This is a genomic window from Amycolatopsis sp. (assembly GCF_025464955.1).
Classification (GTDB): Bacteria; Actinomycetota; Actinomycetes; order Mycobacteriales; family Pseudonocardiaceae; genus Amycolatopsis.
Map to the genome: position 1 here is coordinate 1 of NZ_JAODNM010000041.1, position 55661 is coordinate 55661.

General features: G+C 68.2%; 56 protein-coding genes and 1 pseudogene (1 of these 57 running past the window's edge). 21 read left to right on the forward strand and 36 right to left on the reverse strand.

Annotation, left to right across the window (positions count from 1 at the left end):
• Positions 1 to 599 precede the first annotated feature (599 nt).
• Positions 600 to 1475 (forward strand): NAD-dependent protein deacetylase, encoded by an 876-nt coding sequence (locus JWQ81_RS08975; RefSeq protein ID WP_297539516.1) that lies wholly within the window; start codon positions 600 to 602, stop codon positions 1473 to 1475.
• Here the strand turns inward: JWQ81_RS08975 and pip are convergent.
• On the reverse strand, positions 1472 to 2431 hold the full coding sequence (pip, locus tag JWQ81_RS08980; RefSeq protein ID WP_297539518.1) for a prolyl aminopeptidase: 960 nt from the start codon (positions 2429 to 2431) through the stop codon (positions 1472 to 1474). The two genes, JWQ81_RS08975 and pip, sit on opposite strands and share 4 nt — an antisense overlap.
• A 103-nt stretch (positions 2432 to 2534) precedes the next feature.
• Entirely contained in the window at positions 2535 to 3473 is a 939-nt protein-coding gene (locus JWQ81_RS08985; RefSeq protein ID WP_297539520.1) for an AraC family transcriptional regulator, read from the reverse strand.
• 112 nt (positions 3474 to 3585) lie between these two features.
• Here JWQ81_RS08985 and JWQ81_RS08990 point away from each other — a divergent pair, with 112 nt between their 5' ends.
• Positions 3586 to 4440, forward strand: a complete 855-nt coding sequence (locus JWQ81_RS08990; RefSeq protein WP_297539523.1) for an NmrA family NAD(P)-binding protein — start codon at positions 3586 to 3588, stop codon at positions 4438 to 4440.
• A 108-nt stretch (positions 4441 to 4548) separates the two neighbouring features.
• Here the strand turns inward: JWQ81_RS08990 and JWQ81_RS44840 are convergent, their stop codons facing one another.
• Together JWQ81_RS44840 and JWQ81_RS09000 are read right to left on the reverse strand one after the other, a co-directional pair.
• Entirely contained in the window at positions 4549 to 4992 is a 444-nt protein-coding gene (locus JWQ81_RS44840) for an NAD(P)H-binding protein (RefSeq protein WP_366942274.1), read from the reverse strand.
• Positions 4989 to 5861 carry an NAD(P)H-binding protein gene (locus tag JWQ81_RS09000; protein ID WP_297539527.1) on the reverse strand — a complete coding sequence of 291 codons (873 nt, stop codon included), beginning with the start codon at positions 5859 to 5861 and terminating at the stop codon, positions 4989 to 4991. Before JWQ81_RS09000 ends, JWQ81_RS44840 begins: the two co-directional genes overlap by 4 nt.
• Positions 5862 to 5942: 81 nt before the next feature.
• Between JWQ81_RS09000 and JWQ81_RS09005 the strand changes: the two genes are divergently transcribed.
• Complete coding sequence (locus JWQ81_RS09005; RefSeq protein WP_297539529.1) at positions 5943 to 6449, forward strand: MarR family transcriptional regulator; 507 nt, start codon at positions 5943 to 5945, stop codon at positions 6447 to 6449.
• Positions 6450 to 6617: 168 nt separating this feature from the next.
• Here JWQ81_RS09005 and JWQ81_RS09010 read toward each other — a convergent pair whose 3' ends face one another.
• Positions 6618 to 8249 (reverse strand): hypothetical protein, encoded by a 1632-nt coding sequence (locus JWQ81_RS09010; RefSeq protein WP_297539531.1) that lies wholly within the window; start codon positions 8247 to 8249, stop codon positions 6618 to 6620.
• 209 nt (positions 8250 to 8458) lie between these two features.
• On the opposite strand from JWQ81_RS09010, the gene JWQ81_RS09015 reads away from it, so the two are divergent.
• The 4 genes from JWQ81_RS09015 to JWQ81_RS09030 all read left to right on the forward strand — a co-directional run bounded on the left by JWQ81_RS09015 (position 8459) and on the right by JWQ81_RS09030 (position 12463).
• Positions 8459 to 10522, forward strand: coding sequence for a transglycosylase domain-containing protein (locus JWQ81_RS09015; RefSeq protein WP_297539653.1), 2064 nt, complete (start codon positions 8459 to 8461; stop codon positions 10520 to 10522).
• Positions 10523 to 10552: 30 nt separating this feature from the next.
• A complete protein-coding gene (locus JWQ81_RS09020; RefSeq protein WP_297539533.1) occupies positions 10553 to 11083 on the forward strand; it encodes a GNAT family N-acetyltransferase in 531 nt (176 codons plus the stop codon).
• A gap of 464 nt (positions 11084 to 11547) precedes the next feature.
• The gene (locus JWQ81_RS09025) at positions 11548 to 12156 is read left to right on the forward strand and encodes a hypothetical protein (protein ID WP_297539535.1); all 609 of its coding nucleotides are present in this window, start codon (positions 11548 to 11550) and stop codon (positions 12154 to 12156) included.
• Positions 12143 to 12463 (forward strand): transcriptional regulator, encoded by a 321-nt coding sequence (locus JWQ81_RS09030; protein WP_297539537.1) that lies wholly within the window; start codon positions 12143 to 12145, stop codon positions 12461 to 12463. The genes JWQ81_RS09025 and JWQ81_RS09030 overlap by 14 nt, the downstream gene beginning before the upstream one ends.
• A gap of 81 nt (positions 12464 to 12544) precedes the next feature.
• On the opposite strand, the gene JWQ81_RS09035 is transcribed toward JWQ81_RS09030, so the two are convergent.
• From JWQ81_RS09035 to JWQ81_RS09045, 3 genes are read right to left on the reverse strand one after another with little or no spacing between them, the layout of a single operon-like run.
• Positions 12545 to 13372 carry an FAD-dependent monooxygenase gene (locus JWQ81_RS09035; protein WP_297539539.1) on the reverse strand — a complete coding sequence of 276 codons (828 nt, stop codon included), beginning with the start codon at positions 13370 to 13372 and terminating at the stop codon, positions 12545 to 12547.
• Positions 13369 to 13563 carry a hypothetical protein gene (locus JWQ81_RS09040; RefSeq protein WP_297539541.1) on the reverse strand — a complete coding sequence of 65 codons (195 nt, stop codon included), beginning with the start codon at positions 13561 to 13563 and terminating at the stop codon, positions 13369 to 13371. Before JWQ81_RS09040 ends, JWQ81_RS09035 begins: the two co-directional genes overlap by 4 nt.
• A complete protein-coding gene (locus JWQ81_RS09045) occupies positions 13560 to 13730 on the reverse strand; it encodes an FAD-dependent monooxygenase (protein WP_297539543.1) in 171 nt (56 codons plus the stop codon). Before JWQ81_RS09045 ends, JWQ81_RS09040 begins: the two co-directional genes overlap by 4 nt.
• A 335-nt stretch (positions 13731 to 14065) precedes the next feature.
• On the opposite strand from JWQ81_RS09045, the gene JWQ81_RS09050 reads away from it, so the two are divergent.
• Positions 14066 to 14845, forward strand: coding sequence for an STAS domain-containing protein (locus JWQ81_RS09050; protein ID WP_297539545.1), 780 nt, complete (start codon positions 14066 to 14068; stop codon positions 14843 to 14845).
• 8 nt (positions 14846 to 14853) lie between these two features.
• Here the strand turns inward: JWQ81_RS09050 and JWQ81_RS09055 are convergent, their stop codons facing one another.
• The gene (locus tag JWQ81_RS09055; RefSeq protein WP_297539547.1) at positions 14854 to 15630 is read right to left on the reverse strand and encodes a metalloregulator ArsR/SmtB family transcription factor; all 777 of its coding nucleotides are present in this window, start codon (positions 15628 to 15630) and stop codon (positions 14854 to 14856) included.
• Positions 15631 to 15706: 76 nt separating this feature from the next.
• Between JWQ81_RS09055 and JWQ81_RS09060 the strand changes: the two genes are divergently transcribed.
• The 3 genes from JWQ81_RS09060 (at position 15707) to JWQ81_RS09070 (ending at position 20462) form a co-directional block, all read left to right on the forward strand.
• Positions 15707 to 16741, forward strand: a complete 1035-nt coding sequence (locus JWQ81_RS09060) for an aldo/keto reductase (protein WP_297539549.1) — start codon at positions 15707 to 15709, stop codon at positions 16739 to 16741.
• 291 nt (positions 16742 to 17032) lie between these two features.
• The gene (locus tag JWQ81_RS09065; protein ID WP_297539551.1) at positions 17033 to 18241 is read left to right on the forward strand and encodes a hypothetical protein; all 1209 of its coding nucleotides are present in this window, start codon (positions 17033 to 17035) and stop codon (positions 18239 to 18241) included.
• A gap of 139 nt (positions 18242 to 18380) precedes the next feature.
• Complete coding sequence (locus tag JWQ81_RS09070) at positions 18381 to 20462, forward strand: MFS transporter (protein WP_297539553.1); 2082 nt, start codon at positions 18381 to 18383, stop codon at positions 20460 to 20462.
• 57 nt (positions 20463 to 20519) lie between these two features.
• Here JWQ81_RS09070 and JWQ81_RS09075 read toward each other — a convergent pair whose 3' ends face one another.
• Positions 20520 to 21419, reverse strand: a complete 900-nt coding sequence (locus JWQ81_RS09075; RefSeq protein ID WP_297539555.1) for a hypothetical protein — start codon at positions 21417 to 21419, stop codon at positions 20520 to 20522.
• Between the two features lie 122 nt (positions 21420 to 21541).
• Here JWQ81_RS09075 and def point away from each other — a divergent pair.
• Positions 21542 to 22093, forward strand: a pseudogene (gene def / locus JWQ81_RS09080) (peptide deformylase); the annotation flags it as partial.
• 113 nt (positions 22094 to 22206) lie between these two features.
• On the opposite strand, the gene JWQ81_RS09085 reads toward def, so the two are convergent.
• Positions 22207 to 23574: an MFS transporter gene (locus tag JWQ81_RS09085; protein WP_297539557.1), complete on the reverse strand. Its 1368-nt coding sequence runs from the start codon at positions 23572 to 23574 to the stop codon at positions 22207 to 22209.
• Between the two features lie 38 nt (positions 23575 to 23612).
• Here JWQ81_RS09085 and JWQ81_RS09090 point away from each other — a divergent pair, with 38 nt between their 5' ends.
• Positions 23613 to 23969, forward strand: coding sequence for a MerR family transcriptional regulator (locus JWQ81_RS09090; protein WP_297539559.1), 357 nt, complete (start codon positions 23613 to 23615; stop codon positions 23967 to 23969).
• 2 nt (positions 23970 to 23971) lie between these two features.
• Here the strand turns inward: JWQ81_RS09090 and infA are convergent, their stop codons facing one another.
• Together infA and JWQ81_RS09100 are read right to left on the reverse strand one after the other, a co-directional pair.
• Positions 23972 to 24196 carry a translation initiation factor IF-1 gene (gene infA, locus JWQ81_RS09095; protein WP_297539655.1) on the reverse strand — a complete coding sequence of 75 codons (225 nt, stop codon included), beginning with the start codon at positions 24194 to 24196 and terminating at the stop codon, positions 23972 to 23974.
• Between the two features lie 47 nt (positions 24197 to 24243).
• Positions 24244 to 25044, reverse strand: coding sequence for a GNAT family N-acetyltransferase (locus JWQ81_RS09100; protein WP_297539561.1), 801 nt, complete (start codon positions 25042 to 25044; stop codon positions 24244 to 24246).
• A gap of 715 nt (positions 25045 to 25759) precedes the next feature.
• On the opposite strand from JWQ81_RS09100, the gene JWQ81_RS09105 reads away from it, so the two are divergent.
• A complete protein-coding gene (locus tag JWQ81_RS09105; protein ID WP_297539562.1) occupies positions 25760 to 25894 on the forward strand; it encodes a hypothetical protein in 135 nt (44 codons plus the stop codon).
• Between the two features lie 212 nt (positions 25895 to 26106).
• Here the strand turns inward: JWQ81_RS09105 and JWQ81_RS09110 are convergent, their stop codons facing one another.
• Positions 26107 to 28932, reverse strand: coding sequence for an AAA family ATPase (locus JWQ81_RS09110; protein WP_297539564.1), 2826 nt, complete (start codon positions 28930 to 28932; stop codon positions 26107 to 26109).
• A gap of 293 nt (positions 28933 to 29225) precedes the next feature.
• Positions 29226 to 30371: a citrate/2-methylcitrate synthase gene (locus JWQ81_RS09115; RefSeq protein ID WP_297539566.1), complete on the reverse strand. Its 1146-nt coding sequence runs from the start codon at positions 30369 to 30371 to the stop codon at positions 29226 to 29228.
• A gap of 91 nt (positions 30372 to 30462) precedes the next feature.
• Between JWQ81_RS09115 and JWQ81_RS09120 the strand changes: the two genes are divergently transcribed.
• Positions 30463 to 31653 (forward strand): citrate synthase, encoded by a 1191-nt coding sequence (locus JWQ81_RS09120; RefSeq protein WP_297539568.1) that lies wholly within the window; start codon positions 30463 to 30465, stop codon positions 31651 to 31653.
• Here JWQ81_RS09120 and JWQ81_RS09125 read toward each other — a convergent pair.
• A complete protein-coding gene (locus tag JWQ81_RS09125; protein ID WP_297539570.1) occupies positions 31640 to 31798 on the reverse strand; it encodes a hypothetical protein in 159 nt (52 codons plus the stop codon). The genes JWQ81_RS09120 and JWQ81_RS09125 overlap by 14 nt on opposite strands.
• Positions 31799 to 31824: 26 nt before the next feature.
• Positions 31825 to 32115 (reverse strand): DUF1905 domain-containing protein, encoded by a 291-nt coding sequence (locus JWQ81_RS09130; protein ID WP_297539572.1) that lies wholly within the window; start codon positions 32113 to 32115, stop codon positions 31825 to 31827.
• A gap of 212 nt (positions 32116 to 32327) precedes the next feature.
• On the opposite strand from JWQ81_RS09130, the gene JWQ81_RS09135 reads away from it, so the two are divergent.
• The gene (locus tag JWQ81_RS09135) at positions 32328 to 32699 is read left to right on the forward strand and encodes a YciI family protein (protein WP_297539573.1); all 372 of its coding nucleotides are present in this window, start codon (positions 32328 to 32330) and stop codon (positions 32697 to 32699) included.
• Positions 32700 to 32768: 69 nt separating this feature from the next.
• Here the strand turns inward: JWQ81_RS09135 and JWQ81_RS09140 are convergent, their stop codons facing one another.
• The 4 genes from JWQ81_RS09140 to JWQ81_RS09155 form a co-directional block, all read right to left on the reverse strand.
• The gene (locus tag JWQ81_RS09140) at positions 32769 to 33575 is read right to left on the reverse strand and encodes a GNAT family N-acetyltransferase (protein WP_297539575.1); all 807 of its coding nucleotides are present in this window, start codon (positions 33573 to 33575) and stop codon (positions 32769 to 32771) included.
• A 57-nt stretch (positions 33576 to 33632) separates the two neighbouring features.
• Positions 33633 to 36209 (reverse strand): tetratricopeptide repeat protein, encoded by a 2577-nt coding sequence (locus tag JWQ81_RS09145; RefSeq protein ID WP_297539577.1) that lies wholly within the window; start codon positions 36207 to 36209, stop codon positions 33633 to 33635.
• Between the two features lie 55 nt (positions 36210 to 36264).
• Positions 36265 to 36663 (reverse strand): EF-hand domain-containing protein, encoded by a 399-nt coding sequence (locus JWQ81_RS09150; RefSeq protein WP_297539580.1) that lies wholly within the window; start codon positions 36661 to 36663, stop codon positions 36265 to 36267.
• A 127-nt stretch (positions 36664 to 36790) separates the two neighbouring features.
• Entirely contained in the window at positions 36791 to 37114 is a 324-nt protein-coding gene (locus tag JWQ81_RS09155) for a putative quinol monooxygenase (RefSeq protein ID WP_297539582.1), read from the reverse strand.
• A gap of 157 nt (positions 37115 to 37271) precedes the next feature.
• Here JWQ81_RS09155 and JWQ81_RS09160 point away from each other — a divergent pair, with 157 nt between their 5' ends.
• The 3 genes from JWQ81_RS09160 to JWQ81_RS09170 are packed head-to-tail and all read left to right on the forward strand — an operon-like array spanning position 37272 to position 39359.
• Positions 37272 to 38021: a helical backbone metal receptor gene (locus JWQ81_RS09160; RefSeq protein ID WP_297539657.1), complete on the forward strand. Its 750-nt coding sequence runs from the start codon at positions 37272 to 37274 to the stop codon at positions 38019 to 38021.
• A 13-nt stretch (positions 38022 to 38034) separates the two neighbouring features.
• Positions 38035 to 38796, forward strand: a complete 762-nt coding sequence (cobF, locus tag JWQ81_RS09165; RefSeq protein ID WP_297539584.1) for a precorrin-6A synthase (deacetylating) — start codon at positions 38035 to 38037, stop codon at positions 38794 to 38796.
• A complete protein-coding gene (locus JWQ81_RS09170; protein ID WP_297539587.1) occupies positions 38793 to 39359 on the forward strand; it encodes a dihydrofolate reductase family protein in 567 nt (188 codons plus the stop codon). Before cobF ends, JWQ81_RS09170 begins: the two co-directional genes overlap by 4 nt.
• Here JWQ81_RS09170 and JWQ81_RS09175 read toward each other — a convergent pair.
• The 7 genes from JWQ81_RS09175 to pdxS all read right to left on the reverse strand — a co-directional run bounded on the left by JWQ81_RS09175 (position 39356) and on the right by pdxS (position 45627).
• A complete protein-coding gene (locus tag JWQ81_RS09175; RefSeq protein ID WP_297539589.1) occupies positions 39356 to 40612 on the reverse strand; it encodes a serine hydrolase in 1257 nt (418 codons plus the stop codon). The genes JWQ81_RS09170 and JWQ81_RS09175 overlap by 4 nt on opposite strands.
• Before the next feature lie 159 nt (positions 40613 to 40771).
• Positions 40772 to 41044 (reverse strand): DUF6295 family protein, encoded by a 273-nt coding sequence (locus JWQ81_RS09180; RefSeq protein WP_297539591.1) that lies wholly within the window; start codon positions 41042 to 41044, stop codon positions 40772 to 40774.
• A gap of 102 nt (positions 41045 to 41146) precedes the next feature.
• The gene (locus JWQ81_RS09185) at positions 41147 to 41890 is read right to left on the reverse strand and encodes a dienelactone hydrolase family protein (protein ID WP_297539593.1); all 744 of its coding nucleotides are present in this window, start codon (positions 41888 to 41890) and stop codon (positions 41147 to 41149) included.
• Positions 41887 to 43620, reverse strand: a complete 1734-nt coding sequence (locus tag JWQ81_RS09190; RefSeq protein WP_297539595.1) for an MFS transporter — start codon at positions 43618 to 43620, stop codon at positions 41887 to 41889. Before JWQ81_RS09190 ends, JWQ81_RS09185 begins: the two co-directional genes overlap by 4 nt.
• The gene (locus JWQ81_RS09195; RefSeq protein ID WP_297539597.1) at positions 43617 to 44030 is read right to left on the reverse strand and encodes a MarR family transcriptional regulator; all 414 of its coding nucleotides are present in this window, start codon (positions 44028 to 44030) and stop codon (positions 43617 to 43619) included. The genes JWQ81_RS09190 and JWQ81_RS09195 overlap by 4 nt, the downstream gene beginning before the upstream one ends.
• Before the next feature lie 61 nt (positions 44031 to 44091).
• The gene (locus JWQ81_RS44845; protein ID WP_366942275.1) at positions 44092 to 44403 is read right to left on the reverse strand and encodes an enoyl-CoA hydratase-related protein; all 312 of its coding nucleotides are present in this window, start codon (positions 44401 to 44403) and stop codon (positions 44092 to 44094) included.
• Positions 44404 to 44688: 285 nt separating this feature from the next.
• Entirely contained in the window at positions 44689 to 45627 is a 939-nt protein-coding gene (gene pdxS / locus JWQ81_RS09205; protein WP_297539601.1) for a pyridoxal 5'-phosphate synthase lyase subunit PdxS, read from the reverse strand.
• A gap of 219 nt (positions 45628 to 45846) precedes the next feature.
• Here pdxS and JWQ81_RS09210 point away from each other — a divergent pair, with 219 nt between their 5' ends.
• Positions 45847 to 47967 carry an elongation factor G-like protein EF-G2 gene (locus JWQ81_RS09210; protein ID WP_297539603.1) on the forward strand — a complete coding sequence of 707 codons (2121 nt, stop codon included), beginning with the start codon at positions 45847 to 45849 and terminating at the stop codon, positions 47965 to 47967.
• Positions 47968 to 48032: 65 nt separating this feature from the next.
• Here the strand turns inward: JWQ81_RS09210 and JWQ81_RS09215 are convergent, their stop codons facing one another.
• From JWQ81_RS09215 to JWQ81_RS09240, 6 genes are all read right to left on the reverse strand, one after another.
• Complete coding sequence (locus tag JWQ81_RS09215; RefSeq protein ID WP_297539605.1) at positions 48033 to 48557, reverse strand: XdhC family protein; 525 nt, start codon at positions 48555 to 48557, stop codon at positions 48033 to 48035.
• Between the two features lie 86 nt (positions 48558 to 48643).
• Positions 48644 to 49129 carry an NUDIX hydrolase gene (locus tag JWQ81_RS09220; RefSeq protein WP_297539607.1) on the reverse strand — a complete coding sequence of 162 codons (486 nt, stop codon included), beginning with the start codon at positions 49127 to 49129 and terminating at the stop codon, positions 48644 to 48646.
• Positions 49129 to 50277: a glycosyltransferase family 4 protein gene (locus JWQ81_RS09225; protein WP_297539609.1), complete on the reverse strand. Its 1149-nt coding sequence runs from the start codon at positions 50275 to 50277 to the stop codon at positions 49129 to 49131. The genes JWQ81_RS09220 and JWQ81_RS09225 overlap by 1 nt, the downstream gene beginning before the upstream one ends.
• Positions 50274 to 51197, reverse strand: coding sequence for a phosphatidylinositol mannoside acyltransferase (locus JWQ81_RS09230; protein WP_297539611.1), 924 nt, complete (start codon positions 51195 to 51197; stop codon positions 50274 to 50276). The genes JWQ81_RS09225 and JWQ81_RS09230 overlap by 4 nt, the downstream gene beginning before the upstream one ends.
• A complete protein-coding gene (gene pgsA, locus JWQ81_RS09235; protein ID WP_297539613.1) occupies positions 51194 to 51865 on the reverse strand; it encodes a phosphatidylinositol phosphate synthase in 672 nt (223 codons plus the stop codon). The genes JWQ81_RS09230 and pgsA overlap by 4 nt, the downstream gene beginning before the upstream one ends.
• A gap of 132 nt (positions 51866 to 51997) precedes the next feature.
• Positions 51998 to 52501, reverse strand: a complete 504-nt coding sequence (locus JWQ81_RS09240; RefSeq protein ID WP_297539615.1) for a MarR family transcriptional regulator — start codon at positions 52499 to 52501, stop codon at positions 51998 to 52000.
• 102 nt (positions 52502 to 52603) lie between these two features.
• Here JWQ81_RS09240 and JWQ81_RS09245 point away from each other — a divergent pair, with 102 nt between their 5' ends.
• Entirely contained in the window at positions 52604 to 53149 is a 546-nt protein-coding gene (locus JWQ81_RS09245) for a YceI family protein (RefSeq protein ID WP_297539617.1), read from the forward strand.
• 73 nt (positions 53150 to 53222) lie between these two features.
• Here JWQ81_RS09245 and JWQ81_RS09250 read toward each other — a convergent pair whose 3' ends face one another.
• Positions 53223 to 53780: an HIT domain-containing protein gene (locus JWQ81_RS09250; protein WP_297539619.1), complete on the reverse strand. Its 558-nt coding sequence runs from the start codon at positions 53778 to 53780 to the stop codon at positions 53223 to 53225.
• A protein-coding gene (thrS, locus tag JWQ81_RS09255; protein ID WP_297539621.1) for a threonine--tRNA ligase crosses the window boundary here: on the reverse strand, positions 53773 to 55661 show its 3' portion. The gene runs 157 nt beyond the window's last position; 1889 of the gene's 2046 nt are visible here — the last part of the coding sequence; the start codon falls outside the window, past its right edge; the stop codon is at positions 53773 to 53775. Before thrS ends, JWQ81_RS09250 begins: the two co-directional genes overlap by 8 nt.

The following is a 55661-nucleotide window of genomic DNA, read 5'->3' on the forward strand; positions in this document are numbered from 1 at the left end:
TACCCTTTCAGGTGATCCGCATTATCGCTGTACGTGATCACGGATTGGACGTGAAGGCCACCTTCACGGCGCATTACGTCCTGAAGGTGGCCTTCACGTCCAACTGCATATCGCGGGTGTCACTCACAGATGCACCAAGCCCGGGAGGCGGGTTGCTTAACGTGAGCGGCGAAATGCGAACGGCGTTATCGGTGCGTTCACTGCAAGGAAAGTCCCTTTCAGGCGCTCACGAAACGCAGCCACCAACGCAACGGAACGGGCCAAGATCCGCCGCGACGGAATCCCAGTCCGCCCCGATCCTTGCTGCAGTAGAGGGGACCTGACGACAGAACCGATCCAGCGTCGTCAGCCGGATGGGACCAGCCGTCCCTAAGGACAGCGAGACACAGAACCCGCCTACCTCCGCTACCCGCATCCCCGCTTCAGTAAACCGCCACCAACCCCTCTCCCCAGACCACCAACAGCTCTAAATTCCAGGCATTGGCGTTCAAACACACTGCGAGGGTCGCCATCAAGATGTGATGGGCCGCTAGATTTCTTATCACCGCTAGCCCTGGTCGAAGGGCTAGCGGACTCGCTGGTACACGTAAACTGTCCATGTGCGGACAAGACCGACGCTGACCTGGGCGTCCAGGGGTGAACCTTCGCCGCGGACGAGCAGTCTCGACGAGGTCGTCCGCGTCGTTGCCGGACGTCGTGTCGTGGTTCTCAGCGGAGCCGGGTTGTCGACCGAGTCAGGCATCCCCGACTACCGGGGTGAAGAAGGCAGCCTGCGCCGGCACACACCGATGACCTACGGCGAGTTCGTCGGCAGTGAGGCGGGGCGGCAGCGGTACTGGGCGCGCAGCCACCTCGGCTGGCGGACGATCGCCCGCGCGGCCCCCAACGCAGGCCATCTCGCGGTCGCCGCGTTGCGGTCACGAGGGTACCTCTCGGGCGTGATCACCCAGAACGTCGATGGGCTCCACCAGGCCACCGGCACGCCCGGAGTGGTGGACTTGCACGGCAGCCTCGACCGGGTCATCTGCCTGGACTGCCGCCGCACCAGCTCGCGGGAAGACCTCGACCGCCGGCTGCGCTCGGCGAACCCCGGCTTCGACGGCGCGGCGGGCCGGATCAACCCCGACGGGGACGTCGAGCTCGCCGATGAGGACGTCCGCGGGTTCCACCTGGTCGCCTGTGCCGAGTGCGAGTCCGGGGTGCTCAAACCGGACGTCGTGTTCTTCGGCGAGAACGTGCCGCGCGCCCGCGTCGACGAGTGCTACCGACTTGTCGACGAAGCCACCGCGCTGCTCGTCCTCGGCTCGTCGCTGACCGTCATGTCCGGGCTGCGGTTCGTCCGGCACGCCGCCAAGGCGGGTAAGCCGGTGCTCATCGTCAACCACGGAGAAACGCGCGGCGACAAGTACGCCGACGTCCGCGTCGACCTCCCGCTCGGCCAAGCGCTCACTGACCTCGTCGCACGCGTGCCCTAGCTACGCGCGAACGCATCGAGGGCCGCGAGCACGTGTTCGCGGTAGGAGGCAGTCGCCTGATGGCCGGAGTCGTCGAGCACGATCAGCCGCGCGTCAGGCCAGGCGCGAGCCAGGTCCCAAGCCGTGTCCAGCGGGCAACTCAAGTCCAGGCGCCCGTGGATCAGCACGCCGGGGATGCCCGCCAGCCGTCCGGCGTCACGGAGCAGAGCACCATCATCCAGCCAGGCGCCGTGTGCGGCGTAGTGCGCGCAGATGCGGACAAATGCCAGCAACGCCAACGGTGGCCGATCGCTGTAGGAGTTCGGCTTCCCGCCAGGCTCCAGCGCGACAAGCGCGTCCTCCCAGGCACACCAGGCAGTTGCCGCCCGAACCCGGACCTCGGGATCGGGGTCTTCCATCAGGCGCGCATACGCCGTGGGCATGTCACCGTCGCGGTCAGCCTCGGGAACGGCCGCCCGGAACTGCTCCCACTGCTTAGGAAAGAAGCGAGCCGCCCCGCCGTAGAGCCAGTCGATCTCGTGACGCCGTCCCGTGGTGACCGCGGAAATGACGATCTCCGACACCCGCTCCGGATGACGTTCGGCGTAGGCGAGCATCAGGGTGGACCCCCAGGATCCGCCGCGCAGCAACCAGCGCTCGATTCCCAGGTGCGCGCGCAGCCGTTCCATATCGGCCAGCAGGTGTTCGGTGGTGTTGAGCGACATGTCGGCGGCGGGGTCGCTCGCGTGCGGGGTACTGCGTCCGCAGCCGCGCTGGTCGAACAGCACGGCCCGGTAGCGCTCCGGGTCGAACGTCCGCCGCATCTTCTCCGTACAGCCCGTTCCCGGTCCGCCGTGGACGAAGAGCGCAGGCTTTCCCGCCGGGTTACCGCACGACTCCCAGTAGACGAGGTTCCCGTCACCACCGTCGAGCATCCCATGGTCGTAGGGTGCTATCGGCGGATACAACTCGGTCACGCGCCACTCCCTCGGTTGATCACCGGCAGGCACGCTAACACGCACCCGCACGATCCCCACGGTCGTTATTCGCGTTGTTCGCGCTGCCAGGAACCTAGTCTTGTCAGACGAAGTGGACGCCGTCGGCGGGTTCCGGAACCGACCGGTCGGCCTCCTGTTGCCGCCACGAGCCCGGCGGCTGGCCGTGATGGCGGCGAAAAGCCGTGGCGAAGGCGTACGGCGAGCCGTAGCCGGTGAGGTCGGCGATCTGCGCGAGGGTCGACGCGCCAGTCCGCAGGTGGTCCCTGGCGAGCGTCATGCGCCAGTCAGTCAGATACTGCATAGGTGCCTGGCCCAGCGACTGCTGGAAAGTACGGGCGAACGCCGCCCGCGACTGCCCGCTGACCGCGGCCAGTTCGGGCACCGTCCAGGCTCGGGCGGCGTCGGAATGGATGGCCTGCAATGCCGCGCTCAGCCGGGGATCGGTCGAGGCTCGGAACCAGCGAGGCGAAGTGGTGCTCTGCTGAAAACTCGTTCGCATCGCGAGCACCAGAAGGACGTCGAGCAGCCTGTCGAGCACGGTCTGCTGGCCGGGCGCGGACGCCGCCAGCTCGCGCGAAACCAGAGCGATGACGTCGTGCAACGGATCACCGACGGCTGCGTACAACGGAAGTATCGGGGGAAGCGCGTCGAGCAGACCTTGGCCGATGTCGCCGGAAAACCGGTACGCCCCGCACAGGAACACCGTCGCCCGCTGTTCGTCCGAACGCTCGTCGTGCGCGTGCTGGGCGCGGAACTCCTCGGGCTCCAGGCACGCGGCGCCGGGCTCGTAGGCGATGTGGTGATCGACGCCGCCACGGACTAGCGCCACGTCGCCGGGCGCCAGCTCGAGCGGCCAGTCCGGATCGTCGAGCCACAGCCAGGCCCGCCCCTCGACCACGGCATGCACCGCCAGCTGGATCGTCCCCGCGAGCCGCAGCCCCCACGGCGGCCGAGCCGACGTCCGGGCGAAGACGCCGCCGGAGGCACGTGCCCTCGTGAGGTGGTCTTGCAGGAGGTCCATCCGCCCAGTGTCCGGCGGACCAGTTCCATCGTCAAGGAGATGAGCGTTTCACACAAAGAAATCACGCGTTCTGCGCATTGAGTGACTCCCGATGGGCCACCATGCTTGAGCCATGACGCATTCACAGCAGACCACGCTCGTCCTCGGCGGGACCGGACGCACCGGCTCGCGAGTCGCGAAGAACCTCATCGGGCGCGGCCTGGGTGCCCGAACAGCGGCACGCGGCGGCGCCGACGTCCGCTTTGACTGGGACGACAAGAGCACCCACGGCCCCGCCCTGGCGGGTGTCGACAGCGTCTACCTCGTGACGCCGGTGATGAGGGTCGACTTCGCCGGCCAGGTCTCGGACTTCCTGGACCTCGCCGAGGAGGCCGGAGCACGGCACATCACCTACCTCAGCACCTACGGCATCGAACAGGCCCCAGCAGAGTTCGCGATCAGGGCGGTCGAACTCGACCTGCTGGGCCGGACCCGGCTCACCCACTCGATCCTGCGCCCGGGGTGGGTCATGCAGAACTTCAGCGACGATCACCTGCCGCTCGTCGACGGCTTGATCACGGTGCCGACCGGTGACGGCGCCGACGCGTTCGTCGACGCCGAGGATATCGCCGCCGTCGCCACCGAGACGTTGGCGAACCCCGAGGCTCACGCAGGCGCCCAGTACGCGCCGACCGGCCCCGAGGCGCTCACCGTCGCCGAGGTCGCCGCGATCATCGGTGACGTGATCGGCCGACCGGTCAAGCACAACGACATCGACCGCGAAGCCTGGATCTCGGGTGCGGTAGCCGCCGGTTTCGTACCCGCCCCGTACGGCGAAATACTCCGCTGGCTCACCGGAACCATCGCCTCGGGCAAGGGATCCCGGCCCACCGACGACGTCCGGAAAGTCACCGGAGTGCCGCCGACGAGCCTCGCCGATTTCGCCAAACGGAGCATACTGGCCTGGGCCGGTCAGGCGCCTCGCTGAACCCCTGAGGCGGTCTGGTTCGGCGGCACACACAAGCTCACCTACGGAACCTGTCTCGGCCGCAGACCGATCAGCTCAGTGGCTTCTTCCGCTTCCACGCCAAGATTTTCAGCCGGTTCTGTTTAGTGGCCACAGTGTCATGTCGGGCCGCTGCCTTACGCCTTTCGGCCACCTTCTCTTGCCGGTGAATTGCCGCGCCAATCGCGTCCAGTACAGCCTCGTTCTTGAGGTAGGTAAAATGGTCGCTGATGACCTGTTTGCCGTCTTCTTCTTTTCTACCACCGAGGGCGGACGCGGTCGGCACGACAAGGTCGTGCCGTACTCCGCGCTGTTCCGCGGCCCGAGCGCGGAAAGCACGGCGTCGGTGCCCACGAGCGCTGATTCGAGCACCGGCGGATCAGGCATGGAAAGGTCCGCGGTGACCGTGCGCACCCGCGCGGGCAAGCCAACGGGATGTCGGGCGATGGCCGTGACCTCGTGACCGGCCGTGACCGCTTGGTCGACGACGTGCCGCCCGGTGCGACCGGTCGCGGCAAACACCGCGAGTTTCACCCGGGGACCCTCGCACGCTGTTCGAAGGCTGCGGCGTGGTCATCGACCCACACGGCGAAGCTGCGAGCGGGACGACCGAGGATCTTCTCCACCTCGTGCGTCGGTGGGTGCTGCGGCTGGTCGAGGTGGGTCGCGTATCTGCGCATCAGCGCGGTGACGAACGGTTCGGGGATACCACGCGCGACCATGCCCTGCGTGGCTGCTTCGGGCCGAATCTCCTGATACCGCAACGATCGGCCGAGCACGTCGCCGATGACGGCGACCATCTCCGCGTGCGACAGCGACTGTGGCCCGGTGAGCACGACCCGACGGCCGAGGAGGTCTTCTTTGAGCAGCGCGTAGGCGGCGACTTCGACCAGGTCGCGCTCGTCGATCAGCGACTCTTCGAACGCCGGGTACACGAAGCGAACGACGTCGCCGGCGCGGATCTGTTCTCCCCATGCCGAAAGCGTGTTGCCGGCGAACGACGTGGGCCGCAAGCTCACCCACTCCAGCCCACTGGCGACAGCCGCGTCCTCGGCTTCGGCGTTCCGGTCTCCTCGAAAGCGAGACGGCTGGTCGGCGGGGTCGTCGTCGACGTTCGCCGCGGCCAGAGCGACGACCCGCCGCACGTCGTGCCGAGCCGCGAGGGCGACCAGCTCGTGCGCAGCGTCGCCGACCGCTCGCGGGTTGAGAAACAGCGCGGTGGCACCACGCAAGGCCGAAGCCATCGTTTCCGGCTCCGACGGCGTCCCCTCGACGACGTCGACCCCGGCCGGAAACTCCGCGGTCGGGGTGCGGGTCACCGCACGGACCGGGATGCCTTGCGCGGCCAGCAAGTCGACCAGTGGCCGCCCGACGACTCCCGTTGCTCCGGTGATCACGATCATGACATGCCCTTTCCTCGGCGCGGAAACCTCGGCCGGGCTAAGCTATTGCCTGTAGTTCGTATCATACGAGGAGCATATCATATGAGTTCCGTAGCACCTGGGGATTCCGCGGATGCCGAGGCTTCCCGGCGCCGTCGGCGATCCGCGATGGCGGTGAAGGCGTCGTTGCGCGAGTTGCGCAACCAGCTGTCGCTGCTCAACCACCAGGTGGGCGCACGGCTCGAACTCAAGGACGCCGACCTCGATTGCCTCGAGCTGATCACCACCGACGGCCCGCTCAGCCCGAGCGCCCTGGCACGCCGCGTCGGTCTGCACCCCGCCACCATGACCGGGATCCTCGACCGGCTCCAGCGCGGCGGCTGGGTGGTCCGCGAGCGCGATCCCGAAGCCGCCGACCGCCGCGCCGTCACCGTCCGGGCGGTCCGCGACCGCAACGCCGAGCTGTTCGGGCTCTACTCCGGGATGAACAACGCGATGGACGAAATCTGCGCCGGCTACAGCGACGACCAACTCGAACTGCTCGCCGACTTCCTGCGCCGCACCACCGCGGCCGGCCAGACCGCGACCGGCGAACTGGCCGGCGACTGAAGTGACTCGGGGGACGTTTCGTACAAATCATCTGTATCGGGGGACGTTAGTACACAGCAAAACCGGACGGGCCAGTCCCCACAGGCACGACAACCTCACCAGAGACCCCTCAGGGCCACCCCCGTGGCCTTGAACGCCAGAGGGGTGGCCCTGAGGGATCCGCCGCGACTACCGCGATGTGTGGAAGCTCCCGGTGACGGTGAGCAGCAAACTCGTCAGCGTGACCGTGTGACCTCCTCGCGGCAGCTGGCCTAGTGCGTAACCGACGGACCCCTGATCGTCTGCGGTGAGGGTCGCGACCTGGTGACCGTCGACCGCCAGCTGCACCGGGTGCGCCGGCAGGAAACCGCCGGCCGACACCTGGGAAGTACCGCCCGTGCTGGTTACCTGCACGCCGTGGCTCAGTTTCGCCAGCGCGGCCGAGGCCTGCCGCTGCATCGAGGTGAACGGGTTCTGCAACCGGCTCGCCAGGACGAGCGCGGGAACGAACTTGCTCGCATCGATCGTGCCCCAGCCGCTGGCGACGTCGAACCCCGTGGTGGCGGTGAAGCCCGGAACCGAGACGGTCCCGTTCGAGAAGGAGTTGTCGCCGGCGACGACGTCGGACACGCCGGCGCGCGCGCCGATCGGGCCCAGCACGCCGTAGAGCACCTTGTTGATCGCGCCGACACTGCCGTGGTTCAGCTGTGCCGCCAGCGCGAGCACGCCCGCGAACATCGGCGCCGATTCGGAAGTACCGTGCTGGGAGTCCAGCGTGATGTCAGGCACCGCGCGCATCCCGCTCTGCGTGATGGCACTCACACCGTCCTGATAGGACGGTCGCGAGTAGATGTCGGAGAAGCCCGCGCCTTCCGAGAACTTCCCGGAGTGCCAGATCGGGTCGGGGCCGAGCCGCTTGCCGGTGATGTCGAAGTTCGGCACCGTGCCACCCAGCGCGGTCACCCACGGCGAGTCGTCCCAGGCCGCCGTGGCCGGCGTCGTGGTGGTGTTCCCGCACTGCGAACTCGCTACGGCGAGGTTCTGCACCACTCCGCAGTCACCGGTCGAGACCAGCACCGGGATGCCCGCGGCGGCCGCGGCCAGCAGACCCGGGTCCTGGGCATGGATCTGCGCGTCGGGGTGGGTGTAGGTGCTTTCCCCGGTGCCATCACTGATCGAGATGGCGTCGGCGAGGTGCTGCTTCGAGATGTACTGGATGGCCTGCATCATTTCCGGCGGCGCGACCTGGCTCGCGGTGTCGTCGGTGATCTCGCTGTCGGCCGGGGTGGCCGAGATGACGATCTTCGCGTACGGCGCGATCAGATGCGCGGACAGCACGTCGAGCTCCAGCTCGCCGGCCCACGCGTCACACGAGCCGTAACTGCCGAGCGCGACCATGCCCGGCGGACACACCGCGGGCAGGTGGCCGCCGCCGGAGGGGTAGATGGTCTGGATGACCGGGTCGGGCAGGCCGTACCTCTGATCGAACTGCTTGACGACGTCGTTGATCTGCAGGTCGTCCCAGCCCTCGAGGACCGCTACGGTCGTTCCCGTCCCGTCGATGCCCTGTTTCCACAATGCACCAATATTGTAGTCGAAGATATCCTGCGGACCCGGTGTCGATTTCGCGAACTTTGCATAGTTCTGCGTCATATTGTCCAGAACAGCGGTCAAGGTCTTGAGGTGTTCCGGATTCACTCGCCGCGTCTGTGCGTTGTCCGGACCCGCCACGGCGGCCTGCGCCGTCCCGGTCACCAGCAACGGCGCCACCAGCACTCCCGCGACCAGCGGGAGAACCGCCTTCAGTCTTGCTCCAACCACTTGCCCACCTGACTTCTCGTTGTGTGGACGGTCCCCGAACCGGCTTTGCCGTCGGCACGCTACTAGCGAATCCGCCGCGAAATCAGCTACTTAAGTAGCCCGTTTTTCCGCACGCAACGCGATTCTTACCCGGGTGGATCTACGGTGGATTCGTGGCACGTCGGGCGAGAGTGTTTCCTTTTCTGGGTTTGTGCGTGGTGGGCGGGATTATGGCCGCCGGAACCGTCGCGCCGATCACCATCGGCGCGGGCGCGCTGACCAACCAGGTCAGCGATTCGGTCAGCGCCATCTCGACGGACCTGGCGACCGCGGATCCGCCGCTGGTGACCACCGTGACCGACCGCGACGGCGGGACCATCGCGACGCTCTACGACCAGTACCGGCTGCCCACGACAGCCTCTCAGATCGCGCCGGCGATGAAGGCCGCGATCGTGTCGGTCGAGGACCGCCGGTTCTACTCCGAAGGCGGGGTCGACGTCCAGGGCATGCTGCGAGCCGCGCTGAACGACACCGCCGGCGGGAGCCTGCAGGGCGCCTCGACGATCACCCAGCAGTACGTCAAGAACTACCTGATCAACGTCGTGGACCGGGGCAACAAGGCCGCACAGCTCGCCGACCAGGAAGACACGGTCGCCCGCAAGCTGCGGGAGGCGAAGATGGCCGTGCAGCTCGGGGAAACGACGTCCAAGGACGTCATCCTCGCCGACTACCTGAACGTCGTGGAGTTCAGCGGGACCGTCTACGGCATCGGCGCCGCCGCACAGGCCTATTTCGTGACGACCGCGGACAAACTGACCGTGCCGCAGGCCGCGTTGCTCGCCGGAATGGTCAACAACCCCAATACGTACAACCCGTACACCCATCCGGACAACGCGCTGCAACGGCGCAACCTCGTCATCGACGAAATGGTCTCGGGCGGCTCGCTGCCCGCCGCGGACGGCACTTCGGCGAAGGCGACGCCGCTCGGCGTGCGCGCCAACGGTCCTGTGACGCCGTCGGGAACCTGCATGGGCGCCGCGCCGGACGCGGGTTTCTTCTGCGCGTACGCGGAAAGCTATCTGGAACAGGCCGGTTTCACCGCCGACCAGCTGGCCACCGGCGGGTACGTCATCAAGACGACCATGGACCCGCATGTGAGCCAGGTGACCAAGGACGCCGTCGACGCGAACGTGCCGACCACGCAGGACGGCGTCGCCAACACCTTCTCGGTCGTGCAGCCGGGGCAGGACTCTCACCAGGTGCTGGCCATGGTGGCGAACCGCAACTACGGCAACGATCCGAGCCAGGGCCAGAGCTCGACCGACATCGTCGCCGACGCGAGCAACAAGTTCGGCGCCGGTTCATCGTTCAAGATCTTCACTTCGGCCGCCGCGATGGTGGCTGGAAAAGTCGGCCTCGACACTCCCCTGCCCAACCCGACCAGCAACTGCTTCACCCCGCCGAACGCGAACAGCTTCACCAGTTGTTACCCGGTGAGCAACGACGGCACCGCGTACCCGGACCCGATCTCGCTCGCCGACGGGCTGGCGACGTCGCCGAACGTCGCGTTCGTGGGGCTGGAGTCGCAGGTCGGCATGGCCGCGGTGCTGGACATGGCTCAGAAGCTCGGTTTGCGGAACACCCTGAACACCAACGACGCCGGGAACACCCCGATCACCGATCCGGCCAACCCGCTGTCGACGAACCCGCAATACAACCAGCCCCAGTCGAAGTACTTCCAGAACCTGTTGTCGTTCACCCTCGGCGACAGCCCGGTCAGCCCGCTGGAGATGTCCAACGTGTCGGCCACCCTGATGAGCGGCGGGGTCTGGTGCCCGCCCAACCCGATCCTGTCGGTGACCGACCGGAACGGCCAGCCGGTGCCGGTCGCCCAGCAGGCGTGCCAGAGCGTCCTGCCGACCGCGGTGGCGAACACCTTGATGTCCGGGCTGAGCCGGGACACCACGATCGGCACGTCGGCCGTCGCCGCCCGCGCGGCCGGCTGGACCAGGCCCGACATCGGCAAGACCGGGACCACGCAGAACAGCGAGTCGGTCGCGTTCGTCGGCGGGGTGAACAACTACGCGGTGTCGTCCATGGTCTTCGCCGACGGCCGGTACCCGCAGGAAATCTGCCCCGGCGACCCGGTGCACCTGGGCAACTGCGGCCACGGCGCGTTCGGTGGCACGGTTGCCGCGCCGCCGTACTTCAGTGCGATGAACCAGCTGCTGGCCGGCCGGCCGGACCAGCCGGTGCCTGGCCCCGATCCGGCTTACCTCAACGCGCGCCAGTAGCTGGGCGCCAGTAGCTGCGACAATGGCCGGATGATCGAACTGGCCACCGCGTTCACCGCCGAGCTGGACGCGGCAACCCGCTCGGCGGCCCGAACGCTGCTCTACGACGTCTTCGAAGACATGACCGAGCACGACTGGGACCACGCGCTCGGTGGCATGCACGTCGTGATGCGGGAGGACGGCGAACTGGTCGGCCACGCGTCGGTCGTCCAGCGGCAGCTGCTGCACGGCGGCCGGGCGTTGCGCACCGGCTATGTCGAGGCCGTCGCCGTACGGGCGGACCGACGCGGGCGCGGCCACGGTGACACGCTGATGGCGGAGGTCGAACGACTGATCCGCGGCGCATACGACCTCGGTGCCCTGGGCGCTTCCGACCTGGCCGCGACGTTCTACCCGAAACGCGGGTGGCTGCACTGGCAGGGGCCGACTTCGGCGCTGACCCCCGACGGCATCCAGCGAACCGAAGCCGAGGACGGCTCCGTCTTCGTCCTGCCCCTGTCGATCCCGCTGGACCTTTCGGGCGCCCTCATCTGCGACTGGCGCGCCGGCGACGTCTGGTAGCCACCCGCAAATGGGGCTGGCGGGGGCAGTGGGTGCTGCTGTGGCGTTGCGGCTCGTACGGGAGCGACTCGGGGGACGTTTCGTACAAATCATTTGTATCGGGGGACGTTTCGTACACAAGGGCGCCCGACCGGCCAACCCCAGCAGCCACACCGACACCACCAGCCTCACCAGCCCCACGGACGCGGGCCTCTGATCCAGTCCACATGCCCCGGCCGGCCCCAGTCTCTGCTGCCGTAGACGAGACCCCTCGCACGACGTCCCCGCCCCGCACTGTCATGCACCCGCGACACACAGCACTGACCCCACCTACAGACTCGTGAGCATTCCGGCACGCCCGGGTGCGGGTGTCCCGCAGGGCAGAGCAACCAGCCGGAACGCTCACGAGTCTGCGACGCAAACCAGTTTACAGACGAGCAGCTCTCGGCTAGGTTTGCATCACCAACTAGTTTGAGGGGGCCGAAATGGATCGGCGACAGCTGGAATCCGCGGGCACGAGCTACCCGTACACCCACATCCAGGGTCTCTACGGCATCCCGTTCAGCCTGGTCATGGCCCTGATCGGAGCAAGCAACCTGACGAACCCGCCATGGAGCCCCTGGGTGCTTGGCGGTGGGGTACTGCTCTGCCTGGCTTCGTTCGGCGCGGTCACCCTGTACTACCAGCGCAACTTCGGCCGGGTCATCCCGCTGCGGAGCAGGCAGCTCAGATGCCTCATCGCCGCGGTGACCGGGTTCGCGGTCTACGTCGCGTCGGACCAGCTGGCCCGGGGCGCCCTGGGGCATCCCCCGGAGCAGCCGGTCAGCATCACGATGGCCACCTGGGCGCTGGGCATGCTGGTCTTCTACGCCATCGGCACGGGACTGAGCGTCCACCGCATCGTCATCTGGGTGGCCGTAGTGGTCGCCGGCTGCCTCCCGATCTGGGGCCTGGACCAGAATCGGGACGCGATAGCCTACTTCCCGCTCGGCGCGGCGATCCTCGTGTCGGGCCTGTTCGACCACTACCTGCTGGTCCGCACCTTCCGGTCCTATCAGGACTTGAACCTCGAGGACACCAATGCCGGAGCATAACGGGGAACTGGCCCTCGACAAGCTCATCCACGAACCCGCCAGGCTCGCGATCATGACGGTGATGTCCTCGGTGCAGACGGCGGACTTCGTCTTCCTGCAGCGCACGACCGGGCTGACCAACGGCAACCTGTCCAGCCATCTCACGAAGCTCGAAGAAGCGGGGCTGGTGCGGATCGAGAAACGGTTCGTGCGCAAGAAACCGAACACCAACGTCGAACTGACACCCGTGGGCAAAGAGCGCATCGCACTGCACTGGGACCAGCTCGAACGACTGAAGAAGCTCTCGGAAACCCCTCCCGAGAACTGACGCTGTAAAGACTGATGCCGCACCGGAAGTGCGCCCGCCCGCGCGCAGTACGGGCACGAGCGAGCATGAAATGCACTCGCGCTATGACGCAGGTGGCCCGAACCAGGTCGTTAGTGCGGCGGGGAGCGCGGGGGCGGTTAGTTCTCCTGTCCAGGCGACGTGTCCGTCGGGGCGAATCAGGACGGCGGTGGGGGCCGTGACCTCACCGAGGACAGGAAGTTCCCCGACGTCGGCATATTTGGCGTTGATCAGCTGGATTCGATCCGCCCACGGAGTGACGTCGAAGGCGCTGGGGCCACCGAGGTTGAGCAGCACCGGCCGGGCATCGTGCAGCAGGGTGAACACTCGCACCTGGCCGTCTTCGGTGGCCAGGTCGAGATCGGGCACGCGGCGCCCGAGCAGCGGGTGGCCCTCACCGAGGTCGTAGTGAATGTCCAAACCGGACATCATCCCGGCGATCCGCTTACGCGGCTCCGCCACGCTCGGCAGCTCGGACATGGTGTCGCGCAAGGCCTCGACCCGGTCAGTGGTGGGGATGAGCGCGGTTTGCGCCATGGTGTTGCGCAGCACGCGCGCGGCGACCGGGTGCCGCTCGGCCTGATAGGTGTCCAGCAGGCTTTCCGGCGATGTTCCCTTGACGACCTGGGCCAGCTTCCACCCCAGGTTCACCGCATCCTGCACCCCGATCCCGAGGCCCTGTCCCCCGATCGGCGAATGGATGTGGGCCGAGTCCCCAGCCAGCAGCACTCGCCCCTCGCGATACGACGCCGCCTGCCGGGTCACGTCGGTAAACCTGGTGATCCAAGTGGGACTGTGCATCCCGTAATCCGTGCCGAAGACGGCGACGACCGCCTCGCTGACATCGTTCAGGGTGGGCTCACCGGTCTTTCCGAGTTGCTGTTCGCTCACCACGACCCGCACCGGCCCTCGACGTCGACGCCGGTGTCGTCCTGCGCGAACCCCGTCACCTCACGTCCGCGATAGCTCGGCACCCCCAGTTCGTCGACCCAGGCGGCCAGCGTTCGCTCGATGCGGTCCTGCCACAGCCCGAGCCCGTAGTTGTGCCGGGTGGGAAAGTCGCTGATGTCCAGCAGGATCATGGAGAACGACCCGACCTGGCCCACCGTCCCCTGAGCCAGGAACCGATCAGCTCGTAGTCGGCGCGCCGCTCGACGATGGCGACGTCGACGCCCGCCAACGCCAGCTCACCCGCCAACATCAGCCCGGTCGGACCGCCTCCGGTTATCACCACGGCATGTTCGGCCATGTGGTTTGGTCCCCCTTTGGTTGGTTCTGCCTTCGGACGACGATTCTGCGGCATAACGTGCCAGCAAAGGGGAATTTGACTACCCCGGTGGTCGGCTCCTTCCCTTTTCGACTGTCGCGATGCGACGGTCGACCTTGCTGGCAGCCACAAACCGCTCCATTCCAAGTCCGTCCACACGTGACGTCTTGTTTCCTGTTCTACCCGGTCGCCCGAAACACAAACCTCGCAGACGAAACCAGACCGATACGCAAAACTGTCGACGCCTTACCCGATCAGGTCTAGCCTGACTCGCCGGTCGGGTTATCGCCGAAGCGACCGGCAGGGGGCGGGAACCCATGAGCAGATTGAAGATCGACGTCAACGTCGACGTGGACGGCTGTGCCATCGTGCGGCCGTCGGGGCCGCTGAACGCGCTGACCTACGGCCGGTTGCGGGACACCCTGTTGAAATGCGCCGCGGAGGTCCCGGTCGCGGTCATTGTGGACCTGCGGTCGGTGAAGGCGTCCACGGTGTCCGCGCTGACGGTGTTTTCCGCAGTTTGGATGCGCACGGCGGACTGGCCCGGCGTGCCGATGCTGCTGTTCGGCGTCCCGGTCGACGGCGAGGTCCAGCTGACCGCCAGCCAGGTAGCGCGGTTCGTCCCGGTGTTCCCCCACCTCGACGCCGCCAAGGAGTCGTTGCACCGATCACCGGAACAGCGACCCGTCGAGCTCGGACTGCAACTGGCGACGGCGAGTACCGCCGCCGCCCGCCGCTACGTCATCGCCACCTGCGAAACCTGGCACCTCACCGCCGAAATCGCCGACGACGCGGCCACCATCGCCACCGAGTTCGTCGAAAACCCGCTGCTGTACGACACCGCGGAAGCGCTGGTCAGACTGAAACTCCGGGACGGAATGCTGACCATCGCGGTCTCCGACGTCGATCTCGCCACCGCCGTGCCGTCGGGCTCACCGACAGTGGACCTGCCCTCACCCGGCCTGCTGATGGCACCTCGCCTCGCCGTCGCCTGGGGCTGCACTCCGACGTCGAACGGCGGCAAGGTGATGTGGGCGGTCCTCCGCGTGGACACCACCAAGAACTCCTGCCGCACCAAGAAAAGACCGCCGGACTAGCAGCTCTGTTACATCTCCCAGGGTGCGGTCGAGAGGGTGCTCCCGGTTTCCAGCAGGGACTTGAGGTTCGACAGCACGGCGGCCCAGCCACCGGAGACAGCCTTGTGGTCGGCCGCGTTCGCCAGGTTCTCGTGGGTGACGGTCAACCGGACGACGTCGCCGTGCGGCTCGAGGTCGAACGTCACTTGGGACGGCTCTTCGACGCTGTCGGGGCCATTCCAGCTCGCCACCAGACGCTTCGGCGGAATGCTCTCGAGAACAGTGCCGACGACGTCGGCGGTCTTGGTGCCGTCGATGCGCTGGTGCTCCCACTTCGAGCCGACCTGCCAGTCCGAAACGTTGCGGTGCCCCCAGTACTGCGCCGTCAACTCGGCGTCGGTCAGCGCGTTCCAGACCTTTTCGGGCGTGCTCTCGATGTAGGTGACGTAGACGAAGGTCGGCTTGTCGGTCATGGCTTCCTCTGCTCGTTGTTTGATCGCGCTCAGCGCCCGCAGGCGCGGCCGCTCGAATTTGTCGATCCACCGTTCCTGGATTTCGTGCAGGGGAACGGGATTGAGGTAGTGGAGCTTTTCCCGCCCGCGCCGCACGGTGCTGACCAGGTTGGCGGCCTCCAGTACGGCCAGGTGCTGGGTCGCCGATTGCCGCGTCATCTCGACGCGCTCGCACAGCTCGCCCAACGTCTGCCCGTTGTCCTCGTGAAGCAGGTCCAGCAGGTACCGGCGGGTGTGGTCGGCCAGTGCCTTGAAGACCTGGTCCAGCGCGGACCGGTCGCTCTCTGATTGCACACACTAAGTTATGCAGTCAGATGGCTGCATGTCAAGTCGCAAGGTGCCCGAACACGCGCGCGGCTAGGCTTGGATCATGGAATACCGCAGCCTTGGACGCACTGGAATGCAGGTCAGTCCGCTCTGCCTGGGAGCGATGATGTTCGGTTCCTGGGGGGAACCCGACCACGAAGTTTCGATCGGGATCATCCACCACGCACTGGACGCGGGGATCAACTTCATCGACACCGCGGACGCCTACTCGGGCGGCGAATCGGAGACCATCGTCGGCAAGGCACTGGCCGGCGGGCGCCGCGAGGACATCATCCTTGCCACCAAGTTCCACTTCCCGATGGACGAGAACCCGAACAAGCGCGGCAACTCACGCCGCTGGATCGTCCGGGAGGTCGAAAGCAGCTTGAAGCGCCTCGACACGGACTGGATCGACCTCTACCAGGTCCACCGACCCGACCCCGCCACCGACATCGAAGAAACCCTCTCGGCCCTGACCGACCTTCAGCACCAGGGCAAGATCCGCGCGTTCGGCTCCTCGACATTCCCGGCCTATCAGGTTGTCGAGGCCCAGTGGGTGGCCGAAAAGCACGGCCTCTCCCGATTCGTCACCGAACAGCCGCCGTATTCCATCCTCACTCGCGGCATCGAAGCCGACCTGCTGCCGGTCACCGAAAGCTACGGCATGGGCGTGCTCCCCTGGGGCCCGCTCGGGGGCGGGTGGCTGAGCGGCCGGTACCGCCAGGGGCAGGACCTCCCCACGTCAGGCCGCACCGCGCGGATGCCCGCCCGCTACGACCTGTCCATGCCCGGCAACCGGGAGAAGCTCGACGCCGCCGAAGCACTGGCTGTGCTCGCCGAGGAAGCCGGGCTCTCCCTGGTCCACCTGGCGCTGGCGTTCGTCCTGCAGCACCCGGGCGTGACCAGCCCGATCATCGGACCGCGCACGATGGAGCACCTCAAGTCCCAGCTGGGCGCGGCCGACGTCACCCTGTCCGCCGACATCCTGGACCGCATCGACGAAATCGTCCCGCCGGGCGTCACCGTGTCCACCGCCGATCGGGGCTATGTGCCGCCGCCGCTCAGCAATCCGTTCCTGCGCCGCCGCCGTACGGCCTGATCGGCGCCGGTCCGATTACGCCGGCGAATTCGCGGACGTAATCGGACCGAGATCGCCGTCCGAGTGCGTGTCGCACCACGGTCGAACACACGCGATGTGACAACTTTGTGAAGTGGCGCTGTCAAGACACTACTAAAGTTCCCTGCCGCGCAAGGTATTTCGGCTAAGCCCTTCACAATTTTTAGCGACCAGGTAGCATTTTGGCGCAGTCGGGCCAAAACCGCACCGCTGGCAAAGGCTGCCACCACAGCCCGGCGCGATCATCGGGGATCGACGGAAACGGGAGTGCGCATGGGGAAGAGGCTGCAGCGCCGCGCGATGGCTGCCCTCGCGGGCAGTGCGTTGCTCGTGGTACCGGGTTTCACCGCGAGTGGGCCGTTCGCCCCGACGGAGACGATCGCGGCTCAGCCGCCCGCCCGTCCGGTGCACGTCCAGCCGGACGCCGCCGAACTCCCCCAAATAGCCGTGGACGGCAGCCTTCCGCAGCCGACGATCCCGCCGCCACTCGCCGCCCCCGGCGCGCCGAACATCCCCCGGGGGTCCGGTTCGGCGGCGCCATCTGGCCCGCTCGGGATCCCCGGCACCGCGCTGCAGGCGTACAAGCACGCCGCCGACGTCCTCGCCACGCAGGACCCGGGCTGCCACGTCGACTGGGAGTTGATCGCGAGTATCGGCCGGATCGAGTCGAACCACGCCCGCGGCGGCTATGTCAAGCCCAACGGCGACAGCGTCGAGCCCATCCTCGGCCCCGTGCTCGACGGCACGGGCGGCTTCGCGGCGATCCCGGACAGCGACCACGGCCACTGGGACGGCAACACCACCTGGGACCGCGCGGTCGGCCCGATGCAGTTCCTCCCGTCGACCTGGCTGGGCTACGAGGCGGACGGCAACGGCGACGGGGTCACCAACCCGAACAACCTCTTCGACGCCACGCTAGGCGCCGGTGAGTACCTGTGCGCGGCCGGCACCGACCTGAGCGACCCGATCCAGCAGGCCGCGTCCGTGTTCCGCTACAACCACTCTTCGACCTACGTGGACACCGTGCTGACCTGGGCGCAGGCCTACCGCGGCGGCGCGGCCACGCTGCCCGACAGCCCGGTGCCGATCGGCGCCCCCGACCCACTCGCCGCGATCACGCCTCCTCCCCCGGCTCCGCAGCTGCCCGCGGCCCCGCCGCCGCCCACCACGACCCCGCCGGCGACCTACGTGCCCCCGACGTCGTCGCCCTCGGTGCCGCCGACCAGCGGCTCGACGCCGCCGACGACGAGCCCCACCTCGCCGACGACTCCTCCGACGACGACTCCTCCGACGACGCCACCCACCACGCCGCCGACCACGACGCCGCCGACGACTCCCCCGAGTGATCCGCCGCCGAGCACGACGTCGACCACCCCGCCTCCCCCGCCGACGACACCGACACCGACGACCACGAGCACGACGGCCCCGGCGTCCGATTCGTCCGCTCCGGCCACCGCGGGGAGCTCCGCGGCGGCGGGTTGAGCATCCTAGATAACGAATGATCGACAGGTCAGCCAGTTTCGGGCCGAACGGCCGTATGTCCCCTTGATCCGGTCGTCCGGCCGGGGTATGAACGTCGTCCACGCTGTGAACGAGATCACATGCTTCGGAACGGACACGCATGGCTGGCACCGCGACAGCACCTACCGGATCTCCGACCAACCGGCTCTGGAACCGAGAGCTCGAGCACTACCCGGCGGCGGGGCCGCGCGTGGTCAACCTGACCATCGTCGTACTCGCCACGATCGTCCTCTACTACCAGTTCTACCTGGCCGGGGCGGTCGCGACGCGGATCATCGCCGAGTTCCACATGTCGTTCGCCTACTACGTCAACATCAGCGTGATCGGGTATGTGCTGGGTGCCGTCGCATCGTTCGCGGCCGGGTTCGCCGACCGCTACGGCCGCGCCAACATCGTCACGATCGGCCTGCTGCTGACCGGCCTGCTGTGCCTGTTCGCCATCCCCAACGCCCACAGCAAGGTGACCTTCGCGATCGCCTTCATCGCGGTGGCCTTCGTCGAGGGCGTCATCCTGGTCGCCACCCCGGCGTTGATCCGCGACTTCAGCCCGCAGCTGGGCCGCGCGTCGGCGATGGGGTTCTGGACCCTCGGACCGGTGCTCGGCAGCCTGGTCGTCAGCGTCGTCGTCAGCACCAGCAGCGACAGCCGCCCGTGGCAGGACCAGTTCATGGTGTGCGGGATCGTCGGGCTGGTCATCTTCGTGATCGCCGCGGTCGGGCTGCGGGAGCTCACCCCGGGCCTGCGCGACCAGCTGATGGTCAGCACCCGCGACCGAGCGCTGATCGAGGCGAAGGCCAAGGGCATCGATATCGAAGCCAGCCTGCGCAAGCCGTTCCGGCAGATGCTCAAGCCCGACATCGTCGGTTCCGCCTTCGCGATCAGCGTGTTCCTGATCATCTACTACCTCGCGGTCGGCTTCTTCCCCGTGTTCTTCCAGACCGTGTTCGGCTACAGCCAGTCCAAGGCGAACGGGCTCGGCAACTGGTTCTGGGCCTTCAACGCGCTGGCGCTGCTGATCACCGGGTTCGTCTCCGACCTCGTCCGGGTGCGCAAGCCGTTCATGCTGGTCGGCGCGATCGGCGCGATCGTGTTCACGGTCATCTTCGCGACGAAGGCGACCCAGCCCGACACCAGCTATTCGACGTTCGTGATCCTGCTGATCCTGCTCAGCGCGTTCCTCGGCGTCGCTTACGCACCGTGGATGGCGAGCTTCACCGAGACCGCCGAACGGCGTAATCCGGCGCTCGCCGCGACCGGGCTCGCCGTGTGGGGCTTGGTGATCCGGATCGTCATCGCCGTCGCGGTGTTCTTCGTGCCGTTTGTGGTCAATACCGTCACCACCCTCGTCGACACCGGACCGACCGTGCAGGAGATGGTCGCCGGCGCCGATCCGTCACTCACCGCGGCGGAGAACGCGACCGTCAAGGCCGTGGCCGCCGACCCGACCATCGCGACGAAGACGCAGTCGCTGGCCGCGCAGTACCAGCCACAGCTGGCCACGGCCGCGAAACTGAAGCCCGCCACCCTGACCGCGCTCACCGCCAACCCCACCGACCCGGCCACCCAGGCCGACGCGATCAGCCAGATCTCCGGATCGAGCGTCGCGGACGTCGCGAAGGTCCGCGCGCTTGGCGCGCAGTACGTCGACCAGCTGACCACCGCAGCGGCGATCGACCAATCGACCCGCCTCGCGCTGCTTGCAAACCCGGCCGACCCGGCGAGCCAGGCGAAGGCGGTCGGCGAAATCGCCTCGGGCCGCCACCTGGCCCCGGCCGACGCCATCGCGAAACTGCAGGCGCTGGCGCAGGTCCCGACCGCGGACCTGATCTATCTCAACACCGCGGCACCGCCCGTCCAGAAGGCCGCGGCCGACCTGACCGCACTCGGCGCGGTCCCGGCGGCCGACTTCGCCTACCTGGCCACGAACGGCCCGGCATTGCAGGACCCGAAGGTCCAGGACGCGCTGAAGTTCTTGCAGGCCAACGCTCCTGGCGTGCTGGCGGCCGCGCATGATTCGCCGAAGCAGTGGCAGACCTACTTCTGGATCGCCGTCGGCGGCGAGGTCGTGTTCATCCCATTCATCTTCCTGATGGTCGGCTTCTGGAGCCCCCGCAAGGCCAAGAAGCACCAGGACGAGCACGAAGCGATGGTCGCGGCGGAACTCGCCAGGTTCAACACCTGACGCGAGTCCCCCGTTCGGACTCGCGAGTCCCCCATTCCGGACTCGCGAGTCCCACGCTCACGCGGCCGAGTTCCGCAGTACGCCACGCACTGCGGCGACTCCGGTCGCGACGAGCACGGCCAACGCGAGCGCGGACGGGATGGTGGCGAACACCGGCGCCGCCAACGGCGAGACGTCGTCGAGTGACTCGGCGCCGACGATCGCCGTCAACACCGTGTCGGCGGCGATCGCGACCCACACCAGCCGTGTCCGGCGCTGCTCACTCCAGTCGGTGAAGCGCAGCAACCAGGCGAGCCCGGGCAGCACCAGGATCGCGTGCATCGCCACCGCGTGCAGGGGTTTGAGCGCACCGGCGGTGGTGTAGGCGAGCTGCGCGTCGCCGCCTCTGGCTTCGACGACGCCGCGCGCGATCATGACCGCGCCGGTCGCGAGCGCTACCAGCAAGACGAAGAACCCGAACCGAACCGCCAGCCGCATGCTCGGCGAGAGCGCGCTCGCCCCGGACAGCGCGGCTCCGGTGAACCCCAGCACGGTCACGATGATCACCCCGCCACCTGCGGCGAGCAGCATCGACACCGTGTTGTCGAAGCTCGTCTCGAAGTTGAAATGCGAAGGCACCCCGCGCCACGCCTGCAGGGTGACCAGCACGGTTTCCACCACGCACGCGGCGGAGAACACGCCGAGCAGGAGATTCCGCGCCCGCGGCCGCATAGCGACGAACGACGTCACCCACGACACCGTCGCGAGCGTCAGCCCGAACGACAGCCCGAACGTCGCCGCTTTGCGCAGCGACACCGGCCCTACCCACGACCGGCCGGACACGAGCAGCACGCCAACATGGACAAGGCCGCTGACGAACAGCACGGCGCCGATGACGTAAGCGATCCGCTCGACACGTCTCGCGTCACCGTAGATCCTCCCCAGCGCACTGCCCACCGGGCGCGTCTTCGTTGTCATGCCAACAGTCTGGAACGCGCACGTCGATCGCGCGTCCGTTGTGGAGCGGCTCTCGCCCTACGCAGATTTACGTACGGGTGGGTGGCAGAACCCTTCCGCGCGGCGACGGGTAGAAACGAACCGTGACCATTCAACCGATCCGCATCGCCGGTGACCCGGTGCTGCACACACCGACCAGCGAGGTCGTCGCGTTCGACGCCGACCTGAAGACGCTCGCCGACGACATGTTCGAAACGATGTACGCGTCCGGCGGGGTCGGCTTGGCCGCGAACCAGATCGGCGTCGGCCTGTGCGTGTTCGTCTACGACTGCCCCGACGCCGAGGACAACTGGCACGTCGGCCTGGTCGTCAACCCGCGGCTGACCAAGTCGGCGCTGCCCGAGACCCTGCCGGACCCGGACACCGACAAGGAAGGGTGCCTGTCGGTCCCCGGCGAGTCCTACCCGACCCGGCGAGCCGCCTTCGCCAGCGTCACCGGCTTCGACGTCGACGGCCGGGAGATCGAGGTGCACGGCGACGGCACACTCGCGCGGTGCTTCCAGCACGAAACCGACCACCTCGACGGCCGGCTCTACCTCGACCGGCTGATCGGCGAACAGGTCGACGAGGCCAAGGTGATGATCGGCGCGCACGGCTGGGGCGTCCCGGGCCACAGCTGGCTGCCCGAACCCCCGGAAGACACCCCGCGTCCGGTCGGCCGCGACGTCGTCATCCCCGGCGGACGCCAACGCGGCCCGGTCGCCACGGAACCGGTCCGGCCGCCGCGAACGTAGGGGCTCAACAGCCGTCAACCCCTACGCCGGAACAGGGCCACTCCCAGTCCGCCCGCCGCCGCGGCGGTCGTGAGCAGAAACGCGGTCCGGAAGCTGCCGTAGTCCGGCGAGGTGCCGAGCGCGAGCGTCAGGACGGCGACGGTGACGGCGCCGGCCAGGTACTGCGACGTCGTCAGCAGCGCGCCCGCCGTGCCCTGGTTGGCGGCCGGCACGTCGTGGGTGCCGATGATGAACATCGACGTGTAGATGGCCCCGTGTCCGAATCCACTGAGGACCAAGCCGGGCAGCAGCGCGACGACGTAGGAATCCCCGTGCAGAGTAAGCGAAATCCACAGTAGACCGAGGATAGCCAGGGCGAATCCGGTAGCCAGCACGGTGGCCGGGTCAAAGCGCCGAACCGCACGACCGGCCGTCGTGCTGCCGACAGTCACCATCAAAGCCAGCGGCAGGAACGCTATACCTGCCTCCAACGGCGTGTAAGCCTTCATCGACTGCAGGAGCAGGGTGAGCAGGTAGAACTCGGACCCGACACTGGCCATGTACAACGCCGTGGCCGCCGCACCGACCCGCAATGACGAGATGCGTCGCAGGATGGGCTCGATCAGAACAGCCTGAGACGCCTTCTCGTTGCGGACGAAGGCCAGGAACCCCGCCGACGCGAGCCCGAGGCAGACCAACGCCGGCGCGGAATCCCAGCCTCGCGCGGAACCGAACGTGAGACCGAGAACCAGTGCGAGCACCGTGCCCGTGCCGAGCCCCGACGCGAGCAACGGAACACCGGTGGGCAGCGTGTCAGCCTTCACCGCGCGGATCCAGACGGCCGCCCCGAGTGCGCAGAGGAGGGTCAGCGGGACATTGACGTAGAACGTCAACCGCCACGACGCCGTCGTGAGCAGGCCGCCGAGCACGGCACCCGCGGCGAGCCCCGACGCGCCGACCGAACCCCAAACCGCCAGTGCCTTGCCGCGTTCCGGTCCCGCCGGGAACGTCGCTTGAATGAGCCCGAGCACGGCCGGTTGCAGCAGCGCGGCACCGAGCCCCTGCGCTCCGCGCGCGGCGAGCAGCAACGTTCCGTCGCCTGCCGCGCCACCCGCCGCGCTGGCAGCCCCGAACAGCAGGATCGCGACGATGAACAGCCGCCGCGCGCCGAGCCGGTCCGCCAGCCGCCCGCCGACGACCAGGAAGCCCGCGAACAACACGGCGTACGCGCTGATCACCCACTGCGCCAGCTCCGGCATCAGGCGCAGGTCGGCGGCGATACTCGGTAGCGCGATGTAGATGATCGAGTAGTCGAGGGCGATCAGGAACTGGGCGACCGACAGCACGGCCAAGGTCGCCGTCGCCGTCGAAGTCCGCAAGGTCATGTCCGCATGCTCGAACATTCACACTAGTGTGAAGGAAAGCCGAAACGGAGGTCGCTATGCGGATCGGGCAACTGGCCGAGCGCACGGGCGTACCCACCCGTCTGCTGCGGTACTACGAGGAACAGGAGCTGCTCACGCCCGACCGGTCGTCGAACGGCTATCGCGATTACGCCGAGCCGCTCGTCGACCGGGTCACTCAGATCCGCGGCCTGCTCGACGCGGGCGTGCCGACCAAGATCATCAAGCAGATCCTGCCCTGCCTCGATGACCCGTGCACCATCCACGTCACCGATGCCACCCCGGACCTGATCGTCAACCTGGAACGCGAACGCGACCAGATGGACGCGCGCATCAGCTGCCTGACCAGGAACCGGGATGCCATCAACGGTTACCTCGACACCGTCCGGGGTTAGCGCTACGTCCGGTAGCGGTAGAGAATCCGGCCGCGGGTGAGGTCATACGGGCTCAGCTCCAGGAGCACCCGGTCAAACGGCAGGATCTTGATGTAGGTCTTGCGTATCTTCCCGCTGATGTGGGCGAGCACCTTGTGCCCGTTCGGCAGCTCGACCCTGAAGGTCGCGTTGCGCAGACACTCGACGACGGTGCCCTCGACCTCGATGCCCCCTGATGTTCCCGCCATATTCTTGCGCTTCTCCGGTCCGTGGTCGTGGGTCGGTATGGGGTGAGTCATCCGCGGCGCACCAACTCGAGATTGCTGCTCGCTCGCCTGGCGCCGACGCCCTCGAACAGCGCCAGGGCCGCCTCGTTGGATTCGTTCACTTCGGCCGACGCCGTTTCGATCCCGGAGCGGTGCAGCGAGCCCAGCACATGAGCCAACAGCGCCCGAGCGATACCGCGGCGGTGTCTGCCTGCCCGTACCGCGATCAGCCCGATCCGCGGCTGCCGAGTCACCTGCACCACCCGGATCAGTCCCACGTACGCGTCGGACTCTGCTGCGACGGTGTACTTCGCCGGGTCCAGCAGGGTAGTCGCGTCCGGGCGGACCAACACCTCGGCCGGCATTGCCTGCCATCCGACGGTGGCCTCGACCTCGTCACGAATCGCGCGATCCACCTTCCGCAGAGGTTCTTCTTCCGCCTCGCCGGCGGCCACGATCGTCACGCCCGATGGCGGGAGCACAGAGCCGAGGCCCGTCACCCGGGGGTCGGTGGGTACGAGGTACTCCCATTCGCGACGCCGGGTCGTGAAGCCCGCACGCTCCCAATGGGACGTCAAGTCGAGATCGGTCTCGTCGACCACCGTGTACAGCGGGGTCGGCAGGTCCGCCAGCATCACCTCGGCGAGCCGGTCGAATGCCGCGCCCTGCCACGCGTCGATGCCGAGGAAGATCCGCCCGTCGGGCCTGGGCGACGCATAGCCGCGGCCGACCACCCGGTCGTCCTCCAGCGCGTGCCATAACCGCTCGGCGACCCGCGTGATCACTACCGCGTGCTCGCCCGTGCCCGAAGTGAAATGCAGAGAGTTCATAGGTTTTCGCCTTTCGGAAGTGCCTTGTCGAGGCGCTCCCGGCGACACCTACGTCAATCGCCCGACCGTGAAGACGAGGGGAGCACCCACGTGGATACTGCGTTCATGGGTCTCACCTCCTGATGCGATGTCACGGTCGCGTGCACGCTATCAACCCGAACGCCGCCACGGCCAACCATTTTCCGGCCGGCCGGATCGGCGGCTGCCGAGGAACCCAGTGGACTCGGGACAGACCAGTTGACCAAGATGGTCGGATGAGCCAGGTCGAGGTCGCACTGCTGACGGACCAGCACAACTACGCCGTCATAATGAGGCCGTGGCCGGCTGGCTCACCCCCAACGACCAGAAACACTAACCCGCATGTGCCGGTATGCCGAGACCATCTACAAGGTCCACTACGTGTGTGTGCCGTGTCGCAGGAGCCACAAGTACGCCTGGGACGGGGCGGAGCATCGGTGCACGTCGTGTCGTCGGCCGATGGTGTTCGCGGGACATGACTTTGCCGCGCCGCGGCGGCGAAACGACTCCGGGTGGACCGCGGTGGGTGCGGTGCTCGGCGCGGGACTGCGGTACGAGGGCTTCGCAACGTGCGGTTTCAATCGGGCACCGAACTTCCGGCCGCGGACTGGTGCGCAGGTACGAACGCGGCGACGAGCCGCCCAGAGATGGGGCGTGCCGGAGAAGGTCGCTCTGGCCGCACCGGATCCTTGAAGAAATGCTGGTACCGCTGGCCAAACCGGATCCCGCCGACGCCGACGGACAGCCGGACTCGCGCACCACCGAGCAACGCCAGGGCGACGCGATCGCCGACACATCATCCTATGGTCCGACGACGGACTCACGGATATGAACAAACTGGTTCTCTTATGCACCAGGCATCACAACGAAATTCACCATACACAGTGGACAGTACGAATACGGCTCGGCTTCGCCGAGTTCATCCCACCGAAGTGGCTGGACCCCGAACAGAAACCGATCCGGAACACTGCCCACCACCAAGACCTCCACACACCAGCAGCCTGGCCATGCCGGCGTAGTCCGCTTGATGGCAGACGCATCACATCACGAACGTGTCCGCTTCGGCCCCAACGCGGCCGCGAGCTCCGCCCGGCCGGAGATGTCGAGCTTTCGGTATGCGCTGGTCAGATGCGTTTCCACGGTGCGGACGGTGACGAACAGCTGCTCCGCGATCGCGCGGTTGGTGGCGCCGTCGGCGGCCATGACGGCGACCCGGCGTTCGCTGCCGGTAAGCATGTCGGTGGCGGAGGAGACGCCGGTGCGCAGTCGGCCACCGGCCTTGACCAGGGCGGCCGTGGCCGGCGCCAGCTGCAGTCGGTCCCCGGCGAGCACGCTCTGATCGATCGACCGCCGAAGACGGTCCCGTGCGCCCTTTCGATCGTCCCGCTCGAGCAAACGAGTCCCGAGCAGGTACTCCGCCTTCGCATACTCAAGTGGCGCGACGGAACGGGACAACACGTCAGCTGCCTCCGAGAGGAGGTCTATCCCGACGTCGCCTTCGATCACCGCGCCCCGCGCGAGCAGGCCCATGCCGCGGGCACTGGGAGTGCCCCAGCGTTCGGCCTGTTCCGCGCCTCGCTCGGCAAGATCCCTGGCCTCGGTCCGCCGGCCCAGCGTCGCCAGCGCATGCGCGCCGTCGAGCCACCACGGCGCCAGCACCGGGTTGCCGATGTGCGCTTCGAGGAGGCTGTCGCCGCAGGCGAGGAGATACGACAAGGCGCCTTCGAGGTCGCCGAGGGCTTCACGCGCCCTGGCCCTCGCCATCAGGAACCAGTGGTACTCCAGGCTGAACTGGTCGAACCGCGGCCGGGTTATCCCCTCCAGCAGCTCCTCCGCGCGCACGGGATCCCTCTGCTGCACCAGGACATGGGCCAGGACGATCTGCGGGGTCACCATGCCGGCGCCCCAAAGTTCTTCGCGGACGACGTCGTAGGAGACCTGCGCGTCGGCAGCCGCGTCGGCCAGGTTTCCGTTTTGGAGCCGGTACAGCGCCCGGGTGGTCAGCCCGAGGCAGTACGTCCACAGCTCCCCGCGGGACTGCGAATGGTCGACCAGCAGCGAAAGCGCATTCTGCGCCGGCTCCACGTCGTCGGCCAACTGGAGAGCGAGGCTCGCCCCGAGCACCGCCCAGCCGCCGAGCGACACGTCGTCGGTCCGCAACGCCCGTCGCCCGTACTCCATCGCCGTGGCCGCGGAGTCGCCCGCCAGCGCGACAGCCGCGGCATGCATCGCGAGCAACTGCCGCTCCCCCGGCCCATTGCCTTCGGGAGCAGGTCGCTCGGCGACCCAGGCCATCGTCCGACCCACTGTGGCCTTCTCGTCGAGGCCGGTGATCACCAGCATCGACTCGACGAGGGTGAGGAGGGCCGCATCAGCGGCACTCGGCTGAGCACCGAGCTCGGCTTCGAGCGCGTCGAAGACCTCCCGCAGCACACCACTGGCCTCGGGGGACGCTTGCACAGCGAGTGAGGCCATTCCCAGCGCGACGGCGATCGGCGCGCGCGCCCGTGGATCGTCGACGAGATCGAGAGCACGTTCCAGCAGCCTGACCGTCACGAGCGGTTCGACCTGTCCGAGCGCACTGGCCAGGCGCACCAGTACGCCGGCGTCTTTGGTGTCGTAGATCAGCGCCCGCTGGAGATACCGTGCGGCCACACCGGGCGATCCGCGGTTCTCGGCGCTTTTCGCCGCTTCGCACAGCGTCGTCACCATCCACGAGTCGGTTACTCGCGGCAGCATGACCAGTTGCCCGGCGACGTCCTCGACCGACCGGCCGGCGTCGTTCAGCAGCACCGCGGCCCGCGCGCGCAGCTCGACCAGCTCAGTGGCCGACGTCCCGACCAGCATCTCGGTGCGGTTCAGGTCGTGGGTGAATTCGAGGCCACGCGGCAGCAGGACATCGTTGGCACGCAATGTTTCCACAGCAGTGGACGCCTCGGGTTCGGATAGCCTGGACAGGGCCGCCACTACGGAGAGGTCCTCGCCGCCGAGCACGGCGACGGCGACCGCCACCGCTCGAGCCTCGGACGGGAGACGATCCAGCGCCGAACCCACCACGTCGGCCGGCGCCGCCGGCCGACCATCCACGCCACCACGACGAAGTTCGCCCAGCCGCCGGACCAGCAGCAACGGGTTCCCGCCGGTCTCCTCCGCGCATCCGCGAACGAAAGCCTCGTCCGACCTCCCGGGCAACCGTGCGGCGATCAGCTCGCCGACCGCGTCGACGGACAGCCTGCCGACCGGCAGGACGGCGCTGGTCCGCATCGCCGCGACCTCGCCGAGGACTCCGTCCGCCGGCCCCGGGACGTCGCCGCGCCGAGCGAGGACGACCAGCACCGGAAGGTTCTCGGCGCGTCGCAGCAGGAAGGACAGCCAGCGCAGGGAACTCTCGTCGCAAAGGTCGGCATCGTCCACGGCGAGGACGAGCGGGCCGTCGGCGGTCAGCGTCACGGCGAGCCAGTACAACCCGTGCAGCACAGCGTAAGCACCGGTCGCCGACTGCTCCACGACTTCGGAGGTCCAGTCGCTGGGCAGCAAGGCCGGCAGCGCGAGCCTGGCGCTTCCGGCGAGCAGCGGGGAATCCACGTCCGCGGTGAACCCGAACGGTTCGAACAGCCCGCGGACGGCGCTGAACGCCGCGTGGGTGGTCTTCAGGAGGCCTGAAGTCTTGAGGACGGTGACATCGGGATCGACCTTCTGAGCCAGCGCGGCGGCCAGCAGGCTGGTCTTGCCGATCCCGGCCGGCCCGGTGACGACGAGCGCGTGCCCGAACCCGTCCCTGGCCAGCCGCAGGTGCTCGGCGAAGGCGGCCAACTCCTTGCCTCTTCCGACCAGCGCGGACGCTCGCTCCGTCTCCTTCAGCCCCGCCACCTGTGCCCCCTTCCGTTACGACCAGCCGGTGGACCTGACCATCCGTGAGCTGACGCTCGCGGGCAGAGACCACGATCGTGTCAGAAGTCTTGGCCAGAAGGGTATTTTCCGACCGGGACATACGCAATCCGACGCGGCATTTAACCTACCCGTCATCGTTGTACCCGGTACGGAACCTGGTGTCCTTCAACGGAAGGGATGAACGGGCAGCAGATTTGCCCGAAATTCAACCGGCGCTTGCCGACAATTGACTCAGGGGACCTTTCGCAATTGTACGGAGGGTCCCCCAAGCCTCAGCGAACCTGCGGTGGCGGGCCGACGTAGCGCGCGGCGGGCCGGATCATCTTCGAGTCGGCCGCCTGTTCCAGGATGTTGGCGCTCCAGCCGATCACCCGGCTCACGGCGAACGTCGGGGTGAACATCGAGCGGGGAAGGCCGCACAGTTCCATCACCACCCCGGCGTAGAACTCGACGTTGGCGTAGAGCTCGCGGCCGGGTTTGAGCTCGGCCAGCAGGTCGACGACGCGGCGCTCGACGGTCGTGGCGAACTCGCCCAGCTCGCCGCCCAGCCCGACCGCGATGTCCCTGAGCAGCACCGAACGCGGGTCTTCGGTGCGATACACCGCGTGTCCGAAGCCCATGATCCGGTCACCCGAGGTGATCTTCGCGCGGACCCAGTCGTCGATCCGGTCGGGACTGCCGATCTCGTCCAGCGCGGCCAGCGCCCGGTCCGGCGCACCGCCGTGCAGCGGACCGGAGAACGCACCGATCGCGGCGGAGATCGCGGACACCACGTCGGCGCCGGTGGAAGCGACCACCCGGGCGGTGAACGTCGAGGCGTTGAACCCGTGGTCGATCGTCGCGATCAGATAGGGCTCGAGCGCGGCGACGGTGGCGGACGTCGGCTTCTCCCCGGTGACCAGATACAACCAGTTGGCCGCGGCGGAGAGGTCCTCGCGCGGTTCGAGCACCGCATCACCCGCACGGAGCCGGTACAGCGCGGCCAGGATCGTCGGCGTCACGGCGCACACCAGCATCGCGTCGGCCTTGCGACGCGCGGGATCGGCGTCCCACAGCGGCGGCAGTCCGCGGACCGCCGCGATCAGCGACAGCGCTGTGCGCAGCCCGGGCAGCGGGGCGAACCGGGCGCCGGCCCGCGCGATCGCAGGCAGCACGTCCCGCAGTTCGTCCGGCATGACCCGCAGCGGAGCCAGCTCGGCGGCGAACCGCGTGCGCTCGGCCTCGTCGGGCAGCCGGCCTTCGAGGAAGAGGAACCAGACGTCTTCCAGCGTCTTCGTCCGGGCCAGCTCGATCGCCGGGTACTGCCGGTAGTGATAGAAGCCCTCGCGGCCGCGCACGTCCCCGAGCTCGGTCGTGGTCACCACGACGTTGCGCAGACCTGGGGGTACCTCGACGGGCCCATCAACGGTGATCGGCATGACTTCCTCCTTCGTCCCGGTTCACTGTTGATCCGGCAATCAAGTATTGTCAATGTTGACGGGATCAATATGCGCACCGAAAGACCAGGTCATGACCGAACCGAGTGACCCGCGTTACCTGACCACGGCCGAGGTGGCCCGCCGTCTCGACGTCAAGCCGGAGACCGTCTACGCCTACGTCAGCCGCGGCATGCTGACGAGTGTCCGGGCCCAGGGACGGAGAGGGAGCCTGTTCGCGCAGGACGACGTCGACCGCCTCGTCGAGCGCGCCCACGCCGACCATCGACCGTCCGGTGCCGTCGAACGGATCCGGACGGAACTGACGCTGCTGGAGAACGACGAGCTCTACTACCGCGGACGTCGGGTGGTCGACCTCGCCGCCACGCACTCGGTCGAGTCGGTCGCCCACCTGCTGTGGACCGGCGAACTGTCGGACCGGCCGGCGTTTGCCGCATCGGACGAGCGGGTCGCCCTCGTCCGCGCTTCGCTCGCGGCCCTGCCCCCGACCGCTCGGCTCACCGATCGGATCCGGGTCGCCGTCGCGGTACTGGGCGCCGCGGATCCACTGCGTGCGGACCTCAGCCCGGCCTCGATCATCCGAGCCGCCGAAGCCATGCTCGCCACCCTTGCCGAGGCGCTTTCGTCCACAGTGGATCCAGGAACGACGTTGGCCGAACGACTCTGGCCCGGATTGTCCACCGCACCAAGGCAAGCAGAGCTGCTCAACACCGTGCTCGTCCTACTCGCCGACCACGGGCTCGCAGTGTCCACTGTGGCCGCACGGGTCGCGGCGAGCGCGCGTGCCCACGTCTACGCCGTGGTGTCCGCCGGGCTCGGCGCTGCGGACGGCCATTACCACGGCACCGCGAGCACCCTGGCGTACCGATTCCTCGCCGAAGCCCGACAAGACCCCCTCGGAGCCTTGTCCGAGCGACTGCGCGCCGGCAATCCGATACCTGGCTACGGCCACACCGTTTACCAGGACGCGGACCCCCGAGCCCAGCTGCTGCTGAGCCTCCTGAAGGGCACCGACGTGATGGCCACAGTGGACCTCGTATCCGCGGAACTGGCCGGCCGATCGGGACTCTTCCCGAATGTCGACCTGGCCCTGGCCGCCTTGATGCACGCCTACGACATGCGCCCCGACGCCGGCGAAGCCATCTTCGAATTCGCCCGCACGATCGGCTGGATCGCCCACGCGCTCGAGGAATACACCGAACCCAGCCTGCGCTTCCGCCCACTCGGCGTCTACACCGGCACGGCTCCGTTCACCGTGGGATGAGCTTGCCGTCGACTTTCTTACGAGCAACGCCCTCAACGTCGACGCACAGACCGAAGACTCGCTCCTGGCTGGTCCAGCCGTTGATCCGACCTCGGTTGTTGCCGATCATTGTCGCGCCGACACGCGGCAACTCCTTTTCAGCCACGCGCCTGAGCCCGCCACCGTCTGCGGTCAGAGGCCCAGGACGGTGACCTGTACGGAGACGACGGCGCCGAGCTCGACTGCCTCGGCTCGCCGGACGGCATCCTTGACGGGCAGCATGTACCCGCCGTCCTTGGGGAACAGCGACGTCTTCCAGTTGGTATCGCCGAGCCTCACCCGCACAGGGACCATGCCCCAGCCGTAGGTGATGCTCGCGGCCACCGCGTGGATCTCCGCGGATCTTTCGTCGGGGACCGTGAGGAAGTGGTAGGGCGACGGACCGCGCCAGTGCCAGATCTCGCCGGTGAACTCGAACTCCATACGGCCTCCTGGGGGTGGTCGCGGGGCACGACCTGCACAAAAGCATGCCAGGCGGGGCCTGATCGGACCTTCGGGAGTCGCCACGACCAACCGGCTGAAAAAACTTCTGGGTGACATGTCGAAAACGCGTGCCGCCGTTCGACGCGGTGGTGAAGGCTGGCCCTGGAGTCCGAATCAGACCGGACCCCAGCCTGAGACACCAAGGAGTCACCATGCGGTTTCTGATGATGCACCGGCTGGACGAGAGCGCCCCGGAGGCATGGAACCCCAGCCAGGAGTTCATGGCGAAGATGGGCGCGTTCATCCAGGACTCGGCGGAGCAGGGTTACCTGATCACGGCCGAGGGCGTCCACCCGTCGGAGAAGGGCGCGCTGGTCCGTAAAACCCGGGGCGTCGCGGCCCCCACCGCGACAGACGGTCCGTTCACCGAGGCCAAGGAGGTCATCGGCGGTTTCGCGTTGATCAACGCGAAGGACCGGGCCGACGCCGTCACGTTCGCCCAGCGGTACGCGGAACTGTTCGACGAGGTCGAGGTCGAGGTGCGCCAAGTCGTCGAGTTCGACGAACTGCCGCCGCAGGCCTGACCTGGCCCTGGCCGGCTGAGGGCTGGTCCGCCCGCCATGGCGGGCGGACCAGCCCACGACCGCCGCGGTTCAAGCGTCGGGCTTCCAGACGTACGGCGTCGTGGTGGTGACCGCCACGAAACCCAAGCGCTCCAGGATCGGCCGGCTGTCGTCGGACGCGTCGACCTGGAGGTAGCGGACACCGCGTTCGACGGCCAGCCTGGCACGCCGTGAAACGAGTGCCCGGTAGATCCCGCGACCGCGCCAGGCGGCCAGCGTCGAGCCGCCCCACATCCCGGCGAACTCGGTGTCCGGCAGGAATACCACCCAAGCCGCGGACACGATCCGGCCGTCGGCCTCGGCGACGAACACCACCGCGTTGCCGCCGCCGACCAGCGCGATCAGGTCCGCACCGAGGCCGCTCAGGTCCTGTCCCCAGATCTCCGACTCCAGGTCGGCGATCCGGCGCAGGTCGGCGTCCTCGACCACCGGCCGGATGACGATGTCGCCGGACAGGTCGGGTTCAAGTTCGGCGGCCATGTCCGCGGCCGAGCCGATGAGCACGGTCTCGCGTTCCTCCGGGACAAATCCTGCCGCGATCAGCCGCTCCGGAAGACCGGCAGGCAGATCGTGCCCGCGTGTCTTCCACTCGACGCTTTCGCCCCTGGCCCGGAAAAAGTCCCGCTGGCGGACGATCAGCGCGTCCAGTTCGTCCCCGTCGAGCGCGAGATCGACGGCGGCACTGACAAAACCCTGATCGCGGCCGACGATTCGGACGATCGGCCCGTCGGGTTCCGCGGACGTCCCCGGCGATCGGCTCAGCGCCTCCGCCGCGCGCACCTGGTTGTCGTAAGCAGACAGAAGGGAGGCGAGCTGCCCCTGGTCAGCGTCATGCACCGGCCGAGTCTGGCACAACGCGACGGCGATCACCGCCGAATTTCCGCGGCGTGCTGGTCACACGACGCCCAGGGTCTCGAGCTTGGCGCGCAGCTTCTCCGCGGCCGGCTGCCCGAACTCGTCGTAGATCGTGAGCGCGGCTCCCCACGCGGCGCGAGCCTGGTCGAAGTCGCCAGTGGCCTCGAAAGTGTCACCCAGGTGCGTCAAGGTGTCGGCTTCGTTGTACCGGTCGCCCAACTCGCGGAAGGTGTCGATGGCCTGCCGGTAACAGCGGACGGCGCGGTCGTGGTCGCCGAGGTGGTGATGGATGTAGCCGAGGCTGTCCCAGTTGTTCGCGCGGCCGTCGTGGTGTCCGAGGTCTTCGAACAGCGCGCCGGCTTGCTCGCAGTACCGGAGCGCCTCCCGGTAGTGCCCGAGCATGGCGTGGCACCAGCCCGCGTCGTTGAACGCGATGGCCTCCCCCACCCGGTGACCCGCCTGCCCGTAGAGGTCGAGGGCGAGCTCGCACAGCTCCAGCGCGTGCTCGAAGTCGCTCTGCTGACCGTCGACGAACGCGATCCCGCGGCAAGAGCGGGCTTCCGCGGCGGCGTCGCCGAGACCGGCGAACAGCTCGCGCGACTGTTCCAGATGCGACACGGCCAGTGCGAACTGGCCCAACCTGCCGTAGGCGTTGCCCAGCCCGCGATGGGAGTGGGCCTGGCCGTTCGGGTCGTCCAGCTCGCGAGCCGCGGCCAACGCCGTCAGCTGGGTGGTGACCTGCTCGTTCCATTGTCCTTGCCGCTGGAGGAAATCGCAGACGGCCCAAGCGAGTTTCCAGGTGTGGACGGGGAATCCGGCGGTGAAGGCTTGCGTGATCAACGTGTTCAGCACGGGGCATTCGCGGCCGAGCCAAGCCAACGCCGCTTCGCCGTCGAGGAACCGGCCGGGCAGCACACCGGCGACGACCGGCTCCAGCTCGATCCGGTCCTCCCGCGGATACAACAGGGCCGTCGCGGTGTACGCGGTGTGCAGGTAGTGGTCGACCAGCCGGTGCAGAGCCTCGTTCTGCACTACCGGCGGGTCGGTCTCCCGGGCCAGTTCGGTGGCATAGAAGCGAAGCAGTTCGTGGCAGGAAAAGCGGCCCGGACTTCGCTCGGTGACGAGATGCGCGCGAGCCAGTTCGGCAAGTGCGCGTTGGACCTGCCGCAGGGGCATCGCGGCGAGGCTGGCCGCCGCGGCGGTGACCAGATCCGGCCCCGGATGCAGGGACAGCAGCCGGAACAACCGTGCCGCGTCCTCGCCGAGCGCACGGTACGACCAGGAGAAGACCGTCCGCGTGTCGATCGCCGTGTCGTCTCCGGCGAAGGCGTCGAGACTGCCCCGGCTGTCGTTCAATTCGGTGGCGAACGCGGCGAGCGGCACCTCCGGGCGGCCCGCGGCCCGCGCCGAGACGATCGCGAGGGCAAGCGGCAGTCCCGCGCAGTGGCCGACGATCTCGCGAGCGACGCGCGGCTCGGCGGCGAGCCGGCCCGCCCCGAGTCGTCGGCCGAGGAAGTCGTGCGCCTCGTCGGTGGACAGCAGGTCCAGCGACAGTGGCCTGGCGCCCTCACGCGCCACCAGGCTGGGCAGGCGGTTCCGGCTGGTGATGATCACCAAGCAGCCCGGTGTACCCGGCAGCAGCGGCCGAACCTGGTCGGCGTTGCGGACGTTGTCCAGCAGGATCAGCACCCGGCGGTGGGCAAGCAGGCTGCGGTAGTAGGCGGCCGACGCGTCGAGGCCGGGCGGGATCGCCGAGCTCGGGACGTCGAGCGCGGCCAGGACCGTGCGGATCGCCTCCGCCGGTTCCATCGCCGAACCCGCCCGGTCGAACCCCCGCAGGTCGACGTACACCTGCCCGCCGGGGAACCGGCCGGCCACCCGATGGGCCCAGTGCACGGCCAAGGTGGTCTTGCCGATCCCGGCCATGCCGGCGATCGTGGCGATGAGCACGGTTTCCGGCCCCTCGGCGCCGGGTGGCAGGAACGCCGCGGCGCGGGCCAGTTCGCCGCCGCGGCCGACGAACGTCGGCAAGTCCGCCGGCAACCGCGCCGGGACGTCGGAAACCGCCGAATCCCCGGGGTCGGCAGGCACCGGGGACTGGTCGGTCTTACTCAGCGCGACATCGTTGACATGTTGTGCTTCGACGGCGGCCAAGCGCAGCTCACCGAGCGCGGCTCGCCGGGTCTCCGCGGCGAGACCGGGCACCCCGGCCAGTGCGGTACCCCGCCACAACGCCAAGCCTTCGCCCAGATGCGCGGCTTCGGCCACCAAGTCGCCGGCCGCGCGAGCGGTTTCAGCACGTTCGAGCGCGATCTGGAACGCCGCGAGGTCGAACTGGTCCGCGGGCAGCCGCAGCGAATAGCCGTCGCCCGGCGTCGAAATCGCGAAAAACCCGCTCAACCGGACGAAGTAGGTCTCAAGCTGCTCGGCCGCGGATACCGGCGGGGCGTCGTCCCACGCCGCACAGACCAGCTCGTCGAGTGATACCGGGGTTCCGCCGGCCAGGAGCACCGTGACCAGAGCGGCACGCAGCCGCGGCGGCCCGAGGTCGAGCTCGACCTGCCCGCGCCACGCCCGGAGCGGCCCCAGGACGCAGACCCAGAACCGGTCACCCACCTGCTCGTCTCCTCGCCGCGCCCCTTCCATCTGGGTCCGACCATACCGTCAGGGATCAGCTGTGCGCGGTCGTCGGCAGCTCGAACCTGCCGAACACCCAAGAGCCCGGGGCCTGCGGATTGTCGCCAGCCCAGAACTCCGTCCACAGCTCGCTGAACTCTTCGCGGGAGAGGTGTCTGTCGCCATTGACGTCGAGCAGTCCGAAGACCTCGTCGGTCTCGGTGTCACGGCCGGTCCAGGCCTCGACGAGCTGGCGGTACTCGGCCGAGGAGATCTTGCCGTCGGCATCTTCGTCGACGGCTTCGAACATCGCTTCGGCGGTGCCGACCACCGACTCGGTCATCGCACCCAGCCGGTCCACCACCAGCAGGACCTCGTCGAGGTACCCGTTGTCGTCGGCGTCCATGGGGGTGAAGATCCCGGCGATCTTACGTCTTGGGAATTCGCTGGCCATCGGTTCGTCCCTTCGTCCGAGGAGGACCAAGACTGACCGACCCGGGTGGCACCGACAATTGGCCACCCGGGTCAACGGACGCCCCGACCAGGTGAAGAAATCGACTACCTGCCGTGGCGCTGAGCGCTCAGCGGGGCTGCAGCTCCGCCATAGCTCCCCAGCCTTCGCCGTCGGCCTGGACGTTGACGATCTTGGGGATGGCCGAGATCGCCACCGGCATCGACTCCATCGCGGCCTTGAAGTGGTCCGAGTTGACGTGTGCCACGCCCGCGTCCTGGTCCTTGAACGCTTCGAGCAGGACGTACTCGTGGGGGTCCTCCACGCTCCGCGACCACTCGAAGAAGATGTTGCCCGGCTCCGCCCTGGTGGCCGTGGTGAAGTCCGCGACGAGGGACAGCCATTCGTCGCTCCGGTCCGGCAGCACGGGGAACTTGACGGCGATAAAGATCATGGAGCGTTCCTTTCAGTGGGCACAGGCTTCAGTGGGCACAGGTGGCCGGACCAGTTTGCCCTCGCCCACCGCGGTCGGCTGTCTCAATTCCAGCCAGTTCGCGCACAGCAACTAGGGTCGGATCATGGCTGACACGGTCCGGATCGAGCGGGATGACATGTCGCTCGAGGTCACGCTCCCGCGCAAGGTCCGCCGCGTGGTCTCGCTCGTGCCGTCGATCACCGAGGCGGTGGCCGCGACGGCGCCGGACCTGCTCATCGGCGCCACCACCTGGTGCACCCATCCCCCGGACCTCGACGTCGAACGTGTCCGGGGCACGAAGAACCCTGACGTCCGGCGCATCGTCGAGCTGGCCCCGGACGTGGTGCTACTGAACAAGGAAGAGAACCGGGAGCTCGACCACCAGCGGCTCCGCAAAGCCGGGATCGCGGTCTGGGTCACCGTGATCGAAGACGTCGACAGCGCGTTGCGGTCGCTGGCCAGGCTGTTCACCGCCGCGCTGGACCTGCCGGTACCGCCGTGGCTGACCACGGCCACCGAACGGCTCGGCGGCGGAGTACCCGAGCCGGTCGCGCGCGCCGTCGTCTGCGTGTGGCGGGATCCGTGGATGGTTGTCGGCAGCAACAACTTCGCGACGGACCTGCTGCGGCGGATCGGCGTCGAGAACGTCTACGCAAACCACGACGGGCGTTATCCCCAGATGCCGCTGGAGGACATCAAAACCTCCGGCGCCGACCTCGTCGTGTTGCCTGACGAGCCGTACGAGTTCACCACCGAGGACGGCCCGGAGGAGTTCCCCGGCAGGGCAAGACTGGTCAGCGGACGCAGCCTGACCTGGTACGGCCCCTCGCTGGTGGACGCCAGGGACACGCTGAGCCGTCAGCTCGGGCTGGTCCCGGAAGCGTGAAAGACTCCCGGTCATGCGGAGGATTTTCGTCATCGGGATCGGCGCGGGCAACCCCGAACAGGTAACCGTGCAAGCCGTCAACCGGCTCAACGAGGTCGACGTGTTCTTCCTGCTGGACAAGGGCGAAGCGAAGGACGAACTCGTCCGCCTGCGACGCGACATCCTCGACCGCTACCTCACCGCGCCGACTTACCGCGTCGCCGTGGCCGAGGACCCGCCGCGAGACCGGACGGCTGCCGACTACCTCGGCGCGGTCGCGACCTGGCACCAGCGCCGCGCCGACGTCTACGAGGCCCTCATCCGTGACGAGGTCGCCGACGGCGAGTGCGGCGCCGTCCTGGCCTGGGGCGACCCGACGCTCTACGACAACACCATCGGCGTGCTGAACACCGTGCTGGAGCGGCGTTCGGTGGAGTTCGAGCTGAGCGTGATCCCCGGGGTGAGCAGCGTGTCGACGCTGACGGCAGGTCACCGGATCGGGCTCAACCAGGTCGGCAAGCCCGTGCAGATCACCACGGGAAGGCAGCTGGCACAAGGGTTCCCGGCCGGCGTCGACGACGTTGTCGTGATGCTCGACGCGCACTGCACGTTCACCGGACTCGACGACGATGACCTCGACATCTACTGGGGCGCCTATCTCGGCACCCCCGACGAAATCCTCATCTCCGGCCGTGTCCGCGACGTCGCCGAGCAGATCACGGCCGCGCGGGCGGAAGCCCGAGCCCGGAAAGGCTGGATCATGGACACCTACCTGCTTCGGAGGACGAGGTCATGAGAAAAGTCATCCTGTCGATTTCGATCTCCCTCGACGGCTACATCGAGGGGCCGGAACGTCAGATTGACTGGCACTTCGTCGACGAAGAGCTGCACCGGTACTTCAACGACAAGCTCCGGGACATGGGCGCGTTCCTCGAGGGGCGGGTCACCTACGAACTCATGGCCGAGTACTGGCCGACCGACGAGGCCGTCAACTCCGCAGACCCCGTTGTGGCCGACTTTTCCCGTATCTGGCGGGAAATGCCCAAGTTCCTGTACTCCACGACGGTAGAGCGGGCCGACTGGAACACCACCATCAAACGGGCTGTCGTCGTCGAGGAGGTCGAGGCGCTCAAGGCCGAGCCCGGCGGCGATCTCGTCGTCGGCGGTGCCGACCTCGCCGCGGAGTTCCGGCGTCTGGACCTGATCGACGAATACCACATCTACGTCCACCCAATCCTCATCGGCCGGGGCAAGCCCCTGTTCGAGGAGACGGATTTCCTGACCAAGCTCAAGCTCGTCGAGACCCGGGCCTTCGGCAACGGAGTCGTTCTCCTCCGCTACGAACGCCCCGCCAGCTAGGGAGTTTGAGCCGGTTTGCCGAGCATCGTGCAGACCACGGCGGCATTGAGCGCTTTGCCGGCCGCGACGAGCTTCGGGTCGGCGCCGAACTCGGTGAAGAGTTCCGTCGGGACGAGGACCGACGCGGTGCGCGTGCCAGTGCGTTCGGTGAGGTTGCCGCTGAGGTAACCGGGCATCCCACCGTCGTGGGCCCAGATGGTGCCGCAGGGCGTCGCGTCCGTCATGATGCCCAGCCCGGAGGCGGGCCCGTCCGCCGGGTTCTCCTGGTTCTCCGGGACGGTGGTGAGCATCTGGTCCAGCTGCGCGGCGGGCAGCAGCCCGCCGGACATCAGCGCGGCGTAGAAGCGCGACCAGTCCCGCGCGGTGGACACCACAGCTCCGGCTGCCCCACCCCAGCTCGGGTCGTTTCCGGAGACGTCCACATGACCGTCGCGGCGCGGCCCGGCAATGTCGGTGAACTCCGCGGGCACTTCCGGTGGCATGTGGGCGGCATCCAGTTCGTAACCATGGGCATACCGGCCACGCCAACTGGAATCCGTCGCGAAGTAGGTGTGCTTCAGGTTCAGCGGCCGGGTAATCCGCTCGCGGATGAGGTCGGCGAGACTCGCGCCGGTGACCCGCTCCAGCACGGCACCGATCGCGACGTAGTCGGTGTTGCTGTAGGACCAGTTCGTGCCCGGCGCGAACAGGGGCGGGTTCTTCACTCCGACGGCGAGCAGTTCCACGGAGGTCCAGTGCCGCTGGTCCTTGCCGACGATCGACTTCACCAGGGCGGGATCTCCGGTGTAGTCGTACAAACCGCTGGTGTGGTTCAGCAGCATCCGCAGCGTGATCGCGCCGCCGTTCGGAACCTGACCCGGCAACCATTTCTCCACCGGGTCGGTCAAGGCCAGCTTGCCTTCGCCGACCAGCTGCAGCACGAGCGTGGCCATCATGGTCTTGGTGTTGGACCCCACCCTGAACTCGTCCCCCGCCTCGAGCGGGTGGTCCCGCTCGGCCCAGCGAGCCTGCTCGACGATCTCGACGGAGTGGCCGCGACCGTCGTCCACCCGGACGATCACGCCCGGAGCCCCGGCGTCCACCAGATTCCGGGCCAACTGCGTCAGCTGTGCCGTGGCCCCGCTCTGGGCCGCGGCGGAAGCCGGGACCGACGCCGACCCGAGAGCCAGCACCGGCGCCATCGCCACAGCGGATGCCACCCGCAGAGTCTTCTTCAGGAGTTGGGGCCGCTTGGTCAGGGGTCGCTTGGTCACGGGCACTGTCCGGTTCCTCCGAGTGGTAGCGGGTTGGCCGAGCTCAGCCTCCAACCTGCCAGCGACGACCGCCCCAAGTGCTACCAGCGACAGAGAACGCCCACACGACGGCCCTTTCGGACGGTGGCACTGTCCGAAAGGGCCGTCGAGTCAGTCGAGCTACTGGTTGCGTGAGGCCAGACCGCCGGGCGCCGCGGCGAGCGCGGTCTGGATCGCGTCGACGAGCGCGCGAGCGTCCTCTTCGGTCAGCTCGACCGCGACCCGCGCGGACGGGCCGATCTCCGGGTTGATGAAGTCGATGTTCACCGTATGGGCGAAGCGGGCGTGGACCGGGTGGTCGACGTACACGGTCGCATGGCTGAGGCCGAACCAGCCCTGCGCGCCCTTGCCGCTGCCTTCGATAGCGATCTTCTCGGTCAGGTAGGTGCACATTTCGCGGGGTCCTTTCCTAGCGTCGTGGGCGAACTGCTCGTGAGCGGCGCGGCCGGTTAGAAGCAGCCGGTTAGAACCGGCCGCAACGCTCACGAGACCTGGTCAGGCGGCCAGGTGGCGGCTGTAGAAGTTCATGATGTGGCCCCAGGCGTCGACGGCCGCCTCCGGCCGGTAGCTCGGCCGGTCGACCGCGAAGAACGCGTGCCCGGCGCCCTCGTAGGTGTGGAACTCGTGGGTCTTGCCGAGGCTGTCCAGTTCGGCGGCCAGTTTCGCCGTCTCCTCCGGGCCGGGGTACTGGTCGTCGGCACCGAACAGGCCGAGCAGCGGGCACGACAGGTCCTTGGCCAGCCCGAGGATCGGCTTCATCGACGCCGGCATCCCGGGCGGCGGGTCGTTCACCACGAACGCGCCGTAGCAGTCGACAGCGGCGTCGATCTGCAGCGAGCACGCCGACAGGAACGTCTGGCGGCCACCGGAGCAGTACCCGATCACGCCAACCTTGCCGTTCGCGCCGTCGAGCCCCTTGAGGTACTCCGCCGCTCCGGAAACGTCACCGACGAGCCGGTCGTCCGGGACACCGCCGGACGCGCGGACCGCGGCCGCGGCATCGTCCGGAGCGGCCCCGGGTGCCTCCCGCGAGTACAGGTTCGGGCACACCGCGGCGTAGCCGTTCGCGGCGAACTTGCGCACGATTTCCTTCGTCGCGGCGTCGTAGCCGGGCATGTGGTGGATGACGACCACGCTGCCACGCGGCGAGGGGTCCGTCGGCCGGGCCAGGTAGGCCTCGATCTCGTCACCTCCGTGCCCGGTGATCGTGACGGTCCCCGCGCTGATCGCGTCGTTCATTCTTTCTCCGTTTCCTTTTCTTGCATGGGACCTGCAGCCTGCATGGGAACTGCGGCCTGGTGGACGTACCTGGCACCCCGCGACACCGAAGCGATCGCGGCGACCACCGCCATCAGCGCGGCGGCCGAGAACACGATCACCAGCCCGTGGTGGAACGGGCCGGAGATCAGCTGGGGGAAGAAATCCCGCCCGGTGAGGGTGGCCGCGTTGGTCGGCGAAAGCCCGGCCAACGCGCCGGACGGCCCGAGCAGGTGGGCGATCGGGTTGCTGCCGAGGAATGCCGCGAACAGCGTGCTGACCGGCGGCAGCTGGGCCACCCCGACGGCTACCGACGACGACACCCCGTGGCTCTGCAGGCCGCTCGACAACGTCGTCGGCAGCGAGCCGGCCAGTCCCGCGATCATCAGCGAGAAGAACACGCCGATCGACAGCGCCGTACCGGAGTTCTGGAACGTCGCGCGCATTCCCGAGGCGACGCCGCGCTGATGGTCGGGCACGCTGCTCATGATCGCCGACGTGTTGGGCGCCGAGAACATGCCCTGCCCGACTCCGCTGAGGACCAGCAGCGCGGCGAAGACCGGGTAGTCGAAGTCCACCGGCAGCGCCAGCAACCCCAGGAACGAAGCCGCGACGAGGACGAGTCCCCCGGTCGAGAACACCCGCGCGCCGAACCGGTCGGACAGGTACCCCGAGATCGGGCCCGCGATCAGGAAGCCGACGGTGAGCGGCAGCAGGTAGATGCCCGCCCACAACGGCGTGCGTTCGTACTCGTAACCGTGCAAGGGCAGCCAGATGCCCTGCAGCCAGATGATCAGCATGAACTGCAGCCCGCCACGTGCGATCGCGGTCAGCAGCGCGGCGAGGTTGCCCGCGGCGAACGCCCGGATACGGAACAGCCCGAGCTGGAACATCGGCGCGGCGACGCGGGACTCGATCACGCAGAACGCGATCAGCAGCAGCACGCCGACGCCGATCCCGCCGAGGACGACCGGGCTCGTCCAGCCGGTCGGATGGCCGCCGTAGGGCTGGATCCCGTAGGTGATCGCCGCCAGCAGCAACGCCGTCCCGACGGCGAAAGTCACGTTCCCGCCCCAGTCGATCCGCGCGCGGCGGGGCTTTCCGACCTCGCGCAGGCTCCGCATCGACCAGATGGTCCCGAACAGTCCGAACGGGACACTGATCCAGAACACCGCGCGCCAGTCGATTTCGGCCAGCAGCCCGCCGACGACCAGGCCGAGGAACTGGCCGGCCAGCGCGGTGATCTGGTTGATGCCGAGCGCCATTCCGCGTTGTTCGACGGGGAAGGCGTCGGTCAGGATGGCGGCGGAGTTCGCGGTGAGCATCGAGCCGCCGACGGCTTGGACGACCCGCCAGCCGATCAGCCACAGCGCGCCGTTCCCGCCGTGGAAGGGATCGAACGACAGCGCGACCGAGGCGACGCTGAAGATGACGAACCCGAGATTGTACATCTTGACGCGGCCGAACATGTCCCCGAGGCGGCCCAGCGTCACCACGAGCACCGCGGAAACCAGCAGATAGCCCAGGATCATCCAGAGCAGGTAACCGATGTTGCCGGCGGCCAGCGGGTCCAGGCCGATCCCGCGGAAGATGGCCGGCAGCGAGATGATCACGATCGACCCGTCGAGCGCGGACATCAGCACGCCGAGCGTGGTGTTCGACAGCGCGACCCATTTGTAGCGCCCGTCGTGGCGCGTCTCGGTGGCGGTCACAGCGCGTCGGCCAGTCGTTCGAGCAGCGGGATCGCCTCGACCAGCCGCGCGCGCTCGGCCGGGGCGAACCCGGCCAGCGCGGCGGCGACGCGCTGAGTGCTGTGGGACCGCCGGTCGACGAGCAGCTTGATCCCGGCCTCGGTGGCCGACATCAGCACCTTGCGACCGTCGGCTGCGTCCGGTGTCCGCTCGACCAGCTCGCGCTCGACGAGCCCGGCGAGCGTGGCCCCCATCGCCTGGGGGCGAACGCGTTCGAGTTCTGCGAGGGCCCCCGGCGTCGCCGGCCCTTCACGGTCCAAACGCGACAGGACCGAACTTTCGGTGAGGGTCAGCTCGCCCGAGACGTACCCCTGCCGGAGCCGCCGGACCACCCGCCCCAGCGCGACCCGCAGGTCGCAGCTCTCCTGCATGTACTGATCGTCCACAGGTAGTAAACCTAGACTGATAAACCTGTCTTTATCAACTCGGACATCAGGGTCGGCAGTACCCCGAAACGCACTCAGGGCCACTCTGGTTGCGTTCGACGCAACCAGAGTGGACGTGGTTGATAATGTTCCAGTCGGCGAACTGCTGGGCGGTGTAGTTGTCACCGTCGAAAATTATTTGCCGGGCACGCGCCGGTCCGGCACGCTCTGCCAGTCGCTGCGCGCCGCCAAGCAATGTGGTGGTCCCGATACGCCGCTCCACCTGGGCGAAGCGAGCCGATTCGCCCGCCACGACAATGTCAGCCAGCAGAGCCAGTTCAAGACCGGCTGCGAGGCAGTGCCCTTGAACGGCTACCACCGTGCCTTGAGACGACGGCGAGGTTCTTGAGGGTCGACTCGGGGAGTGTGAACTTCGGGAATTGGATCATGGGAGTCAACGACCGCTGGATGCTTTCCATCGTCCTGCGCAGGTCGGCTCGTGCTCGGGCGTGAGCTCGATACGCTCCCCCGCATCGTCGTCCCCGCAGCTTTCCTCGGCAGGGTCGCCTACGTTCTCGTCGCCGCTCACAATAGGGTCAATACACAAGAGAGTGCCCCGTGGACGTTACGTCCACGGGGCACTCTCAAACCCACCGAGGTAGCTTTACCAGCCGCGATCGGCCAAGCTCGTGAACTCCGTGCGGACCGTCGTGTCAGCATCTTTGGACCACGGCACGTTGATGCCGACCATCGCCTCGCCGAGACCGCGCGAGACCTTGGCGATCACGTCGGGGTCGTCGTAGAACGTGGTGGCCTTGACGATCGCCTCGGCGCGCTGGGCCGGGTTGCCGGATTTGAAGATGCCCGAGCCGACGAACACGCCCTCGGCGCCGAGCTGCATCATCATGGCCGCGTCGGCGGGGGTCGCGATACCGCCGGCGGTGAACAGCACCACCGGGAGCTTGCCTGCCTTCGCGACCTCCTTGACGAGCTCGTACGGCGCCTGGAGTTCCTTTGCCGCAACGTAAAGCTCGTCCTCGGGCAACGAGGTCAGCCGGCGCAGCTCACCGCGGATCTGACGCATGTGCGTGGTCGCGTTGGACACGTCGCCGGTACCGGCCTCGCCCTTGGACCGGATCATCGCCGCGCCCTCGTTGATCCGGCGCAGCGCCTCGCCGAGGTTCGTCGCACCGCAGACGAAGGGCACGGTGAACTTCCACTTGTCGATGTGGTTGGCGTAGTCGGCGGGGGTGAGCACCTCGGACTCGTCGATGTAGTCGACACCGAGGGACTGCAGCAGCTGCGCCTCGACGAAGTGGCCGATCCGGGCCTTGGCCATCACCGGGATCGAGACCTGCGCGATGATGCCGTCGATCAGGTCGGGGTCGCTCATGCGGGCGACGCCGCCCTGCGCGCGGATGTCGGCTGGGACGCGCTCGAGGGCCATCACGGCGACCGCGCCGGCGTCCTCGGCGATCTTCGCCTGCTCGGCGTTGACCACATCCATGATCACGCCGCCTTTGAGCATCTCCGCCATGCCGCGCTTCACGCGGGCGGTGCCGGTCTCCGGCGCGACAGGGGTGCTGGGCTGAACGTCAGACACAACGGGACCTTTCACTGAACGTGGGGGTAACACCACCAAGTCTAGGTCGCACGTGGACCGCTCACCCAGGCCAGTACGCGGCTATCTCAGCAGTCCACTTTCGGCCAGGCCACTTCACCGCCGAGCGGTGTACGAATACGCGGGTGGTCGCCCTTGCCCCTGACCCGCAGCGGGTGTGTGATCGGGGACACATTCAGTGCATCCGATGAGGAGCCGACCATGTCCGACAAGCAGAGCAGGAACGGAGAACCCGGGGCCGCCGTCGCTGTGTCCGACCCCGGCCAGGTTCGCAACGTCGTCCTCGTCGGACCGTCCGGAGCCGGGAAGACAACGCTGGCCGAAGCGCTGCTCGCCGTCTCCGGCACCGTGTCCAGGGCCGGGTCAGTGATCGACGGCACCACGGTCTGCGACCACGATCCCGCGGCCGTCCGCCAGCAGCGGTCCGTCGGCCTCTCCGTCGCACCCGTGCTCTACGCCGGGGTCAAGATCAACCTCATCGACACGCCCGGATACGTCGACTTCGTGGGCGAACTCCGTGCCGGGCTGCGCGCTGCCGACGCCGCGCTGTTCGTCGTGTGCGCCGCGGAAGGCGTCGACCCCGCCACCGTGGCGGTCTGGGAGGAGTGCGCCGCGGTCGGCATGCCGCGCGCGGTCGTCATCGCCCGCCTCGACCACCACCGCGCCGACCCCGAGGCCGAGATAGCCGCCTGCCAAGCCGCCTTCGGCGCCGGCGTCCTGCCGCTCTACCTCCCGGCGCGGAACGGGAAAACCGGCTTGGTCGGCCTGATCACCCAGCGCTTCTACGACTACTCACAAGGCTTCCCGCCGCAACTGGGCACGCCCGACCCCGCCGACCTGGACCGGATGTCGGCCGCGCGCGACGCACTGATCGAAGGGATCATCGCCGAAAGCGAGGACGAGTCCTTAATGGACCGCTACCTGGCCGGCGAGGAACTCCCGGAGGCCACTCTGATCGCGGACCTCGAAACCGCCGTCGCGCGGGGAAGTTTCCATCCGGTGATCCCCGTCTGCGCCAGCAGCGGTGTCGGGCTCGCCGAAGTACTCGAAGGCATCATCCGCGCGTTCCCGTCCCCGCTGGAACACCCACTGCCGTCGGTCACCACCCCGGACGGTTCACCGCACGACGCTCTGCACACCGACCCCGACGGACCACTCGCCGCGGAAGTCGTCCGCACCGCCGTCGACTCCTATGTCGGCCGGGTTTCCCTCGTCCGGGTGTTTTCCGGGACACTGCGCCCGGAGCGACCGGTGCACGTGTCAGGGCACGGCCTGACCGAACGGGGACACGAAGACCACGACGCCGACGAGCGGGTCGCCCACCTCTACTCGCCGCTCGGGTCGAACCTTCGCGAAGTGCCCTACTGCGTCGCCGGGGACCTCTGCGCGCTGACCAAGGTCGGTTCGGCGGAAACGGGCGACACCGTCTCCTCCCCCGACGACCCGCTGCTGATGACGCCGTGGCCGATGCCGGAGCCGCTGCTGCCGGTGGCGGTCGTCGCCGCGACCCGCAGCGACGAGGACGCGCTGGCCCGCAACCTGGCCCGGCTCGTCGCCGGGGACCCCACCCTCCGGCTGGACCGCAACGCCGAAACCGGCCAGCTCGTGCTCTGGTGCATGGGCGAGGCTCACGCCGACGTCGTGCTGTCCCGCCTGCAGACGGGCGGCGCGGACGTGACGACCGAGCCGGTCCGAGTCAGCTTGCGGTCCACGTTCGCCGGACCCGCGAAAGGCCACGGACGGCACGTCAAACAGTCCGGCGGGCACGGGCAGTACGCGGTCTGCGACATCGAAGTCCGCCCGCTCGAGCGAGGCTCGGGGTTCGTGTTCGTCGACCGCGTCGTCGGCGGATCGGTGCCGCACCAGTTCATCCCGAGCGTGGAGAAGGGCGTCCGCGCACAGGTCGCGCGGGGGCTGCTCGACGGCCATCCGGTGGTCGACATCGAGGTCACCCTCGTCGATGGCAAGGCGCACAGCGTCGATTCCTCCGACGCCGCGTTCCAGACGGCGGGCGCGCTCGCGCTGCGGGAAGCGGCCGCGAACGGGCGCATCTCGCTTCTGGAGCCGCTGGAAGAAGTAGTCGTGCGGCTGCCGGACGAGCATCTGGGCACCGTGCTCGGCGACCTGTCTTCGCGGCGCGGACGGGTGCTGGGCACCGAAGCCACCGAAGGCGGACGCACCTTGATCCACGCGGAAGTGCCGGCGGTCGAACTGGTCCGCTACGCGATCGACCTGCGGTCGCTGACCTCGGGAACCGCGACCTTCACCCGGCACCACGCCCGGTTCGAGCCGATCACGGAAGGAGCTACCGCGCGACTTTAGTGGCCTGCCGTCTTCGCAACTCGCCGTCGAGTTGCGGTGCTTGTGCGCGCGGGTTACGCGCGTGATCAGAAGTCGAAGCCGCCCGGGCGGCCGTTGCGGTCCGCGAGCAGGCCGGCCAGGGTGGCGATGGCGATTTCCGGCGGGGTCCGCGAGCCGATGTTCAGCCCGACCGGCCGGTGCACGCGGTCGATGTCCGACCGGTCGGCGCCGAGCGCGGCGAGCGCGTCGCGGTGTGGTCCGGGGTGACGCGGGTTACCGAGCACGCCGATCCAGCGTGCCGGGTGGGCGAGGACGGCGAACAGCGCGGTGCCGAGCTCGGTCCGGTGGTGATCGGTGACGACGACGTCCGCACTGTCGTCGAGTTCCGGCGCGGTGCCGACGACGTCGAACCCGCCGCCCCGCGCTTCGGCGGCGCGTGCCGGGTCGGGCTCGAACAGCACTGTGCGGTAGCCGAGGTCACGGGCGTAGGTCAGTAGGAAACCCGACACCGGCGACGCGAACACCGCCAGCAGCGTGCGGGTTTCGACGGTCGGCTCGACGTTGCCGTGGGCGACCTCGCAGGCCGCGTTTTGCTCTGATTCCGGCGCCATGCCGCTCAGTCTGCCACTCCTGGCGACCGCCCCACCCCGCGCCATATACGTCGTTATACGGTCGCCTTGACCGACTCGGGGACGGCTCAGACCTCGGGTTCGGCGATTTCGAAGTACTCGGGACGCGGGGCGGTGCCGGCGAGGCCGAAGTAGCGGACCTTGCGACGGCGTCGCAGGGCGAGGGTGTCGCGGACGGCGTCGTTGTGCATCCGGCGCGCGATCACGACGCGGTGTTCGGCATCGGTCAGTTCGGCGGCGAGCGGGGCGGGCAGGGTCGACCGGCCGATCTCCGACAGGACGAGCGTGAGTTCGTTCTCCTCGGCTTCCCGTTCGGATCGGCGCGCTGTCTCGGCTCGTCCGGCAAGTGCGAGAAGACCTTCGGCCGGTTCACCGGTCAGCGCCGCGGCCGCGACCGCGCGCGCGACGACGGCTCGCCGGGCCAGTGCGGCGTCGAGGGCGGCCCAGCCGGCGTCCATCCGGACGTGTAGCCGGTCGAGCCGGTTCGCGGTGGCGACCAGGAACAGCCCGCCGACGACGACGATCGCGGCAATGATGCTGAGGATCAGGAACATCAGCGGGTGGTCTCCCGGTCGCGGGCTTCGACGACGCGGCGGGGGTCCGCGGCGACAGCGGTCTCGTAGACCCGCAGCACCTGCGTGGTGACGACTGCCCAGTCGAACATCGCCACCCGCTCGCCGGCCGCCGCGGCGAGCGAGGCACGCCGGGTCGGGTCGCCGAGCAGCTCGCGCAAGGCCTCGGCAAGCGCGGCGGCGTCCCCGGTCGGGGTCAACATGCCGGCGCGGCCGTCGTCGAGGACCCGTCGGAAGGAGTCGAGTCCGCTGGCGAGCACGGCCGTGCCCGAAGCCATGGCCTCGGTAAGGACCATGCCGAAGCTCTCACCGCCGATGTTGGGCGCGCAGTAGACGTCGACACTGCGCAGAGCTCTCGCCTTGGTCTCGTCGTCGACCTGGCCGAGCAGGACGATGTGCGGCGCCAGCTCGGGACCGGCCTCGCGCATCAGGTCTTCGGCCTCTCCCCTGCCGACCACCAGGAGCCGCAAGTCCTCGAAGTCCGCCACGATCAGCCGCAGCGCTTCGAGCAGGACGCTCATGCCCTTGCGGGATTCGGTGAACCGGCCGACGAACCCGACCGTCCCGCCGGCGCGCGGATAGCCCTCAAGCGGCATCGCCCTGGCGAAGAAGTCGACGTCCACGCCGTTGGGGATCTCCACGGCGTCTCCGCCGGAGTGTTCGACCTGGACCCGCCGGGCGAGCGCGGACACGGCTATCCGGGCGGTGATCTTCTCCAGCAGCGGACGCAGTACCGGCTGGAACGCGGTCAGTGTGCGCGAGCGGGCCGTGGAGGTGTGGAAGGTGGCGACAATCGGGCCTTCGGCGACGAGCAGCGCCAGCATCGACAAGCTCGGGGCCGTCGGCTCGTGCAGGTGCAGGACATCGAACTCGTTGTCGCGCAACCACCTGCGGACCCGCGCGTAGGAGACGGGCCCGAACTGCAGCCGCGCGACCGAGCCGTTGTACGGAATCCCGAGTGCCTTGCCCGCCGGATGGACGAAGGACGGCAGGTCCGCGTCCTCGTCGGCCGGTGCCAGTACCGACACCGAATGCCCCCTGGCCAGCAGCGCCTTGGCCAGATCGAGGACGTGCCCCTGAACACCGCCGGGCACGTCGAAGGAGTAGGGGCAGACGATGCCGATCTTCATGACTTGGCCGTTTCCTCCAGCGCGTCCCGCAGTTCGGGTTCCAGGTCGGCGATCCAGAACTTCTGCAGCATGTGCCAGTCGGTCGGGTGCGCGGCGATGTCGCCGGCGAAGATGTCGGCGAGTGCCTGCGTGGCGGCGGGCACCTCTTCGCGGTCCTTGACGCGGATCCGCGGGTGGAGGCGGACCTGCCAGCCGTCTTCGGTGAACCAGCAGCCGGCGGGGATCAGCGCGGCGCCGGTGGTGGCGGCCAGGCGGGCGGGGCCACCGGGCATGCGGGTCTGCTCGCCGAAGAACTTCACCGTGATGCCGGAGTTCGTCAGGTCCCGATCCCCCACCAGACAGATCGCCTTGTTCTCCCGGAGCCGTTTGAGCAGGACGCGCATGGCCGAGCTGCTGCCGGTCAGCGGCACGATCTCGAACCCGAGCGACTCGCGGTAGGACACGAACCGCTTGTAGAGCGACTCCGGTTTCAGCCGCTCGGTCACGGTGGTGAACCCGCCCAGATAGCTGGCAAGCCAGACGCCGGCAGCGTCCCAGTTGCCGCTGTGGGGCAGCGCCATCACCACGCCGTTGCCTTCGGCGAGCGCGGCGTCGAGGTTCTCCACCCCGGTGATGAGGCCGCCGACCTTGCGGCTGACTTCCCGGTGGTCCATCGACGGAAGCCGGAACATCTCGTGCCAGTACCGGGCGTAGGAGCGCAAAGCACGCCTGGTCAGCTCGTCCAGCTCGACCTCGTCGGCCTGGGGCACCACCCTGGCGAGGTTCTTGCGCAGCTGCCGGACGCCGTCGCCGTCGCGTTTGGCCGCGAGGTCGGCGCCGAGGGAGAACATCACCGATCCGGTCGACGCGGGCAGCAGCCGAGCGGCACGCCAACCTGCGGCGTAACCAAGATCGCTCAACCGCTGCGAGACCGCACTCATGGCTGGGCCTCCGTGGCGGCGCCTTCCTCGGCAGACACGGCCTTGGCAGACGCCGTCTCAGCAGACACGGCCTTGGCGGCTTTCGCCACCATCGCCATCCGCTGGAGCAGCGTGACCACCGAGAGCGCCGCGAGCGCCCACAAGGTGATCTCGACGGTGTAAGGCACCCCGAGGCCGTGCAGCCCGGTGCCGACCAGCGCGATGATCAGCCGCTCGGCACGTTCGATCAGGCCGCCGTCCGCGGCGAGCCCCGAGGCCTCGGCTCGGGCTTTGACGTAGGAGATCACCTGGGCCAGGACCAGGCAGATCAGCGCCGCCGCGGCGGCGCGATGGTTGGGCTCGACCACGAAGCACCACCAGGCGATCGACGCGAACAGCGCGCCGTCGACCAGCCTGTCGCAGGTGGCGTCCAGGACCGCACCGAAGGGTGTGCCGTAGCCGCGGGCCCTGGCCATGGCGCCGTCGAGGAGGTCGAGCATGGCGAAGCCCCACACCGTGAACGTTCCCCAGAGCAGGTATCCGTTGGGGAAGAACACGAGGGCACAGATCACCGCGCCGGCTGTCCCGGCGATGGTCATCGCATTCGGGGTCAGGCCGGCACGCACCAGCGCCTTGCCGATCGGATCGGTGACGCGGGAGACGGACGCGCGCGCGAAGATGTTGAGCATCGGTTCTTCAGGTGCACCTAGCTAAAGGGGACGGATGGGCGACCAGAGCCTAGCCACCCGCCCCGACACCCTCGACGCGCCGGTCCGTGGACCCCGCGAAATTCACCTTTGCCGGCTCGGATCGACCCTGATTCAGCTGGATTCGACGAGCTCGGCCGCCGCGGCGACGGCGACAGCGCACTGCGGGGTCAACTGGTTGCGGATGGCCGCCATGATCTCGCCGAGCTGGCGGACCTGCTCGGGGGTGAGCGCGTCGAACAGGCTCTTGCGCACGGCGTCGACGTGGCCGGGGGCGGCGGCTTCGAGTGCGGCGAACCCGGCGGGGGTCAGGACCGCCCAGGCGCCCCGCTTGTCGGTGGGACAGGCCTCGCGGCGGACCCAGTCGTTGGCTTCGAGTCGCGCGACGGCATGGGACAGCCGGCTTCGCGAGGAGTGCAGAGCAGTGGCCAACTCGCTCATCCTGAGGCTGCGACCAGGCGCTTCGGAGAGCGCGACCAGTACCTCGTAGTAGGCGAGCGGCATTCCTGAATCACGGCTGAGCTGGCCTTCGAGGTGGCCTTGCACCATGCCGGTGGCCACGCCGAACTCGCGCCACACACGCTGCTCGTCTTCGCTGAGCCATCGGGTCTCGGACATACCTCACATCATACCCTTGGTTGAGCTCTCAACCAAAGTAGGCTACTGTCGGTTGAGAGCTCAACCAACTGGGCTCGCACCCCGTTCCAAGGAGATTCACCGATGAGCGCACCGACCAAGATCCCCGGATACGTCACGGGCACCTGGACCGTCGACCCGATCCACTCGGACGTCGCGTACAGCCTGAAGCACCTGGGCATCGCCAAGACCCGCGGCAACTTCACGGCGTTCAGCGGCTCGGTCGTCACCGCCGAGAACATCCTCGACTCGACCGTGACCGTCGAGATCGACGCCTCGTCCGTCGCCAGCGGCTTCGGCCAGCGCGACGACCACATCAAGTCCGCTGACTTCTTCCACGTCGAGGAGCACCCGACCATCACCTTCACCTCGACGGGCATCCGCGAGGAGGGCGGCGACTACGTCATCGACGGCAACCTGACCTGGCGCGGCCAGTCGGTCCCGGTTTCGCTGAACGCCGAGTTCAACGGCGTCGGCCCGAACCCGTCCCATGAGAACGTCGCCACCCTGGGCGTCTCCGCCGAGACCACGCTCAACCGCCGCGACTTCAACGTCGGCCCGGAGGGCAATTCCTTCCTGGGCGAGAAGGTCAAGATCGTCATCGAGCTCCAGGCCGCCCTGAACTCATGACCCGCTCCCCCGCCAGCCCCGCGTCGGGGGTGGGGCCGGTGGGTGGGCAGCAATAAGCGCGCTCGGTGCGCGGTTATTGAGCGGTCTCGTGCCAGGCACCGGCGAGCAGCTCGCGGGTTTGCCCGAGCAGTTGCGGCAGCACCTTGGTGTGCCCGATGACCGGCATGAAGTTGGCATCGCCGCCCCACCTCGGCACCACGTGCTGGTGGAGGTGGGCGGCGATGCCCGCCCCGGCCACGACGCCCTGGTTCATGCCGATGTTGAACCCGTGCGCCGCCGAGACCCGGCGGACGACGGTCATCGCCCGCTGGGTGAATTCCGCCAGCTCGACGGTCTCCTCGGCGGTCAGGTCCGGATAGTCGGCGACATGCCGGTACGGCACGGCCATGAGGTGCCCCGGGTTGTACGGATAAAGATTCAATACCGCGTAGACGCACTTGCCGCGCGCGATGATCAGTGCGTCGACGTCGTCCAGCTCGGGGATCCGGCAGAACGGGCAGCCGTTCGGCTCGTCGCCGTCGGGCTTGTCCGCCCCCTGGACGTAAGCCAGCCGGTGCGGGGTCCACAGGCGTTGAAGCGCGTCCGGGACCCCGACCCCGTCCTGAGCGGTCAGCTCAGGCTCCTCAGCCAACGAATGCTCCGAGCGCCTCGGCGGTCGGCGAACCGTTCTCCCTGCGGCTGATCCAGCCGGCGATCGCCTCGACCGCGTCCGCGACGGGAACGGAGTTGATCTGCGTACCGTCGCGGAACCGGAACGAAACGGCGCCTGCTTCGACGTCCTTCTCCCCGGCGAGCAGCATGAACGGTACCTTCTGGGTGGTGTGCGTCCGGATCTTCTTCTGCATCCGGTCGTCGCCGGCGTCGATGTCCACGCGAACCCGCTTGGCGCGCAACGCCTTCTCGACTCCGCGCAGGTGCTCGACCTGGTCGGAGGTGATCGGGATGCCGACCACCTGCACCGGGGCGAGCCACGCCGGGAACGCGCCCGCGTAGTGCTCGGTCAGCACCCCGAAGAACCGCTCGATCGAACCGAAGAGCGCGCGGTGGATCATCACCGGCTGCTGGCGCGTGCCGTCGCCCGCCTGGTACTCCAGTGCGAATCGCTCCGGCTGGTTGAAGTCGACCTGGATGGTCGACATCTGCCAGGTGCGGCCGATGGCGTCCTTGGCCTGCACCGAGATCTTCGGTCCGTAGAACGCGGCGCCGCCGGGATCGGGCACGAGTTCGAGCCCTGACGCCGTCGCCGCTTCCCGCAACGCTTCGGTGGCTTCTTCCCACTTCTCCGGCTCGCCGATGAACTTCGGCGAATCGTCCCGGGTGGACAGTTCGAGGTAGAAGTCGTTGAGGCCGTAGTCCCGCAGCAGGTCCAGTACGAAGGTGAGCAGCGACTGCAGCTCGCCCTGCATCTGCTCCTTGGTGCAGTAGATGTGCGAGTCGTCCTGGGTCATCCCGCGCACCCGGGTCAGGCCGTGCACCACCCCGGACTTCTCGTACCGGTAGACGCTGCCGAACTCGAACAGCCGCAGCGGCAGCTCCCGGTAGGACCGGCCGCGCGAGCGGAAGATCAGGTTGTGCATCGGGCAGTTCATGGCCTTGAGGTAGTAGTCCGCGCCTTCGAACTGCATCGGCGGGAACATGCCGTCCGCATAGTGCGGGAGGTGCCCGGAGGTCTCGAACAGGGTGCCCTTGGAGATGTGCGGGGTGTTGACGAACTCGTAGCCGTGCTCTTCGTGCTTGGCACGGGAGTACGCCTCGAGCTCGCGCCGGATGATGCCGCCCTTGGGGTGGAACACCGGCAGCCCGGAGCCCAGCTCCTCGGGGAAGGAGAACAGGTCCAGTTCCGCGCCCAGCTTGCGGTGGTCGCGCCGCTCGGCCTCGGCGAGCATCTCCAGGTGCGCGTCCAGTGCCTCCGGGGTTTCCCACGCGGTGCCGTAGATCCGTTGCAGCTGCGGGTTCTTCTCACTGCCACGCCAGTAGGCGGCGGCGACCCTGGTCAGCTTGAACGCCGGGATGTGCTTGGTCGTCGGCAGATGCGGACCGCGGCACAGGTCGCTCCACACGCGCTCCTTGGTGCGCGGGTCGAGGTTGTCGTAGATGGTGAGCTCGGCGCCGCCGACCTCCATCACCTCGGACGTGTCCACTGTAGAGCCGTCGGGGTCCTCGGACTTCAGGTCGACCAGTTCGAGCTTGAACGGCTCGTCGGCCAGTTCCTTCTTCGCCTCGTCGACCGAGTCGAACACACGGCGGGAGAACTGCTGCGAGCCCTTGATGATCTGCTTCATGCGCTTTTCCAGCGACAGCAGGTCTTCGGGGGTGAACGGGGTATCGACAGCGAAATCGTAATAAAAACCGTCGCGGATCGGCGGCCCGATGCCGAGCTTGGCGCTGGGGAACTGCTGCTGCACGGCCTGGGCGAGCACGTGCGCCGCGGAGTGCCGGATCACGCTGCGGCCGTCCTCGGTGTCGGCCGCGACCGGCTCCACCTCGACGTCGGACTCGGGCGCCCAAGCCA

What these genes read in the sequence shown, in the direction of transcription:
- JWQ81_RS09170 (WP_297539587.1), top strand. Translation starts at nt 38,793, where the DNA reads ATGAGAAAAGTCATCCTGTCGATTTCGATCTCCCTCGACGGCTACATC.
- pgsA (WP_297539613.1), bottom strand. Translation starts at nt 51,865, where the DNA reads ATGCTCAACATCTTCGCGCGCGCGTCCGTCTCCCGCGTCACCGATCCG.
- JWQ81_RS09185 (WP_297539593.1), bottom strand. Translation starts at nt 41,890, where the DNA reads ATGAACGACGCGATCAGCGCGGGGACCGTCACGATCACCGGGCACGGA.
- JWQ81_RS09220 (WP_297539607.1), bottom strand. Translation starts at nt 49,129, where the DNA reads ATGTTCCTGATCCTCAGCATCATTGCCGCGATCGTCGTCGTCGGCGGG.
- JWQ81_RS09015 (WP_297539653.1), top strand. Translation starts at nt 8,459, where the DNA reads ATGGCCGCCGGAACCGTCGCGCCGATCACCATCGGCGCGGGCGCGCTG.
- JWQ81_RS09005 (WP_297539529.1), top strand. Translation starts at nt 5,943, where the DNA reads ATGAGTTCCGTAGCACCTGGGGATTCCGCGGATGCCGAGGCTTCCCGG.
- JWQ81_RS09215 (WP_297539605.1), bottom strand. Translation starts at nt 48,557, where the DNA reads ATGGCGCCGGAATCAGAGCAAAACGCGGCCTGCGAGGTCGCCCACGGC.
- JWQ81_RS09045 (WP_297539543.1), bottom strand. Translation starts at nt 13,730, where the DNA reads ATGGCCGAACATGCCGTGGTGATAACCGGAGGCGGTCCGACCGGGCTG.
- JWQ81_RS09130 (WP_297539572.1), bottom strand. Translation starts at nt 32,115, where the DNA reads ATGGAGTTCGAGTTCACCGGCGAGATCTGGCACTGGCGCGGTCCGTCG.
- JWQ81_RS09105 (WP_297539562.1), top strand. Translation starts at nt 25,760, where the DNA reads ATGCTGGTACCGCTGGCCAAACCGGATCCCGCCGACGCCGACGGACAG.
- JWQ81_RS09100 (WP_297539561.1), bottom strand. Translation starts at nt 25,044, where the DNA reads ATGAACTCTCTGCATTTCACTTCGGGCACGGGCGAGCACGCGGTAGTG.
- cobF (WP_297539584.1), top strand. Translation starts at nt 38,035, where the DNA reads ATGCGGAGGATTTTCGTCATCGGGATCGGCGCGGGCAACCCCGAACAG.
- JWQ81_RS09240 (WP_297539615.1), bottom strand. Translation starts at nt 52,501, where the DNA reads ATGTCCGAGACCCGATGGCTCAGCGAAGACGAGCAGCGTGTGTGGCGC.
- JWQ81_RS09120 (WP_297539568.1), top strand. Translation starts at nt 30,463, where the DNA reads ATGACCGAACCGAGTGACCCGCGTTACCTGACCACGGCCGAGGTGGCC.
- JWQ81_RS09135 (WP_297539573.1), top strand. Translation starts at nt 32,328, where the DNA reads ATGCGGTTTCTGATGATGCACCGGCTGGACGAGAGCGCCCCGGAGGCA.
- JWQ81_RS09060 (WP_297539549.1), top strand. Translation starts at nt 15,707, where the DNA reads ATGGAATACCGCAGCCTTGGACGCACTGGAATGCAGGTCAGTCCGCTC.
- JWQ81_RS09020 (WP_297539533.1), top strand. Translation starts at nt 10,553, where the DNA reads ATGATCGAACTGGCCACCGCGTTCACCGCCGAGCTGGACGCGGCAACC.
- JWQ81_RS09245 (WP_297539617.1), top strand. Translation starts at nt 52,604, where the DNA reads ATGAGCGCACCGACCAAGATCCCCGGATACGTCACGGGCACCTGGACC.
- JWQ81_RS09050 (WP_297539545.1), top strand. Translation starts at nt 14,066, where the DNA reads ATGAGCAGATTGAAGATCGACGTCAACGTCGACGTGGACGGCTGTGCC.
- JWQ81_RS09195 (WP_297539597.1), bottom strand. Translation starts at nt 44,030, where the DNA reads ATGCAGGAGAGCTGCGACCTGCGGGTCGCGCTGGGGCGGGTGGTCCGG.
- JWQ81_RS09065 (WP_297539551.1), top strand. Translation starts at nt 17,033, where the DNA reads ATGGGGAAGAGGCTGCAGCGCCGCGCGATGGCTGCCCTCGCGGGCAGT.
- JWQ81_RS09160 (WP_297539657.1), top strand. Translation starts at nt 37,272, where the DNA reads ATGTCGCTCGAGGTCACGCTCCCGCGCAAGGTCCGCCGCGTGGTCTCG.
- JWQ81_RS09000 (WP_297539527.1), bottom strand. Translation starts at nt 5,861, where the DNA reads ATGATCGTGATCACCGGAGCAACGGGAGTCGTCGGGCGGCCACTGGTC.
- JWQ81_RS08985 (WP_297539520.1), bottom strand. Translation starts at nt 3,473, where the DNA reads ATGGACCTCCTGCAAGACCACCTCACGAGGGCACGTGCCTCCGGCGGC.
- JWQ81_RS09230 (WP_297539611.1), bottom strand. Translation starts at nt 51,197, where the DNA reads ATGAGTGCGGTCTCGCAGCGGTTGAGCGATCTTGGTTACGCCGCAGGT.
- JWQ81_RS09040 (WP_297539541.1), bottom strand. Translation starts at nt 13,563, where the DNA reads ATGATCCTGCTGGACATCAGCGACTTTCCCACCCGGCACAACTACGGG.
- JWQ81_RS09210 (WP_297539603.1), top strand. Translation starts at nt 45,847, where the DNA reads ATGTCCGACAAGCAGAGCAGGAACGGAGAACCCGGGGCCGCCGTCGCT.
- JWQ81_RS09155 (WP_297539582.1), bottom strand. Translation starts at nt 37,114, where the DNA reads ATGATCTTTATCGCCGTCAAGTTCCCCGTGCTGCCGGACCGGAGCGAC.
- JWQ81_RS09070 (WP_297539553.1), top strand. Translation starts at nt 18,381, where the DNA reads ATGGCTGGCACCGCGACAGCACCTACCGGATCTCCGACCAACCGGCTC.
- JWQ81_RS09090 (WP_297539559.1), top strand. Translation starts at nt 23,613, where the DNA reads ATGCGGATCGGGCAACTGGCCGAGCGCACGGGCGTACCCACCCGTCTG.
- JWQ81_RS09150 (WP_297539580.1), bottom strand. Translation starts at nt 36,663, where the DNA reads ATGGCCAGCGAATTCCCAAGACGTAAGATCGCCGGGATCTTCACCCCC.
- JWQ81_RS09115 (WP_297539566.1), bottom strand. Translation starts at nt 30,371, where the DNA reads ATGCCGATCACCGTTGATGGGCCCGTCGAGGTACCCCCAGGTCTGCGC.
- JWQ81_RS08990 (WP_297539523.1), top strand. Translation starts at nt 3,586, where the DNA reads ATGACGCATTCACAGCAGACCACGCTCGTCCTCGGCGGGACCGGACGC.
- JWQ81_RS09225 (WP_297539609.1), bottom strand. Translation starts at nt 50,277, where the DNA reads ATGAAGATCGGCATCGTCTGCCCCTACTCCTTCGACGTGCCCGGCGGT.
- JWQ81_RS09075 (WP_297539555.1), bottom strand. Translation starts at nt 21,419, where the DNA reads ATGACAACGAAGACGCGCCCGGTGGGCAGTGCGCTGGGGAGGATCTAC.
- JWQ81_RS09085 (WP_297539557.1), bottom strand. Translation starts at nt 23,574, where the DNA reads ATGTTCGAGCATGCGGACATGACCTTGCGGACTTCGACGGCGACGGCG.
- infA (WP_297539655.1), bottom strand. Translation starts at nt 24,196, where the DNA reads ATGGCGGGAACATCAGGGGGCATCGAGGTCGAGGGCACCGTCGTCGAG.
- JWQ81_RS09030 (WP_297539537.1), top strand. Translation starts at nt 12,143, where the DNA reads ATGCCGGAGCATAACGGGGAACTGGCCCTCGACAAGCTCATCCACGAA.
- JWQ81_RS09025 (WP_297539535.1), top strand. Translation starts at nt 11,548, where the DNA reads ATGGATCGGCGACAGCTGGAATCCGCGGGCACGAGCTACCCGTACACC.
- JWQ81_RS09180 (WP_297539591.1), bottom strand. Translation starts at nt 41,044, where the DNA reads ATGTGCACCTACCTGACCGAGAAGATCGCTATCGAAGGCAGCGGCAAG.